General features: G+C 72.9%; 49 protein-coding genes and 2 tRNA genes (1 of these 51 only partly in view). 27 read left to right on the forward strand and 24 right to left on the reverse strand.

The genetic code is table 11. From position 1 onward, the window contains the following. Window positions 1-236: 236 nt before the first annotated feature. The 4 genes from ABZ951_RS09760 to ABZ951_RS09775 are packed head-to-tail and all read right to left on the reverse strand — an operon-like array spanning window position 237 to window position 8,134. Window positions 237-2,507, reverse strand: coding sequence for an extracellular solute-binding protein (locus tag ABZ951_RS09760; protein ID WP_344092074.1), 2,271 nt, complete (start codon window positions 2,505-2,507; stop codon window positions 237-239). Then, window positions 2,504-4,021: a vWA domain-containing protein gene (locus ABZ951_RS09765; protein WP_344092072.1), complete on the reverse strand. Its 1,518-nt coding sequence runs from the start codon at window positions 4,019-4,021 to the stop codon at window positions 2,504-2,506. The genes ABZ951_RS09760 and ABZ951_RS09765 overlap by 4 nt, the downstream gene beginning before the upstream one ends. Before the next feature lie 13 nt (window positions 4,022-4,034). Next, window positions 4,035-6,314 carry a tetratricopeptide repeat protein gene (locus tag ABZ951_RS09770; RefSeq protein WP_344092070.1) on the reverse strand — a complete coding sequence of 760 codons (2,280 nt, stop codon included), beginning with the start codon at window positions 6,312-6,314 and terminating at the stop codon, window positions 4,035-4,037. Then, window positions 6,311-8,134 carry a serine protease gene (locus ABZ951_RS09775; RefSeq protein WP_344092067.1) on the reverse strand — a complete coding sequence of 608 codons (1,824 nt, stop codon included), beginning with the start codon at window positions 8,132-8,134 and terminating at the stop codon, window positions 6,311-6,313. Before ABZ951_RS09775 ends, ABZ951_RS09770 begins: the two co-directional genes overlap by 4 nt. 429 nt (window positions 8,135-8,563) lie before the next feature. Here ABZ951_RS09775 and ABZ951_RS09780 point away from each other — a divergent pair, with 429 nt between their 5' ends. Next, on the forward strand, window positions 8,564-9,082 hold the full coding sequence (locus ABZ951_RS09780; RefSeq protein ID WP_344092065.1) for a hypothetical protein: 519 nt from the start codon (window positions 8,564-8,566) through the stop codon (window positions 9,080-9,082). A gap of 545 nt (window positions 9,083-9,627) precedes the next feature. Next, the gene (locus ABZ951_RS09785) at window positions 9,628-10,353 is read left to right on the forward strand and encodes a class F sortase (protein WP_344092063.1); all 726 of its coding nucleotides are present in this window, start codon (window positions 9,628-9,630) and stop codon (window positions 10,351-10,353) included. Between the two features lie 553 nt (window positions 10,354-10,906). Here the strand turns inward: ABZ951_RS09785 and recQ are convergent. The 6 genes from recQ to ABZ951_RS09815 all read right to left on the reverse strand — a co-directional run bounded on the left by recQ (window position 10,907) and on the right by ABZ951_RS09815 (window position 16,910). Then, window positions 10,907-12,784 (reverse strand): DNA helicase RecQ, encoded by a 1,878-nt coding sequence (gene recQ / locus ABZ951_RS09790; RefSeq protein WP_344092060.1) that lies wholly within the window; start codon window positions 12,782-12,784, stop codon window positions 10,907-10,909. A 147-nt stretch (window positions 12,785-12,931) separates the two neighbouring features. Further along, window positions 12,932-15,013: a restriction endonuclease gene (locus ABZ951_RS09795; protein ID WP_344092056.1), complete on the reverse strand. Its 2,082-nt coding sequence runs from the start codon at window positions 15,011-15,013 to the stop codon at window positions 12,932-12,934. A gap of 302 nt (window positions 15,014-15,315) precedes the next feature. Then, complete coding sequence (locus tag ABZ951_RS09800; protein WP_344092054.1) at window positions 15,316-16,122, reverse strand: hypothetical protein; 807 nt, start codon at window positions 16,120-16,122, stop codon at window positions 15,316-15,318. Between the two features lie 173 nt (window positions 16,123-16,295). Continuing rightward, window positions 16,296-16,368: transfer RNA gene (locus ABZ951_RS09805), tRNA-Arg, on the reverse strand. Between the two features lie 39 nt (window positions 16,369-16,407). After that, on the reverse strand, window positions 16,408-16,758 hold the full coding sequence (locus tag ABZ951_RS09810; RefSeq protein ID WP_344092052.1) for a hypothetical protein: 351 nt from the start codon (window positions 16,756-16,758) through the stop codon (window positions 16,408-16,410). 2 nt (window positions 16,759-16,760) lie between these two features. Beyond that, window positions 16,761-16,910, reverse strand: a complete 150-nt coding sequence (locus ABZ951_RS09815) for a hypothetical protein (RefSeq protein WP_344092050.1) — start codon at window positions 16,908-16,910, stop codon at window positions 16,761-16,763. 154 nt (window positions 16,911-17,064) lie between these two features. Here ABZ951_RS09815 and ABZ951_RS09820 point away from each other — a divergent pair, with 154 nt between their 5' ends. Continuing rightward, window positions 17,065-17,691 carry a TetR family transcriptional regulator gene (locus ABZ951_RS09820; RefSeq protein ID WP_344092048.1) on the forward strand — a complete coding sequence of 209 codons (627 nt, stop codon included), beginning with the start codon at window positions 17,065-17,067 and terminating at the stop codon, window positions 17,689-17,691. Here ABZ951_RS09820 and ABZ951_RS09825 read toward each other — a convergent pair. Next, window positions 17,657-18,979, reverse strand: a complete 1,323-nt coding sequence (locus tag ABZ951_RS09825; RefSeq protein WP_344092046.1) for a M6 family metalloprotease domain-containing protein — start codon at window positions 18,977-18,979, stop codon at window positions 17,657-17,659. The genes ABZ951_RS09820 and ABZ951_RS09825 overlap by 35 nt on opposite strands. Before the next feature lie 288 nt (window positions 18,980-19,267). Between ABZ951_RS09825 and ABZ951_RS09830 the strand changes: the two genes are divergently transcribed. After that, entirely contained in the window at window positions 19,268-19,906 is a 639-nt protein-coding gene (locus ABZ951_RS09830; RefSeq protein WP_344092043.1) for a helix-turn-helix domain-containing protein, read from the forward strand. A 54-nt stretch (window positions 19,907-19,960) separates the two neighbouring features. After that, window positions 19,961-21,460, forward strand: a complete 1,500-nt coding sequence (locus ABZ951_RS09835) for an MFS transporter (RefSeq protein ID WP_344092040.1) — start codon at window positions 19,961-19,963, stop codon at window positions 21,458-21,460. Between the two features lie 98 nt (window positions 21,461-21,558). On the opposite strand, the gene ABZ951_RS09840 is transcribed toward ABZ951_RS09835, so the two are convergent. Beyond that, a complete protein-coding gene (locus ABZ951_RS09840; protein WP_344092038.1) occupies window positions 21,559-22,110 on the reverse strand; it encodes a MarR family transcriptional regulator in 552 nt (183 codons plus the stop codon). Window positions 22,111-22,282: 172 nt separating this feature from the next. Between ABZ951_RS09840 and ABZ951_RS09845 the strand changes: the two genes are divergently transcribed. Then, the gene (locus ABZ951_RS09845; protein ID WP_344092036.1) at window positions 22,283-23,044 is read left to right on the forward strand and encodes a class III extradiol ring-cleavage dioxygenase; all 762 of its coding nucleotides are present in this window, start codon (window positions 22,283-22,285) and stop codon (window positions 23,042-23,044) included. 32 nt (window positions 23,045-23,076) lie between these two features. Here ABZ951_RS09845 and ABZ951_RS09850 read toward each other — a convergent pair whose 3' ends face one another. Then, window positions 23,077-24,141, reverse strand: a complete 1,065-nt coding sequence (locus tag ABZ951_RS09850; RefSeq protein ID WP_344092033.1) for a questin oxidase family protein — start codon at window positions 24,139-24,141, stop codon at window positions 23,077-23,079. 146 nt (window positions 24,142-24,287) lie between these two features. Next, window positions 24,288-24,746 carry a hypothetical protein gene (locus tag ABZ951_RS09855; protein WP_344092030.1) on the reverse strand — a complete coding sequence of 153 codons (459 nt, stop codon included), beginning with the start codon at window positions 24,744-24,746 and terminating at the stop codon, window positions 24,288-24,290. A gap of 529 nt (window positions 24,747-25,275) precedes the next feature. Here ABZ951_RS09855 and ABZ951_RS09860 point away from each other — a divergent pair. After that, a complete protein-coding gene (locus ABZ951_RS09860) occupies window positions 25,276-26,307 on the forward strand; it encodes a sigma-70 family RNA polymerase sigma factor (protein ID WP_344092028.1) in 1,032 nt (343 codons plus the stop codon). A gap of 188 nt (window positions 26,308-26,495) precedes the next feature. On the opposite strand, the gene ABZ951_RS09865 is transcribed toward ABZ951_RS09860, so the two are convergent. Further along, on the reverse strand, window positions 26,496-27,467 hold the full coding sequence (locus tag ABZ951_RS09865; protein ID WP_344092026.1) for a YafY family protein: 972 nt from the start codon (window positions 27,465-27,467) through the stop codon (window positions 26,496-26,498). 96 nt (window positions 27,468-27,563) lie between these two features. On the opposite strand from ABZ951_RS09865, the gene ABZ951_RS09870 reads away from it, so the two are divergent. The 10 genes from ABZ951_RS09870 (at window position 27,564) to ABZ951_RS09915 (ending at window position 37,769) form a co-directional block, all read left to right on the forward strand. Then, window positions 27,564-29,066: an MFS transporter gene (locus tag ABZ951_RS09870; RefSeq protein ID WP_344092024.1), complete on the forward strand. Its 1,503-nt coding sequence runs from the start codon at window positions 27,564-27,566 to the stop codon at window positions 29,064-29,066. A gap of 152 nt (window positions 29,067-29,218) precedes the next feature. After that, on the forward strand, window positions 29,219-29,980 hold the full coding sequence (locus ABZ951_RS09875; RefSeq protein WP_344092021.1) for a DeoR/GlpR family DNA-binding transcription regulator: 762 nt from the start codon (window positions 29,219-29,221) through the stop codon (window positions 29,978-29,980). Further along, window positions 29,977-30,924 carry a 1-phosphofructokinase gene (gene pfkB, locus ABZ951_RS09880; protein ID WP_344092018.1) on the forward strand — a complete coding sequence of 316 codons (948 nt, stop codon included), beginning with the start codon at window positions 29,977-29,979 and terminating at the stop codon, window positions 30,922-30,924. Before ABZ951_RS09875 ends, pfkB begins: the two co-directional genes overlap by 4 nt. Continuing rightward, window positions 30,921-31,115, forward strand: a complete 195-nt coding sequence (locus tag ABZ951_RS09885) for a hypothetical protein (RefSeq protein ID WP_344092016.1) — start codon at window positions 30,921-30,923, stop codon at window positions 31,113-31,115. Before pfkB ends, ABZ951_RS09885 begins: the two co-directional genes overlap by 4 nt. 444 nt (window positions 31,116-31,559) lie before the next feature. After that, on the forward strand, window positions 31,560-33,659 hold the full coding sequence (locus ABZ951_RS09890) for a fructose-specific PTS transporter subunit EIIC (protein ID WP_344092013.1): 2,100 nt from the start codon (window positions 31,560-31,562) through the stop codon (window positions 33,657-33,659). A gap of 160 nt (window positions 33,660-33,819) precedes the next feature. Next, a complete protein-coding gene (locus ABZ951_RS09895; protein WP_344092011.1) occupies window positions 33,820-34,248 on the forward strand; it encodes a GntR family transcriptional regulator in 429 nt (142 codons plus the stop codon). Beyond that, the gene (locus ABZ951_RS09900; protein WP_344092009.1) at window positions 34,245-35,174 is read left to right on the forward strand and encodes an ABC transporter ATP-binding protein; all 930 of its coding nucleotides are present in this window, start codon (window positions 34,245-34,247) and stop codon (window positions 35,172-35,174) included. The genes ABZ951_RS09895 and ABZ951_RS09900 overlap by 4 nt, the downstream gene beginning before the upstream one ends. Continuing rightward, window positions 35,171-36,142 (forward strand): transporter, encoded by a 972-nt coding sequence (locus tag ABZ951_RS09905; RefSeq protein ID WP_344092007.1) that lies wholly within the window; start codon window positions 35,171-35,173, stop codon window positions 36,140-36,142. Before ABZ951_RS09900 ends, ABZ951_RS09905 begins: the two co-directional genes overlap by 4 nt. A gap of 115 nt (window positions 36,143-36,257) precedes the next feature. Beyond that, window positions 36,258-37,037, forward strand: coding sequence for a class I SAM-dependent methyltransferase (locus ABZ951_RS09910; protein ID WP_344092005.1), 780 nt, complete (start codon window positions 36,258-36,260; stop codon window positions 37,035-37,037). 12 nt (window positions 37,038-37,049) lie between these two features. Next, complete coding sequence (locus ABZ951_RS09915; protein ID WP_344092003.1) at window positions 37,050-37,769, forward strand: VIT family protein; 720 nt, start codon at window positions 37,050-37,052, stop codon at window positions 37,767-37,769. A 30-nt stretch (window positions 37,770-37,799) separates the two neighbouring features. Here ABZ951_RS09915 and ABZ951_RS09920 read toward each other — a convergent pair whose 3' ends face one another. Beyond that, on the reverse strand, window positions 37,800-38,924 hold the full coding sequence (locus tag ABZ951_RS09920; RefSeq protein ID WP_344092000.1) for a P1 family peptidase: 1,125 nt from the start codon (window positions 38,922-38,924) through the stop codon (window positions 37,800-37,802). Between the two features lie 13 nt (window positions 38,925-38,937). Continuing rightward, the gene (locus tag ABZ951_RS09925; protein WP_344091997.1) at window positions 38,938-40,179 is read right to left on the reverse strand and encodes a low temperature requirement protein A; all 1,242 of its coding nucleotides are present in this window, start codon (window positions 40,177-40,179) and stop codon (window positions 38,938-38,940) included. A gap of 161 nt (window positions 40,180-40,340) precedes the next feature. Here ABZ951_RS09925 and ABZ951_RS09930 point away from each other — a divergent pair, with 161 nt between their 5' ends. Next, window positions 40,341-40,547 (forward strand): hypothetical protein, encoded by a 207-nt coding sequence (locus ABZ951_RS09930; RefSeq protein ID WP_344091995.1) that lies wholly within the window; start codon window positions 40,341-40,343, stop codon window positions 40,545-40,547. A 37-nt stretch (window positions 40,548-40,584) separates the two neighbouring features. On the opposite strand, the gene mscL is transcribed toward ABZ951_RS09930, so the two are convergent. The 5 genes from mscL to ABZ951_RS09955 all read right to left on the reverse strand — a co-directional run bounded on the left by mscL (window position 40,585) and on the right by ABZ951_RS09955 (window position 46,235). Then, window positions 40,585-41,064 carry a large conductance mechanosensitive channel protein MscL gene (gene mscL / locus ABZ951_RS09935; RefSeq protein WP_344091992.1) on the reverse strand — a complete coding sequence of 160 codons (480 nt, stop codon included), beginning with the start codon at window positions 41,062-41,064 and terminating at the stop codon, window positions 40,585-40,587. An 805-nt stretch (window positions 41,065-41,869) separates the two neighbouring features. Further along, the gene (locus ABZ951_RS09940) at window positions 41,870-42,721 is read right to left on the reverse strand and encodes an S-methyl-5'-thioadenosine phosphorylase (protein ID WP_344091990.1); all 852 of its coding nucleotides are present in this window, start codon (window positions 42,719-42,721) and stop codon (window positions 41,870-41,872) included. Between the two features lie 98 nt (window positions 42,722-42,819). Continuing rightward, window positions 42,820-43,158 carry an FmdB family zinc ribbon protein gene (locus tag ABZ951_RS09945; protein ID WP_344091988.1) on the reverse strand — a complete coding sequence of 113 codons (339 nt, stop codon included), beginning with the start codon at window positions 43,156-43,158 and terminating at the stop codon, window positions 42,820-42,822. Window positions 43,159-43,224: 66 nt separating this feature from the next. Further along, on the reverse strand, window positions 43,225-44,502 hold the full coding sequence (locus tag ABZ951_RS09950) for an MFS transporter (RefSeq protein WP_344091985.1): 1,278 nt from the start codon (window positions 44,500-44,502) through the stop codon (window positions 43,225-43,227). A 233-nt stretch (window positions 44,503-44,735) separates the two neighbouring features. Then, on the reverse strand, window positions 44,736-46,235 hold the full coding sequence (locus ABZ951_RS09955) for a potassium/proton antiporter (protein ID WP_344092093.1): 1,500 nt from the start codon (window positions 46,233-46,235) through the stop codon (window positions 44,736-44,738). A 226-nt stretch (window positions 46,236-46,461) separates the two neighbouring features. Between ABZ951_RS09955 and ABZ951_RS09960 the strand changes: the two genes are divergently transcribed. Continuing rightward, window positions 46,462-49,344 (forward strand): penicillin acylase family protein, encoded by a 2,883-nt coding sequence (locus ABZ951_RS09960; RefSeq protein ID WP_344091983.1) that lies wholly within the window; start codon window positions 46,462-46,464, stop codon window positions 49,342-49,344. Between the two features lie 146 nt (window positions 49,345-49,490). Here ABZ951_RS09960 and ABZ951_RS09965 read toward each other — a convergent pair whose 3' ends face one another. Next, on the reverse strand, window positions 49,491-50,114 hold the full coding sequence (locus ABZ951_RS09965) for a 5-formyltetrahydrofolate cyclo-ligase (RefSeq protein ID WP_344091981.1): 624 nt from the start codon (window positions 50,112-50,114) through the stop codon (window positions 49,491-49,493). A 51-nt stretch (window positions 50,115-50,165) separates the two neighbouring features. Here ABZ951_RS09965 and galU point away from each other — a divergent pair, with 51 nt between their 5' ends. From galU to ABZ951_RS10005, 8 genes are all read left to right on the forward strand, one after another. Continuing rightward, window positions 50,166-51,068 carry a UTP--glucose-1-phosphate uridylyltransferase GalU gene (gene galU, locus ABZ951_RS09970; protein ID WP_344091979.1) on the forward strand — a complete coding sequence of 301 codons (903 nt, stop codon included), beginning with the start codon at window positions 50,166-50,168 and terminating at the stop codon, window positions 51,066-51,068. 82 nt (window positions 51,069-51,150) lie between these two features. After that, entirely contained in the window at window positions 51,151-52,413 is a 1,263-nt protein-coding gene (gene glp, locus ABZ951_RS09975) for a gephyrin-like molybdotransferase Glp (RefSeq protein ID WP_344092091.1), read from the forward strand. A gap of 88 nt (window positions 52,414-52,501) precedes the next feature. Next, entirely contained in the window at window positions 52,502-53,002 is a 501-nt protein-coding gene (moaC, locus tag ABZ951_RS09980) for a cyclic pyranopterin monophosphate synthase MoaC (RefSeq protein ID WP_344091977.1), read from the forward strand. Next, window positions 52,999-53,478: a MogA/MoaB family molybdenum cofactor biosynthesis protein gene (locus tag ABZ951_RS09985; protein WP_344091975.1), complete on the forward strand. Its 480-nt coding sequence runs from the start codon at window positions 52,999-53,001 to the stop codon at window positions 53,476-53,478. Before moaC ends, ABZ951_RS09985 begins: the two co-directional genes overlap by 4 nt. Beyond that, window positions 53,475-54,095, forward strand: coding sequence for a GNAT family protein (locus ABZ951_RS09990; RefSeq protein ID WP_344091973.1), 621 nt, complete (start codon window positions 53,475-53,477; stop codon window positions 54,093-54,095). The genes ABZ951_RS09985 and ABZ951_RS09990 overlap by 4 nt, the downstream gene beginning before the upstream one ends. Before the next feature lie 151 nt (window positions 54,096-54,246). Further along, entirely contained in the window at window positions 54,247-55,311 is a 1,065-nt protein-coding gene (locus tag ABZ951_RS09995; RefSeq protein WP_361279584.1) for a hypothetical protein, read from the forward strand. An 87-nt stretch (window positions 55,312-55,398) separates the two neighbouring features. Further along, window positions 55,399-55,472: transfer RNA gene (locus ABZ951_RS10000), tRNA-Ala, on the forward strand. 104 nt (window positions 55,473-55,576) lie between these two features. Further along, window positions 55,577-55,912, forward strand: a complete 336-nt coding sequence (locus tag ABZ951_RS10005; protein ID WP_344092989.1) for a hypothetical protein — start codon at window positions 55,577-55,579, stop codon at window positions 55,910-55,912. 42 nt (window positions 55,913-55,954) lie between these two features. Here ABZ951_RS10005 and ABZ951_RS10010 read toward each other — a convergent pair whose 3' ends face one another. Beyond that, window positions 55,955-57,000, reverse strand: partial view of an alpha-N-acetylglucosaminidase gene (locus tag ABZ951_RS10010; RefSeq protein ID WP_344092991.1) — the 3' end only. The gene runs 1,207 nt beyond the window's last position; 1,046 of the gene's 2,253 nt are visible here — the last part of the coding sequence; the start codon falls outside the window, past its right edge; it ends in the stop codon at window positions 55,955-55,957.

Consider the following 57,000-nt stretch of genomic DNA (forward strand, 5'->3'; position numbering starts at 1 on the left):
CGAACTCGACCTGGGCCAGGCCCAGGCCCGTCAGCCGTTCCCGGTAGAAGGCGGGTGTGGCCAGGGCCGAGCTCAGCCACTACCAGCCCGTCCGGGGGCACCTCCCAGCGGTAGCTGGGGGAGTTTGAGGACGCGCCCGTAGGGCGCCCGCCGCCGCAGGCGGCAACGACGGACGCGCCGCAGGCGGCAACGCGGCAACGACAAGCCCGCAGCCGAAGACCCGCCGGGCCACCGCCTCACCCGCAGATGCGGTCCGGGCGGGGGGTCTGGTCCTTGATCTTCTCCTGTACCTGGTCGAGGCCCTTGAGCGTCTCGCCGGGGCTCCTGCCGGGGTCGCTGAGGAAGTCCAGGACCGCGTGCTGGAAGGCGAAGCGCATCCGCGGTGGCATGGCGTCGGAGGCGTCCAGGCACAGGGTCCGCCGGCGCAGCTCCTTGTCGATCCGGTCGTTCAGGGGCTCCTTGTCCGGGTCGAGCCGGGGCGCCTCGGTACCGGTGACGAAGGGGAAGAAGGGGCGGAAGGGGTTTCCGCTCCTCCGGTCCGGCTCGGCCCACACCTCCTGCGCCTCCCGCGTGGTGAGGAACCGCATCAGCTCCTTCGCCTCCGGGCTCGTCCCGAACAGCGCCGCGTAGTCGGCGGACACCTCACGGGCGGTGGAGCCCCGGTCGACCCCGGGGAGCACCTCGGGGGTGAAGACGAAGTCGGCGCGCGCGTGCTCCGGATAGTTGCTGCGGATGAAGGCGCCCTGGTGCTCCAGCGTGCAGGGCCGCTTGAACATGCCCTGCGTGTAGTCCTCGGTGAGCGCGGAGCGCGCCGGGCCGGGGCCGAAGAGGGCGCGGAAGCTCTGCCACGCCCGGGCGACCTCGGGCGAGTCCCACTTCAGCTCGCCCCGGGCCCACCGCTCGTAGACGTCCCGGCCGCTGCCCTGGAGCAGGAAGTCCTCGATCCAGTCGGTGCCCGGCCAGCCGGAGGTGTCGTCGCCGCCCATGCCCGCGCACCACCGCCCGCCGTCGCCCGCCAGGGTGGCCAGCTGCTCCCGGGAGCGGGGGCGGGTGGCGTCGTACCAGACGAGGCTCTTCAGGCCCGCCTTGACGGGGACGGCGTAGACCTTGCCGTGCGCCCGCGGGGTCCACAGCGGCCCGTACGCCTTGAGGACGGCCGGGCCCAGCACGTCGTCGAGAGGTTTGAGGGCCTTGCGGGCGTCGTAGTCGACGGCCTCGCCGAGGCTGGGCAGGATCGCGACCTCGGGCGCGGCGCCCGCGTTCACCCGGGAGAGCAGCACCTCGCGCAGGGCGGTGGTGCCCTGGTAGGAGACCGCGATGTGGTGCTTCTCGGTGAACCGCCGGAGGACCTTGCGGAACCGCTCGCCCTCCTCGCCGGTCCAGGCGGCCAGGACGGTGACCTTCCCCAGCCGCTCGTCCCGCCGGTCGCCGAAGCCGACGGCGCAGATCATCACCAGCCACAGGGCGAGCAGCACGGCGGTGACCTGATGGGTGCGCGCCCCCGCGCCCAGCAGGACGCTCACCGGGCTCTGCGCGCCCTTGCCCGGCCCGTCGTGGCGGAACCGGTACTCGTCGATCCGCGGCTGGAGGCCGATGAGGATCAGGGCGACGACCACCAGGCCGGCCAGCGGGATCCAGCTGGTGGCCCCGGCCCTCCAGTGCGTGCCGGCCAGGACGCCGTCCACTTCCTCCAGGGCGTCGGTGCGGCCCCGGGCCAGAATCGCCCGGGCCGAGCCCAGCCGGCTCTGGATCTGTGCGGCGAACACGGCCAGCGGCAGGGCCGCGGCCGGCAGCAGGGTGGCCACGGCCAGCCAGGGGCTCACCAGGCGCCGGAAGTGCCTGCGCAGCCGCCGCTGGGTGTCGACGAGCAGCCAGGCCAGCACGGCCAGCAGCGTGAAGGCCACCGCCCAGACGAGCCGCAGCAGCCAGCCGAACGACGTCTGCCCCCGCAGGACGCCGAACTGGTTGCTCTGGACCTTCTCCAGGCGGGTCACGACGCCACTGCCCGGCCGGTGCAGCGTCCGGTCGGCGTAGCCGAGGTAGGCGTCGCGCAGCGCGTGGTTGCCGGAACTGCGGGCGGCCTGCTGGACGAGGAAGTCGTAGGACGAGACCAGGCCCGTCGCGGTGCGCAGCGTCTGCCGCCCGCTGTCGTCCGCGACGGTGCTCATGGCGGCCTTGGCGAGGCTCTGCGTGGCGGCGTTGAGCTCGACGCGGTACTCCTCGCCGGGCCCCTCCACGCGGGACGCCTTCCCGGTGAGGCTGTCCCGGGCCGCCGCGTAGGACGCCTCCAGGGCGCGCTGTGCCGCCGCCACCTGGACTATGGCGGGCCCGGTGCGGTCGTCGACCGCACCGGCGTTGCGGCTCACCCCGTAGTACGCGGCCAGCAGCGCCGCGCAGGCCAGGCCCGTCGCCGCGAGGAGGGCGGCCAGCCGGTGCAGCAGGAAGTGACGGGTGCCGGCCGGCCCGGGGAGGCCGGATATCCCCGGGCGGCCGGACACAGGGGTCATGCCGGGGGCCCGGGCGGTGCGGCGGGCGCGGTCGCGAAGCGGTGCCCGCACTGGGTGCAGACGCTGTCGCCGGCGGCCGAGACGCGCCGGCACCGCGGGCACGCCCGGTCCGGGGCCTCGCGCTGCTCCGGTAACGGCCGCTCGGTGGGCTGTGCGCGTTCCGACGGCGCCGTCCACCGGGTGCTGTGGTCGGCCGTGACCCACACCGCGTTGAGGTCGCCGTGCGAGAGGTCGGAGCGGATGCGGACCTCCCCCGGCGGCAGGTCGGTGACGGTCACCAGCCGGCCCAGGCGCCGCAGCATCTTCTCGTCGCGCAGCTCGCCGGCCAGGCGCACCGCCCGCCCCCACTCGGCCTCGGCGGTCGCCCGCTCCCCGCGCTCGTACGCCTCGCACCCGGCGACGACGGCCCGGCCGAGGTCCGCGTGGCCGCCGTAGTGGGCGACGCGTGGGTGGACCCGGGTGGACAGGACGGGGTCGTCCGTCCAGTGGACGAGCAGCGGGCTGGGGCGCGGCAGGGCGATCCGCGGCGTAGCGGTGCCCGGCTGCTGGTCCCCGGCGACCAGCGTCACGGACGCCAGCTGGAGGTCCTCGCCGCGGGGGTCGCCCGCGGGGTCGGCGGTGACGCACAGGTGGAAGTCACGGGCCTCGTCGCCCCACGCGCCGGTGGGGAACTCCCAGACGCTCTCCTCGGCCCGCACGCCCTCGGCCGTGAGGTCCAGCTCGGTGGGGAAGACCTGCTTGAGGAAGCGCAGCTCGCTGCCCTCGCGCAGCCGGACGCGGATGCGTATGTCCGGCAGCGCCTTGCCCATGGCGGAGGTCATCATCGTGCGGAACTCCGCCTCCAGGTCGGAGTGGTCCTCGACAGCGTCGGCCACGCCGTGCAGCCGGGTGGCGATCTCCCGCAGTTCGGTGGCGGCCCACTGGTCGCCGATGCCCCGGGCGTCACAGGTGAAGCGGCCCGCGCAGGCGGTCAGCGCGTCCTCCAGCTCACCGGGCCGGTCGTGTTCGTTGCGCCCGTCGGTGAGCAGCACCGTGTGCCGGATGGGGGCGCTCTGCGCGGCGAGGAGGTCGAGGGCGCAGGTGAGCCACGCGGCCATGGCGGTGCCCCCGGCGGCGACGAGACGGGCGGCGACGTGCGCGGCGTCGGCCCGGGAGTCCGGCCCGGCCAGGGCCATGCCCCCGCCCGGCGGGTAGACCACGCGGGCCCGGTCGGTGCCCTCGACGAGCGCGAAGCGGGTGCCGTCGCGCAGCGCCTCGACCGCCGCCGCGGCCGCCCGCCGGGCCGCCGCGATCTTGGTGCTGGGCCAGCTCATCGAGCCGGAGCAGTCGATGACGACGACCTCGGCGGATTCGGCGCGCGCGGTGAGGCCGCCCAGGCCCTCGGCCTCGACGGTGAGGACGGCGTGCGCCGGCAGGGTGCCGGAGCCGGCCGCCAGGTACTTGTTCTGGCCCAGCTGGGCCGTCAGGGCGGGCCCGCGCGTGCGGCCGGCGTGGGCTCCGTTGGCTCGGTCCATCAGGTCCCCCTGGTCAGAAACGGGTCTTGGGCCGGACGCGGTTGGCCAGGTCGACCAGGGTGCCGAGGCCGGCCGGGGTGCGGGCCTGCCGGGCGAGGCCGCGGAGCTTGTGCTCCAGTCTGCTGCGGATGGTGAACTCCTCGTCGTCCGTGCCGAAGAGCCCGTCGTTCCGCTCCGCCGCGGGGGTCGTCACCGCCCGTATCCAGTCCAGGGCGACGTCGAGCAGCTCGGCCTCCAGCCGGTCGCGGGCCGGCCCGGTGCGGTGGCCCTCGTCCAGGTAGAGCCGGGGGAGCCGGGTGAGGGCCTCGGTGAGGTGGCTGAGGTCCGGCAGCGCCCCGGCGTCGCCGCCGGGCAGCCGCCCGGCGAGGATGCGCACGCACGCCGTCCGGGCGGCGTCGTAGTGCCGGGAGACCTCGGGGACGCCGCTGAGCAGGTCGACGGCGCCCGTGCGGTCCCCGGCGGCCAGCCGCAGCCGGGCGAGGCCGAAGGCGGCGCTGCCCTGGGAGCGGTTGCGCTGCCACACGGCCTGGTAGTAGCGCTCCGCGGCGGCGGTGTCGCCGCGGTGCTCGGCGCAGTAGCCGAGGGCCAGCTTCGGCGCGTACTCCCCGGGCAGGCTGCCGTAGACGCGGTCGAAGTCGCCCTCGGCGGCGGTGGTGTCGCGGTGGGCGAGGTGCAGCAGCCCTTCGTGCCAGGGGACGCGCCAGTCGTACGCGGCGGCTGTGCCCAGTGCGGCCTGAGCGGCCGTCAAACGTTCGCGCGCGGACTGGAGTTCACCCAGCTCTATGTGGGCCCGGCACTGCCTCAGGGGGATCTCCACGGACTCCCGTCCGGACGCGTACAACTGCTGGATGAGGCGCCGGGGGCCGCTCGTGGTGGGCTGGGCGAGGAGGGCCGCGCCGGGGTCCTCCGGGTCGGGGTGGGGCACCGGAAGGTCGTGCGGCACCCGCTCCGGGGCGGGCAGCCCCACGTCGAGGACCGGCCGCCGCTCCCCGGACAGCCAGCGCTCCAGGGGCGGTACGCGCCCCAGCGAGGCGTCCAGGAGGGCGGCGGTCGGGGCGAACAGGGTGGAGGGCTCGGGGTGTTCGCGCTCGGTGCGCAGCGCCCGGACCTCCCGCAGGACGCCGCGCAGCTGCTCGGCCATGTCGCGGGCCGAGGCGAAGCGGGAGCGGGGGTCCTCGGCGGTGGCGCGGGCGACGGCCCGCTCGTAGGACTCGCTGCCCAGCCCGGGCACCCGCGGTCCCGCCTCGTCGGACAGTGCCCGCAGCGTCATTCCGACGCTGAAGAGGTCCGAGCGCACGGAGAGGCCGCCGGCGCCGTGGTCGACGACCTCGGGGGCCATGAACCCCCGCGCGCCCAGGACCGTCCCGCCGGGCTCGCCCAGCCGGCGGACGGCCCCCAGGTCGATGAGCTTGACCCGGCCGGCGTGGTGCATGACGTTGTTGGGCTTGAGGTCGCAATAGACGAGGCTCTCGCGGTGCAGGTAGTCGAGGGCGTCGAGGATGCGGCAGCCGTAGGCGAGCACGTACTCCAGGACGCGCGGCTCGCCGAACGGGCCCTCGCGGCGCGCGATCCGGTCGCGGACCTGGGAGAGCGACATGCCGTCGACGAACTCCATGACGATGTAGCCCGTGCGGCCGTCCTCCTCCCCGGCGCCCCGGGACGGGTGGGTCACGTAGTTGATGATGCGGACGATGCCCGGGTGGTCGAGGAGGGTGAGGTAGCGCCGCTCCTCGCCCGCGAGGTGCAGGGCGACGCGGTCCCCGGTGTGGATCAGCCCTTTCAGGGCCACCAGGTGGTCCTCCAGCTGGGTGTCCTGGGCGAGGTAGACCCAGCCCAGGCCGCCGTTGGCCAGGCAGCCCACCACCCGGTACTGCTCGCCCACCACGTCGCCGGGGGCGAGCTGCGGGGTGAAGTCGAAGGGGTGCGCGCACCGGGAGCAGTAGCCGGTGATGAGCGCCGGCTGGCCGGCGTACGAGCGGCCGACGACCTGGGTGCACCCCTGCCAGCCGCAGACGCGGCCGCCGGGCGCGGCCTGCCAGTCCTCGACGACGAGGTCCTCCGGGGAGGGGGTCTCGACGAACGGCAGGTCGAGCAGGCCGTCACCGGCCGGCCTGGCGGTGAAGAGCCGGTCGGCCGCGATCCGCCGCTTGGTGCCGGCCGTGGGCGGGCTTTCGGTGAGGCCGCCGGGCCCGTCGCGGCCCGCCAGCGGCCGGCCGGTGACATGGCAGAAGCCGGTGCCGTCGGCGGCGCAGCCCCGGCAGTCGCGGCGGTCGCAGTCGGCGGTGCGGGTCATGGCAGATCGCCCCTTCTCGGACGGTGCGTGTGCCGCCGGACGGCCTCGGCGAACCGCTCCACGGCTCCCTCGGCCTCGGCCAGCTCGCAGGGCGCCCGGTAGAGGAGGTTGTGCGCGGCGCGGTAGAGCGGCGCGGCGGCCTGCTCCTCCTCCAGACTGCGGGACGCGAGCAGTGCGAAGAAAGCTTCCAGCCGGCCGCGCAGTTCGTCCCGGCGGGCGATGCCCGCCTCGGCCACGCCGATCGCCTCCTCGACCCTCAGCAGCCCCGACTCCACGGCGCTCTCGAAGGCGGCGAGCCGGGGCGGGAACCGGCGGCCGGCCGGGTCCGGGTCGGCGCGCAGCCGGGTGAGGTCCAGCCGCAGCCCGGCGGCCTCCTGCGGCACGGGCCGCACCGGCGCGATCAGGGCCGCCCGGTCGTAGGCGGTGCGCTCGCGGCGGGCGATGTGCTCGATGCGGTCGCGGACCCGGTCGAGCCGGGCGGTGATCTCGTCCTTGCTCGGGTCGGCCATGCTCAGCGCCAGCTCCAGGCTCTGCGAGTCGGGGTTTCGGAAGACGAGGAGCAACCGGGCGCCCCGGGCGGCGAGCAGATCGGTGAACTCGACGAGCGCGACGGGGTCCTCGGCGTAGTCGACGCCCTCGGCGACGACGGTGAGCGGCACCGACCGGATGCCGCCGAAGCGGCCGACGGTGCGGCCGTCGCCGGACCGCAGCCCCAGCCGGTCGGCGACCCGGTCGGCGACCTGCGCGACGGTCGCGCCGGAGACGTCCAGGGCGAGGTCCACGCTGCCGACCGGGGGCACGGTGCTGTCGGTGTCGTGCGGGGGGCCGGGGGCGCAGGGATGGGGCGTGCCGTTGTGGGCGGGGGTGCGGCGGGGGTTGTCGGGCGCCGGGGCGAGGTGCGGGGCGGGGTGCGGGGCCGGGGGTGGCGCCGGGTTCTCCGGGCCTTCCGGGGTGAGCTCCCGGTCGGCGAAGGCGACGGCGCGGCTGAGGGTCGCCGAACGGGCCGCCTCGCCCTTCTTGATGACGATCGCCTCGACCCGGCGGGTGCCCTCGACCGCCCGGAACCAGCGGGCCAGCCAGCGGGCGAACTCCCGGTCCAGGGGTGCGTCGCGGGGCACCGAGGGCAGTTCGTTGCCGGGCCGGCCGCCGACGTGGCCCTCGATCTGCGGCAGGTGCCGGACGATCGTCTCGATCGGGATCATGTAGGAGAGGTGCAGGCGCTCGCCGGCGGGCGCGTCCGCGGTCCGGTCGTCGTAGCGGCTGACGACCATCCCCAGCACCCGGTGGGTCTCCGCGTCGGTGACGGCCGCCCCGCTGAAACCGGGCCGCACCGTCTCCGCGGGGCTGCGGGGGGAGAGCTGCACCCACTCGCCGCGCGGCCCGCAGGGCCCGTCGATGGTGGCCCAGAAGTACACGCCGTCCCGGAGGCCGGGGGTGTCCGGGTGGCCGAACATCCGCACCGTCCGCCCCGGCGACGGCGCCATCCGGTGCAGCGGTGCCACGTGCCGGGCGTGCTGCGGCTCGGCCAGCTTCAGCAGGGCCACGTCCCCTCGCGAATCCGCCAGCTCCGGCACCCAGCACCCCGCGGCGACCCGCGCCCGCACGGGCTCCGCGCCGGCCACCCCGACCAGCTCCGCCAGCACCTCGACGTCCGGCTCCGGACCGCCGTCCCAGGGGATGACATGGGCGCACGTCAGCACCGTGTCGACGCCCAGCAGAATGCCGGCGCCCAGCATGCCCCCGTCGGACAGCGAGATGCGAACCCGCCAAGTCTCCTCGAACGCCTGTCCGTTGACGGGGACTTCGCTTTCCTCCCCCATGGGCGCAGAGCATACGCGCGCCCTCGCCGTAAGTGACCCCTCCCGACTCAGGGGTCACCGTTCTGTGTGATTCGTCCCGAGCTGTGCCCCTGGTGCGGTAAAGGCGCCGAACGGGTGAGGGCTCGGCAGGGAGGCGGGGTCGGGGCTTCCGCGCCGCGGGGCCGGGGCTCCTGCGCCGCGGGGCCGGGCAGGATCACCCGTTCGCCGTGCGGGCTGCACTTCCGTGCCGACGGCCGGGTATTTGCCCTGTGACCTGGTCTTATGCCGGTCGGGGGCGCCGTGGCGCGCGGGTCGCGACCGCTCACCTGATGCAGCGTCAGGGTGCAGGTCCACTCGAACGCCGCTTCGCTCTGCTCTGAGGGGCGCGGAACCCCCCACTCCTTCGATGGCACATCGGTGTGCCGCGTCCGCGCTCACGGAGGAACAAGCATGCGTACTGCACGAGTGCTCACCGGGACCGCCCTGACCATAGCGGCCCTGGGGCTCGCGAGCGCCCCCGCGTTCGCCGGTGACTTCGGCACCCTGGAGGTCAGCCCCAACCCCGCCCAGCCCGGCACGCAGGTCACGGTGAACACCAAGGCGTGCGGCCCGGGCGGCTCGGGCACGGGCGACGCCAGCGCCGTGGGCGGCCCGGCTTCGTTCCCGCTCAAGCCCGGCACGCACAAGGAAGTCGTCGTCGGCCAGTTCACGGTCCCGGAGAAGGCCAAGGCGGGCACCTACGGCATCGGCGTCAAGTGCAAGAACGGCAAGGAAGCCACGGGCGACCTGGTCGTCACCTCGCGCGGCGGCCCCACGGTGCACCCCTCGGGCGGTATGAAGACCGGCGTGGGCTCCACCAGTGACAACTCCGGCATGGTCGAGATCGTGGCCGGAGCGGCCGTCCTGGCGACCGCGGCGGTCGGCGGCACCTGGTTCCTCCGTCGGCGCGGCGGCGGCGACCGGGTCTGACGTCCGGCACCGCGGGCTCCGCACCCCTGGCCCCCGGACGCCCACGCGTCCGGGGGCCGGGGGCGCGGTGGAGGAACGTGATGTCCCAGAGATCTCAGCGATCCCAGAGACAGGGCGGACAGGCCGGCCGGCCGCCCCGGAAGCGCGGCACCCCCCACTCCCGTGCCCGCCGCGCGGCCCGCCTGAGGGAGACCCACCGCTCCCGGTCGGAGGAACTACGCCGGGCCCGGGCCCGGGACGGCGGCGAGGGCGCGGGTGAGGCGGCGGGGGGTGAGGAGCGGCCCGGTGAGGCGGATGCGCGGGTCTCCCGGTTGGGCGGCGGCCGTGGGCCCGGGGAGTTGGCCGAGGGCCGGGCGATGTTGGTGGTGCCGGGTGTGCCTGGGGAGGCGGATGCGCGGGTCTCCCGGCGGAGTGGCGGCCGTCGGCCCGGGGACTCGGCCAGGGGCCGATCGGCGTCCGGGGTCCCCGGTGGGCCACGGGAGGCGGCCGCGTGCCGGTCCCGCACGAAAGGCGGCGGCTCGCTCTCCGCACGGCTCGGCGCCCGGTTGCCCGGGACGCCGGACGCCCGCAAGACGCTGCTCGCCGTCGTCCTCGCCCTCGCCCTGTGCGGCGGGAGCTGGCTCATCCAGCACGGTGCCGGGACCCAAGGGCCGCCCCCGCAGCCCACGGCGGCCGAGGCGTTCCCGGCGGGCGGATCCGGCGGACTGCTGCCCGCCGAGGGCCCGGCGGCCCCACCCCTGCCCCCGGCCGCGCCGACCCGGTTCCGGGCCCCGGCCATCAGGGTCGACGCCCCGGTGCAGCCCCTGTCGCTGGCGGCGGACGGCACGCTCGCCAGCCCGCCGGAGGACGACCGCAACCTCGCCGGCTGGTACGCGGACGGCACCGCGCCCGGCGCGGCCGGGACCGCGATCGTCGCCGGGCACGTCGACACCGCCGTCGGCCCCGCCGTCTTCTACAACCTCGGTGCCCTGAAGAAGGGCCACACCCTCGAAGTGGCCCGCGCCGACGGCCGCACCGCCGTCTTCACGGTCGACGCGATCGAGGTGTACAGCCGGACGGACTTCCCGTCGCAGAAGGTCTACGGGCCTGCGAAGCGGGCCGAGTTGAGGGTCATCACCTGCGGCGGCGGCTTCGACACGGAGACGCAGACTTACCTGGGCAACGTGGTGGTCTACGCCCACCTCACGGAGGTACGGCAACTCCCTCGCCCACAGGTGGCGACTCCGCCGTCGGGGACGGGGGCAGGGGCGGGGTTGCGCGGCGGTAAGTGACGGCTGGGCGGGGGACGACCCGCGGGAGACGGCTTGGCCGGACGCGAGCCGCCCTCGGACGCGCCTGGGCGGGCGTGGCGGCAGCCCCCTTCACGGGCAGGTGCCCTTGTCGCTCGGGGCCGCCGGGCCGATGCTCCGGTTGTGGCCCGGCGTCCTGGCCGTAGCCCGGACCGGCGTCCTGGTCATAACCCGGCGTTCCGGCCGCAGCCCGGCCCGGTCTCCCGGTCGCGGGCCGGCGTCCCGGCCGTGGCCCGGCGTCCCGGTTGCAGCCCGGCCGGCTATCCGGACGGAGCCCGGCGTTCTGGCCGATTCGCTGGCAGGTGCCCCCGTCGCTCGGGGCCGCCCGGCTGATGGTCCGGCTGCGGCCCGGCGTACCGGCCGCAGCCCGGCCAGGCGTCCCGGCCGCAGTCCAGTCCGGCGTCCCGGGCGCAGCCCGGCCAGGCGTCCTGGCCGCAGCCCCACCCGGCTCCCCGGTCACGGCCCGGCGTCCCCGGTCGGAGCCCGCCTCCCCCGGGGGAGGGAGGGCACAGCCCACCCCCGCAGAGGCCCGGCGTCAGGCCGAAGCCATCCGCAACCCCGTCAGCAGGTCCAGAATCGGCTGCCCGTGCTTCGCCAGCTTGTTCTCGCCGACGCCGCTGATGCCGCCCAGCTCCTCCAGTGACGTGGGCGACGCCGTCGCGATCTCCCGCAGCGTCGCGTCGTGGAAGATCACGTACGCGGGGACGCCCTGCTCCTTCGCGGTGGCCGCACGCCAGGCGCGCAGCTCCTCGAAGACCGGCACGGCCTCCTCCGGCAGGTCGACGGGGACGGACCGCTTGCCGGAGCCGGACTTCGACGAGCTCTTCGCCGCCCGGGCCGGCTTCTCCGGCTCGCGCCGCAGCCGCACCTCACGCTGCCTGCCCAGCACCTCACTGCTGGCGTCGGTGAGCACCAGCGTGCCGTAGTCGCCCTCGACGGCGAGCAGGCCCTGCGCCAGGAGCTGCCGCACCACGCCCCGCCATTCGGCGACGCTCAGCTCGGTGCCGATGCCGAAGACCGACAGGCCGTCGTGGTCGTGCTGGATGACCTTGGCGGTCTTCTTGCCGAGCAGGATGTCGATGATCTGCCCCGCGCCGAACTTCTGCCGCCGCTCGCGGGCCAGCCGCAGCACCGCCGAGAGGAACTTCTGGGCGGCGATCGTGCCGTCCCACGTCTCGGCGGGCGTCAGACACGTGTCGCAGTTGCCGCAGGCCGTGCTCGCCTGCCCGAAGTAGGCGAGCAGCCCGACCCGGCGGCACTCGACCGTCTCGCACAGGGCCAGCATCGCGTCGAGGTGCGTGCCGAGCTTGCGCCGGTGGGCGTCGTCGCCCTCGGAGCCGTCGATCATCTTCCGCTGCTGGACGACGTCCTGGAGCCCGTAGGCCAGCCAGGCCGTGGACGGCAGGCCGTCGCGCCCGGCGCGGCCGGTCTCCTGGTAGTAGCCCTCGACGGACTTCGGCAGGTCGAGGTGGGCGACGAACCGCACGTCCGGCTTGTCGATGCCCATGCCGAACGCGATGGTGGCCACCACGACCACGCCGTCCTCGCGCAGGAAGCGCGCCTGGTTCGCGGCGCGGGTCCGCGCGTCCAGCCCCGCGTGGTACGGCACGGCGTCGACGCCGTTGGACACCAGGAAGGCCGCCGTGTCCTCGACGCCGCGGCGCGACAGGCAGTACACGACACCCGCGTCACCGTCGTGCTCGGTGCGCAGCAGCTCCAGGAGCTGGCGCTTGGGGTCGTTCTTCGGGGCGATGCGGTACTGGATGTTCGGCCGGTCGAAGCTGGCGACGAAGTGCCGGGCGTTCTGGAGGGTGAGCCGCGCCGCGATCTCGCCGTGGGTGGCCTCCGTGGCCGTCGCGGTCAGCGCGATGCGCGGCACGTCCGGCCAGCGCTCGTGCAGCTGGGACAGGGCCAGGTAGTCGGGCCGGAAGTCGTGGCCCCACTGGGCGACGCAGTGCGCCTCGTCGATGGCGAACAGCGAGATCTTCCCGCGGTCGAGCAGCCGCAGCGTGGCATCGACCCGCAGCCGCTCCGGGGCCAGGTAGAGCAGGTCGAGCTCGCCCGAGAGGAACTCCGCCTCGACCATCCGCCGCTCGTCCATGTCCTGCGTGGAGTTCAGGAAGCCGGCGCGGACGCCGAGCGCCCGCAGGGCGTCGACCTGGTCCTGCATGAGGGCGATCAGCGGCGAGACGACGACTCCGACGCCCGGCCGGACGAGGGCGGGAATCTGGTAGCAGAGCGACTTGCCGCCACCGGTGGGCATCAGGACGAGCGCGTCCCCACCCGCGCAGACGTGCTCGATGATCGCTTCCTGATCGCCCCGGAACGCGTCGTATCCGAAGACGCGCTGCAGGCAGCGCAGGGCCTCGCTGGTGTCAGGGGGACAGGCGGTCTCTGTGGGGTGGTCGGCCATGCGGGAAGTCTACGAGGATCGGCTGACACGAACGGGTGATGTGGATAAGTCCCGCTGTGTACACGTCACCCGCGTCGCCCCTGCCCTCCCTGCCGGCCCCCCCGGAACGCCCTCGCCGCCCCGCCCTCCCCGGGGCCCGCCCCCGCCTCACGCGACCTCGATGCCGTACTCCTGGACCAGGGCCTCCAGCCCGCCCCGGTACCCCTTGCCGCCCAGGACGAAGTCCCAGTCGCCGTTCGCGCGCCGCCGGAAGGACCCGAGGACGAGCGCGGTCTCCCCGGGCCGCCCGTCGGAGACCTCCAGCCGCCCCAGATCGGCCCCCGAGGCGTCCGCCAGGCTGATCCGGGCGTCAGTGAACCCGGAGAGATCGGCGTCCGGATCCACGGCCGGGTCCACCGCCGCGACCAGCACCAGCCGGTCCGACTCCGCCGGCAGCGCCTCGAAGGCGACCCGCAGGGCGGCCTTGTCCGCGGCGGACGGGGCGACGGCGCGCACGGACCCGTCGGGGGTGCCGGGGTTGTTGTAGAAGACGAAGTGATCGTCGCTGAGCACCCGGTCGCCGCGGCAGACCAGGGCACAGATGTCGAGGGCGACGCTGCCGCCCCAGGACATGCCGAGCACATTGTGGTCACCGGCCGGCTCGGCCGGGGCGGCAGGCCCCACCGGGTCCGGCGCCGCCTGCGGGCGCCGATCGCGGTCCGGAGCCGCGCCCGGCTCGCCCAGCCGCCCCCGCAGCCCGTGCCGGCCCAGCAGCGCCACCAGTTCCTCCCCGGACACCAGGGTCAGGGGCTTGCCGTGGGCGAAGGTGTACGAGCCGGGGCCGAAACCGGACGTGGTCACCAGCACACCCTTGTTCGCACCGGCACCCTGCACCGTCCCGTACAGGTCGCGCACCGCGGTCGGCGGCACCGTCTTGCGGTACCGCTTCACCTGCACGATGATCCGGCCGCCGCTGATCGGGTCCGGGTCCAGGGCCTCCACGTCCACGCCGCCGTCGTTGGACCGCTGCGTCATCACGGCCCGCATCCCCCGCGCGCGGAAGAGCTGGGCGACGAGCCCCTCGAACTCGACCGGGTCCATCGCGAACAGGTCGGGGTCGTCCCCGCCCCCGTGCGAGACCACGCCCGTACCGTCCCGGCCGACCTCGTCGGGCATCCGCACCGGCCGCACGGCCGCCCGCTGGTCGGGACGGACCGCCAGCTGACCGCCCAGCCCCTCGGTGAGGCAGTCGACGGCTATGACCTGCTCCAGATGCAGCCCGGCGAACGCCGCCCGCGTCACCGTGGCCGCCGCCAGGACGATCTGCGCCCGCCGACCGGTCACCGGGTCGTGATCGTCGACGAAGCCGTTGACCGCGACCGACTCCAGGGCCCCGAACCCGTCCGCCGCGAAGAGATCGCGCAGCACCAGCAGCACGCACTGGGCGAGTACATCCCGGTACACCGCCCGGCGCTGTGCGACGGGCCGTGCCGTCTCCCGGTCCTGGTCCGCGGTCGGCATGTACCGCACGGACTTGGCCTCCGGCACGACGTCGTACCCCGGCAGCTCCCAGGTCAGCACCAACTGGCGGGCGGCCGGGTCGTAGGCGGCGGAGACCTGGTGGGGAAACTCCTCCGGCCAGGCGGCGGAGGCGTACAGGGCGGCGGAGAAGTACTCGACCACCGCGTCGGGATCGCGCTGCCGCAGCGCGTCGACCATCTCACCGATCCCGGCGTTGTACTGCCGGACCTCCGCCAGCTGCTGCGCGGCCCACAGGTCGTACTGCTGCCGGTACGCCGCCAGTTGCTGCCGGCGCTGCGCCTCCGCGGCCTGGGCGGTGTGCCAGTCGTGTTCGAACTGCTGCCGGGCGAAGCGGTACTGTCCCGGGTCCGGCATGGCGACCGGGTGGGCGAGGTGCCCCGGCTGGAACGGCTCGACGGTCTCCGACCGCCCCAGCGCCGCGGGCGTGAAGGCCGGCTCACGGCACCCGGCCACCAGAAGCCCCGTCAGCTCCGCGACGCGCGCCTCCAGTTCCTCCGTACGCCGCCGGGCCTCGGCCTCCCGCCGCTGCCGGTACGCCGCACGCTGCTCCCGGTCGAGCCGGGCGACCTCCCGGTCGTACGCCCGCTGCTGCCGCTCCTGCTCACGCTGGGCCTGCAACCGTTCCCGGTGCTCGGCTTCCCGCTGCCGCTGTTGCTGGCGCTGCGCTTCGGCCCAGATGCCTATCAGTCCGCTGGAGCGACGACTCATGCGGTGACATGTCCTCCCCCCGGGGACACCCGCGCCCCGGAAACCACGCACTGGCCCCGACCACCAGCGTCCACGAGTCGACTTTAGTCACATTGTCATGGTTATCGGACCCCATCAGGGCGCGGGGCGGAAATGTCGTGAAGAAGGGCGGGCCCGCGATTTCGGAGCCGGCGTCAGCCGTACGCCGCTGGCGCGGCGTTGAGACGTCCGGTGAGCTATTGGAGGGCCGCCAAGCGCAGCATGGCGACCGCAAAAAGGGGCCCGCGGGCGTGCGCTGTCAGGCCCATGAACTGCCGGACGAGTCAGGCGGAGACGCGATGGCCACCGTTGCTGAGAGGCGCGGTGGGGTGGTGCCCTCCGGGAGCCGACGCGGGAACGTCCGGCAGAGTCGCGTCGGTGAACTGAAGGATCAGCGCCGCCTGGAGCCTCGCCTTGAGGGCGGGATCGGCGACGTCCTCGACCAGACGGATGGCCTGACGTGTGCCCCGCTCGCTGCGCATGTCGTCCCGCAGGAGCTTCGTCTGCCCTTCCAGATGTTCGAGCGCCTGGCGGGCCTGACGGTGGAAGAGGATGCCGACGACCCCGGTGACCAGGCCGGTGACGTTCGTGACCATCGCGGCGTAGACGTCACCGCTGGTCTCGGACCGCCAGATCGCGAGCCCCACCCCGACGAACAGGATCAGACAGCCGATCGCCGAGAAGACCAGACTCATGACCGAGCTCCGCTGCGCCTGGGTGAGGCCGTGCGCGTAGTAGTCCGCGAGGAGCACGGAGAACGTCTGCTCCTCGCGCTCCGCCCGCCGCTCCTCGACCGAGCCCTGGTCGACCTGGATGTTGTAGACGGTGTTGTTGTGCGTCGTGCCGGAAGGCTCGGCGGTATCGCCCGCACGGTCCGGGCCCCCCTCGTCACCCGCCGGCTTCTCCGGGGGAAGCCGGATGTCGAGCTGCCCGTCGGAGGAGGAGATCCGCAGCTCCTGGTGGAGGCGCTCGCGATTCTCGGCGACGTCACGCTTGTAGGACCCCAGCAGGGCACGGGCGAAGGTGGCGGCCCCGGCCGCGGCGAAGACTCCGACGGCGGAGACCCAGGTCTCGATGGGAGGCGCGTTCACCCGGGCATGGTGGCACGCGCGGGCAGCCGGGGGAGTCGGGTTCCGGGCAACCGAAGAGGTGTAGCGTGCAGGCGGAAGTGCTGTGAGGCGGCGGCTACTTGGCCGCAGGCGCGGACGCCGCTCCGCACACAGAAAGCCCTCCCGCCTCATGGACGGAAGGGCTTCCGGCAAGGTGCCCCCGGGCAGATTCGAACTGCCGACACCCGCTTTAGGAGAGCGGTGCTCTATCCCCTGAGCTACGGAGGCGGGGCCGCCGTCAGTGTAGCGGGTGGTCGGGGGGCGTCGTCAGGCGCCGAGGCTCCACGAGATCGTGCCGTCCGCCGCGGCCAGCGACGCGAAGATGATGAGGTCCGCCGCGCCCAGGGTCAGGCCCAGGAGGGCGCGGCCCCGGCGGGCCGTGCCGTGTTTGAGGGCGAGGGCCGCCAGGGTCAGGGCGACGGGGCCCAGGACCACGTTGAAGATCAGGAGGCCCACGAGACCCATGACGAAGGACCAGACGGCCATGGCGTCCTGCTTCGGCATCCGGCGGCGCCGCTCGGGCCGCCGGGAGGGCTCCTGCGAGGGCCGCTGCGCCGGCTTCCGGTCGGGCTTCGGGGGCGCGGGGCGGTTCAGCGTCGTGGACGGTGTGGCGGGCATGGTCAACGCTCCTTCGTGCGCTCGCGGACGGTGAAGACCAGCAGCCAGAGGGCGATGGCCGCCGCGGCGGGCAGCAGGACCGGCAGCGGGGTGTGGGCCGCGGCGCCCACCAGGACTCCCATCAGCAGAAGGGCTGCGACGAGGAAGATCATGTCGGGACGCCTTCCTGGAGGTCGGGCGGTGACTGGTCCGGTGACCAGTTCGACGGATGGTGCACTCGGTTCAGTGAACAGTTGGGGTGACAATCGTTCACTGAACTGAACGTACCCCTGGCTCCGCCCGGCAAACAGTTGTTTACTGAATGGCATGAGTCACAGTCACACCCTCGGCCTCCGGCAGGCGCAGAAGCAGAAGACCCGGCAGGCGCTCCTCGACGCCGGGCTCGGTCTCCTGGAGGAGCAGAGTCTGAGCAGCCTCGGGCTGCGGGAGGTCACCCGGGTCGTGGGGGTGGCGCCGGCCGCGTTCTACCGGCACTTCCGCGACATGGCCGACCTCGGGGTGGCGCTCGTCGAGGAGTCGCTGGGCAGCCTGCACGGGATGATCCGCACGGTGCTCGCCGAGCAGGACGGGGCCGAGGAGGTCATCGACCGCAGCGTCGACGTCGTGGCCGGGCACGTGGCGCTGCACCGGGCGCACGTGCGGTTCGTCGCGCGGGAGCGCCACGGCGGGGTCCGGCCGGTCCGTGAGGCGATCGCGGCGGAGCTGGCGCGGTTCGGCGACGAGGTCGCCGGGGCGCTCACGGCGCAGGAGGAGTCCGAGGGGTGGAGCGCCGACGACGTGCGGATGCTCGCCGACCTGTACGTCGACCACCTGGTGATGACCGCGGCCGCGTTTCTGGAGGCGGCGCCCGGGGAAGAGAGCCGGATCGCGGACACCGCCCGGCGGCAGCTGCGGCTGATCAGCCTGGGCCGCCGGCACTGGAGCGCCGGCTGACCGCGGCGGGGGAGCCCGCGCCGAGGATCCGGGGTCGCACCGTGACGGATACGCGCCAGCGTCCGTCGGCGTCCTGCCCCAGCACCTTGACGGAGACGCCGGGCGCCAGGCATCTCTGCCCGGCCACGTACGGCGCGTCGCTCAGCCGGGCGTTCACGTTCGGATCCGTCGTGTAGCAGCCGGCGCTGCCCGGGGTGGCGTCGGAGGTGCGCACGGGGCCGTCGCCGGAGGCGACGTCCGTGGCGACGGTGGAGACGAGGACCCCGGGGCGGCAGACGGTGTGGTCGAGCGGGCCGGGGGCGCGGGCCTCCAGGGTCACGGCGCGGGTCCGGGAGAGCGGGACGACGGCCAGCTTGGCGCCGCCCGCCACGGAGGTGGGGGTCAGGGTCAGGGTGCGGGTGCCGGGGCCGGTCAGGCAGTGGACCTGGTCCGGGGCCAGCCAGCCCAGCTTCCACTTGTGCCAGGCGAGGAAGTCGTTGGAGGGGCCCCAGTCCTCGTCCATCGGGTCCCAGTGGCCCACCGGCGTCCTGGTCCGGCCGGTGAGTCCGCTGGTGTAGTAGAGGTCCGGCAGGCCGAACGCGTGGCCGTTCTCATGGTTGAGGACGCGGTAGGGGCTGTTGCCGGTCTGTCTGCTCCAGATGAACGAGACGTTCTGGAACGGGACGCCGTCCCCGGTGGTGAGCCCGGTCGGTGCCCCCGCGAACGTCACCGACCGCACGTCCTCGGTGGCCGGCGGGCCGGCGTTCGGGGTGACCAGGACGTTGACGAGGTCGTAGTCCCGGAAGTCGACCTCACCGTCGGCCGCCGCCAGGATCTCCCGGGACAGGGCGTGGTAGCCGTTCCCGCCGCCCGCGTCGAAGGACGCGCCGCGCTCGATGCCGTACGAGGCGTACGGGCGTGCCATGCGGATCCAGCGCGGCAGCGGCGTGGAGCGGTAGTCCAGCCGCCCGTAGGAGCTGGCCCGGTAGAAGTCGGCGACCGCCGGGAAGAACTCGGCGTAACGTTCCTGCGGAGTGCCCTCGGCGGGCACGTCGGGGAAGTCCACGAACAGCGTGACGGCCCGGACGGTGCCGTGGGACCGGGCGAAGCCGGGCGGCGTGCGGGCGGCCTCGGAGACCTGGCGGGTGACGCCCGGCAGCGCGCAAGGGCCCGAGGGCGGTCTCCCGTCGGTTTCCCCCTCGGCGGCCGCCCCGCCGCTCCCCGCGTCACCGGCCCCGGCCCGCGAGGGCGCCGGCGAGGTGAGCGTGAGCGCGGTGAACACCATGACCGCGATGGCCAGGGACTTCATGGCGGGCACCTCCCGGCACCTCCGGCGCGCGGCCTGCCGTCTCCGGCCGCTCTCTGTGATCACCCTGTGCCGGTCCGCGCCCGTACGCCCCCCGGCCGGGGCAGATGGGGGGCCCACCCGTGTGTGGCGCAGGTCACGGACCCGGCAGGAAATAACCGGGGACGCCATCCCCGTTTAACCGGACGTCCGCGTGAAGCGGGGAATCACTCCCCGCTTCGGGTCGGGCACTCAGTGACAGAGGCGCAGGCAGCGGCCCGCGCATGATCCGCATCGGAAGGAGCGCCGACCGTGGCCACCCCCCAGCCCCGCCTCCGCGCCGACGCCCTGCGCAACCGGGAGCGCATCATCGCCGCCGCCCGGGAAGCGCTCGTCGAGCACGGGGCCGAGACCTCCCTCGATGAAATCGCTCGACGCGCCGGGGTCGGCAATGCCACGCTGTACCGGCACTTCGCGGATCGCTCCGAGCTGATCCATCACGTCACCCTCTCCGTCATGGACCGCCTCGTGGACCAGGCCGAGAGAGCACGAGCAGAGGAATCCGATGCTTTTCACGCGCTGAGGCGCTTCGTCCACGCCGCCGCTGACGAGCGGATCGGGGCCTTGTGCACGATGCTGGCCGACGGTGTCGACCCCAACCACCCCGACCACGTGGCGGCGCGGGAGCGCACCGACGGTGAGATCGAGCAACTGATGGCCGCGGCCCGCGCCTCCGGTCAGCTGCGCGACGACATCGCCGTCGGTGACCTGATGATCGCCATCGCCCAGCTGACCAGGCCCCTCCCGGGCAACGGCTGTTCGGCCTTCGATCAGTTCATGCACCGGCACCTGCAGTTGTTCCTCGACGGGCTGATGACCCCGGCCCGCTCCGAACTTCCCGGCTCCGCGGCCACCTTGGAGGGACTGCGCCGCGAACAGTGCTCCGGGTGACCCCACAGACTTCGTCCCACACGCCCCACAACGCCCCGCTGAGGTAGGCAACCCATGCCAGAAATCACCACTCCGGACCCCAAGCGCTGGAAAGCGCTGATATTCATCGCGCTGGCCCAGCTGATGGTCGTCCTCGACGCGACCATCGTGAACATCGCCCTGCCCTCCGCCCAGGCCGACCTCGGCATCTCGGACGGCAACCGGCAATGGGTCATCACCGCCTACGCTCTCGCCTTCGGTGGCCTGCTGCTCTTCGGCGGCCGACTGGCCGACCTGTGGGGCCGCAAGAAGACCTTCGTCATCGGCCTGATCGGCTTCGCGGCCGCCTCCGCCCTCGGCGGCGCCGCCGTCAACCTGGGAATGCTGCTGGGCGCCCGTGCGCTGCAGGGCGTCTTCGGCGCGCTGCTCGCCCCGGCCGCGCTGTCGCTGCTGTCGGTGATGTTCACCGAATCCAAGGAGCGCGCCAAGGCGTTCGGCGTCTTCGGTGCCATCGCCGGTGCCGGTGGCGGTGTCGGTCTCATCCTCGGCGGCGTGTTCACCGAGTACATGAACTGGCGCTGGACGTTCTTCATCAACATCCCCTTCGCCGTCGTCGCCGCGTTCGGCGCGATCGCCGTGATCCACGAGCCCGCCGAGAGCCGCAACCCCGCCAAGCTCGACATCCCCGGCGTCATCCTGTCCACCCTCGGACTGGTCGCCCTGGTCTACGGCTTCACCCGCGCCGAGTCCGAGGGCTGGACCGCGGGCAGCACCATCGGCATGTTCGTCGCCGCGGTCGTCCTCCTGGGCGCCTTCGCGTTCGTCGAGTCCCGGGTGAAGGCCCCGCTGCTGCCGCTGCGCGTCCTCACCGAGCGCAACCGCAGCGGTGTCTACCTGTCCCTGGGTCTCGCCGCCATCGCGATGTTCGGTCTGTTCCTCTTCCTCACCTACTACCTCCAGGTGGTCAAGGGGTACAAGCCGGTCACCACGGGCCTGGCCTTCCTGCCGATGATCGCCACGATGATCGCCGGTTCGACGCAGATCGGCGCCCGGCTGATGACCCGGGTGGCGCCGCGCTGGCTGATGGGCCCGGGCTTCCTGCTCGCCGCCGTCGGCATGCTGGTGCTCACCCAGATCGACCTGGACACCTCGTACGTCGCCGTGATCCTGCCCGGTCTGCTGCTGATGGGTCTCGGCATGGGTACGGCCTTCATGCCGGCCATGAGCCTGGCCACGCACGGCATCCAGGCGCGCGACGCCGGTGTCGCCTCCGCGATGGTCAACACCTCGCAGCAGGTCGGCGGCGCGATCGGCACCGCGCTGCTCAACACCATCGCCGCCAGCGCCACCACCGCCTACGCCACGTCGCACATGGCCGGCGCCACGTCGAAGCAGCAGCTCGTGCTCCAGTCGATGGTGCACGGCTACTCCACCGCCATCTGGTGGGCGGTCGGGATCCTCGTCCTGTCCGCGGTGATCGCTTTCTTCGCCATCAACACCGGTCACCAGGGCGGCTCCGCGGCCGCCGGTGACGATGAGAACGCCGCGGAAGCGATCCCGGTCCTGGTGCACTGACCCCGGTCGGTCACCTGCCGCATGTGCGAGGCCCCCGCCGTCCAGGCGGGGGCCTCGCATGTTTCCTGCCGTCCGGCTCAGCTCTTTCGTCCTCCGGCTCAGCGCAGCCAGGGGAGGTCGGCGCCCGCGGGCGGCTGGAGGCCGTTCGCGATGGTCCGGCAGATTTCACCGAACTGGGTGACCTGTTCGGGGGTGAGGCGGTCGAAAATGGCACCCCGTACGGCGGACACATGGCCGGGGGCGGACTTCCGCAGCGTGTCGAAGCCGTCGTCCGTAAGGATGGCCAGCTGGCCGCGCTTGTCGGACGGACACTCCTCGCGCCGGACCCAGCCGTACTTCTCCAGGCGGGCGACCGCGTGTGACAGGCGGGAGCGGGTGATCTTCGCGTCCTGGGCGAGCTCGGTCATCCGCAGCCTGCGGCGGGGCGCCTCGGAGAGGGTCACGAGCAGCCCGTAGTAGACGTGCGGCATTCCGGCGTCGCGCTGGAGCTGGCGGTCGAGATGGTCCTCCAGGAGTGTCCTGGCGTGCAGATAGGCCCGCCAGGTGTTCTGCTCCTCCTCGCTGAGCCAGCGCGTCCCGCCGTCCGGCTGCTCGCCGTCCTGGTGGTCCCCGCCCGGGTGCTGCGCGTCCCCTACAGGTCGTTTGGTCATGACATCCACTGTTTCACCCGCCGGCTTCCTCTTGGTGCCTAATTCTTGAAGCTTAAATAAGTCGGGGCTAAGCTGGAGCTTAGAGCTTGAGGGTTCAAGTACTGGTCAGGGACAGCAGACAGAGAGCCTGGAGGGCCCCATGCCGGCCACCGCACCTCCCACCGGCGGACGTATGCCCGCCCTTTACCTCTCCCATGGCGCTCCGCCCCTCGCCGACGACGAGCTTTGGACCGGCCAGCTCGCGGCCTGGGCCGCCGGGCTGCCGCTGCCCACCGCGATACTCATCGTCTCCGCTCACTGGGAGGAGGCTCCGCTCGCGCTCGGCGCGACGGAAACCGTTCCGCTGGTCCACGACTTCCGGGGCTTCCCCGCGCGCTACTACAGCGTCCGCTACGACGCCCCCGGCGCCCCCGAACTCGCCGAGCGGGTGCGCAGGACGCTGCGCGGCCCCGGCACGCCCGTGCGGGACATGCCGGACCGGGGGCTGGACCACGGAGCGTACGTTCCCCTCGTCGAGATGTTCCCCGACGCGGACGTCCCCGTGCTCCAGATGTCCCTGCCCACCCTCGACCCGCAGCGGCTGCTGGCCGTCGGACGCAAGCTCGCACCGCTCCGTGACGAGGGAGTGCTGATCATCGGCAGCGGCTTCTTCACCCACAACCTGGCCGCGCTGCGGCACGCGGGGTCGGGGCCGCCCGCATGGTCGGCGGAGTTCGATGCGTGGGGGCGTGAGGCTCTCGAACATCAGGACCTCGACGGTTTGCTGGACTTCGAAAACACGTCTCCTGCCGGTCGGCTGGCCCACCCCAGGACTGAGCACTTCGCACCGCTGTTCGTCACCCTGGGGGCGGCCGAGGACGAGCTGGACAGCCAGCGCAGCGTCATCGACGGCTTCTGGATGGGTCTGGCCAAGCGCTCGGTGCAGTTCGGGTAGTCCGCAACCGGTGCGCCCCGGGGCGGCGCGCATCAGGCGGGGTCGATCAGCTCGCAGCTGACCGCCACCGCGGCCAGTGCCCCGGTCGCGTGGACGGAGCCGGGCGGCGCGGCCGCCAGGACGTCCAGCGCGGTGTCCGTCAGCTTGATCGCGTGTGCGTCACCGTGCGCGGCGGCGCGTTCGAAGGCTTCCCCGGCCGTGCCCGGCACGGCCGGGCGGAGCTCCATGGGGGCGGCGGGCGCGTACGCGGACATCACCGCCGCGCTCGCCGCCCACGCGGCGGTCGCGCTCGCCGCCCACAGCGCGCGGGGGAGGGCGGGCAGGGTGCGCAGCACCGCGTTCGGCGCGGTGGCCGCGTGGACGAGCATGACCGGATTTCCGTGACCGTACTCGGCGTAGCGGCAGGTCGCGGCCCGGACCAGTGCCACCAGGAGGTCGTGGGCCTCCTCGGGGCCGGCGGCCGGGCGCAGCGCGTTCGAGGCGGCCGGCCAACCGGGAGCGGTGGGCAGCTGGGCGAGCCGGTGGAGGACGTCGCCCGACTGGTCGGGTACGGGCGGCAGCGCCGCCAGCGCCTCCGCGGGGCCCAGGGCGCCGGCCGGGGTGACGGGCGCGGGCAGCAACTGGTGACGGGCGGCCCAGTACCCCAGGGCTTGCGCCAGCTCGGCCACCCGCGGCGCGGTCTCACCGTCCGTGAGGAGGGTCCGTACGGCGTGACCGACGCGGATCGCCGGGTGGGTGGCGGAGGCGGCGATGCCGGGCAGCAGGCGGGGCCACCACCGGGCGAGCACGTCGCGCCAGGGCTGTTCGGCGACGAGACGAGCGAAGAAGGCGGTCCAGTCGCCCAGCCGCCGGACGTCGCCGAGGGCCTCCCGCCAGTTCTTCTCGGTGATGCGGGTGGTGGTGCCGGGAAGGTCGTCCAGCCGGGCGCTGTAGCGGTCGACCCAGGGGTGGACCACCGGTGCCTGGCCGTGGCGCGCCAGCGCCTCGACGGCCATGGGGGCATGGTTGCTCAGCCAGCCACCCTTGAGCTCGGGTCCGGTCTTGTGCAGGCGTTCCAGTGCTTCGTCGAGCGTTCCGCTCGCGTTGATGTCGGCCATGGCCTCACGCTAGGGGCAGGTGTAAGGGGCACGGAACGGTCTCCCGACCTACATCGCAGGCCCTTGTCATGTTTGGTCCCGGCCGGATGTTTGACTCCCGGCCGGGACCAAACGCGCGCGGGCGTGCGTGCCCGCAGGATGCCGCTTCAGTGTTCGTGCCAGTGGAAGACGTAGTACGAGGCCAGGCCCATCCCCAGGCCCAACAGCAGCCCGATTTCGACGGCGCGCAGCACCGTGCCGCCGGCGAGGCTGTAGAGGAAGCCCATGCTGCAGCCGAAGAGCGCGCCGAAGGCGGCCGCGCGGACCTCGGCCACCATGCGGTTCCGCTCGCGGAGCAGGACGTACCCGGCGCCCATGGAGACGACGGCGACCGCGAGTCCCATGAGGCAGTACCCGAGCGCGGAGAAACCGTTCTGGCTCGCGAGGTACATGGCGTACAGACCGAGGACGATGCCCCCGGTGAGGGGGACGGCCCAGATCCAGCGGGCCCCTTCGTCACCGCCGGCCCGCGCGCGGCCCCGGTGCGGAAGGTGCGTGCCGCGGGCCACCGGTCCGGGGCCTTCGTGGCCGTGGTGGCGCCCGGGCATGATCGAGTGCGTCGGCATCACGGGGCTCCTCTCACCTCTGCGCCCCCTCATGTCCCACCAGGGCACACCCGCCGCGAGGCCGCGGCAACTCGATCACGGTCCGTCGCGGTGCCGGGCAGGGGTTTGGCAGCGGTGTGACGGAGAACCCGCCCTTCAGGAGCCCTGAGGGCAACCGGAAGCCGATGGAGGTCGTCTTGAGGGATGGGAGAGCGGCCAGGGGCGGACAGCGACGTCCGGCCGAGTGGCTGCCGGGCTCGACCGAGCCCGTCCGGGACGACTGAGGCCCGCAGGGCCTCCTGACACCTTCCGGGGGTCTCCGAGACCCGGCCGGACCCCGCCTGACCTGCACGTCCGCGGGCTTCTCCCGCATGCCTTCCCACGTTGCGGCGGGACAGGGTACTGCATGATCACAAAAAATCAGCGGTCCGATGGGAATTCTGTCCGGATTCCAGTCGTTCTTTCCTTCGGATGGGGTGCTCCGTGGCAAGGTCCGCCTTCACAGGGAGCCCCTTCCGTCCCGCGACCGACTCATCGCAAGGGAGCACGCATGGCAACCCGTGCCGTCGCCCGTCGTCAGTCCGCCTCCACGGGCGCTGAGAGGGCAAGCAGTGTTCGCGCCACAGGCGAGATCGCCGACCGCGACCTGGTCGGCATGTACCTCGACGAGATCGCGCGGACGCCTCTGCTCGACGCCGCCAAGGAGGTCGAGCTGTCCCAGGCCATCGAGGCAGGCGTCTACGCGCAGCAGATCCTCGACGGTGCCGTCGAGACCGAGGGCGGGGCCGTGGGTGAGGGCACCGGCGCGGCCGGCCGTGCGGCACCCTCCCGGGAGGAACTGGAGGCGATAGCCGCCGAGGGCGCCCGCGCCAAGGACGTCTTCATCAAGTCCAACCTGCGTCTCGTGGTCGCCGTCGCCCGCCGCTACCCGCGCAGCGGCCTGCCCCTGCTCGACCTCATCCAGGAGGGCAACGCCGGCCTGGTGCGCGCGGTCGAGAAGTTCGACTACGCCAAGGGCTTCAAGTTCTCCACGTACGCGACGTGGTGGATCCGTCAGGCCATCACCCGGTCCATCGCCGACCAGTCCCGGACGATCCGGCTCCCCGTCCACCTCGTCGAGGAGCTCGGCCGCATCCGGCGCGTCCAGCGCGAGTTCAACCGGGAGAACGGCCGCGACCCCGAGCACGCCGAGATCGCCGCGGAGCTGGGTGCCTCCACGGCACGCGTCAGCGACGTCCTGGACTGGGCCCGCGACCCGGTCAGCCTCAACATGCCCGTGGACGACCAGGGCGAGACCCAGTTCGGCGATCTGCTGGAGGACACCTCCGCCGTGTCGCCCGAGCAGTCCGTGCTCACGCTGCTGCGCAGTGAGGAGCTGGAGGACCTCATAGGCCGCCTCGACCAGCGCACCGCGTCGATCATCAAGGCGCGGTACGGCATCGAGGACGGGCGCGAGCGCACCCTGACCGAGGTCGGCAAGCAGCACGGCCTCACGCGCGAGCGGATTCGTCAGATCGAGAAGCACGCTCTTCTGGAGCTGAAGAAGATGGCGCACGACACTGGGTTCGACGCGGCGGCGTAATAGGGCATAACCTCATAGACCGGGCCCCGGCGCCACCCCCCCCTGCGTCGGGGCCCACCTCTTTCCGGCCCCCGTCCCATGGGGGCCTGGGGGCGGGGGCTCCGGCCCCCAGGTCGCGGCGTGCGCCATGCCTCGGCGACGACCGGCCCCAGTGACACGTTCGGCGGTGCCGCTCCGGCGAGAACCGGTCAGCCGGGCCGGTGCCCCGCCGCCCGGCGGATCCGGGCCCCCAGTTCGTCCAGGTGCGCGATCAGTTCGCCCGGCTCGTGGACCTCGAACTCGCAGTCGACCAGCGCCAGCCGGATCGCCACCCACTCCAGGGAGTCCGCCGTGACGTGGTCGATGCGGCAGGTGTCCTCGTCGAGCGGCTCGGGCGTGCCGAGGGTGCGGGGCAGCCGGGCGGCGACGAAGGCCGCGGGTGCCCGCAGGGTCGCCACGACGCGGTAGGTCGGCTGCAGCCGGGCCAGGGAGCGGGTCATGAACTCGGCGGCGTCCGCCGCGGGCAGCTCGCGCGGGGTGAACCGCGCCCCCGTGGCGAACGGCTCGCTCACTCGGTCGACACGGAACGTGCGCCAGTCGTCCCGGTCGATGTCGTACGCGACGAGATACCAGCGCCGCCCGGTGCTGACCAGGCGGTGCGGTTCCACCAGCCGCTGGGTGCGGGTTCCGTCACCCTTGCGGTAGGCGAACCGCAGCCGCTCGTGACCGGTGGCGGCCGAGGCCATGACGGTCAGCGTCCGCGGGTCGACCGTGGCGCCGTCACCGCCGGTGAGCGGCACGGTGGCCGCCTGGAGGGCGGCGACGCGGTGCCGCAGGCGGGACGGCAGCACCTGCTCCAGCTTGGCGAGGGCCCGTACGGACGCCTCCTCGATGCCGTCGACGGCGTGCCCGGCGCCCGCCCGCAGCCCCACGGCGATGGCGACGGCCTCTTCGTCGTCGAGGACCAGCGGCGGCATCGCGGCCCCGGCGGCCAGCCGGTAGCCGCCGACCGCGCCCATGGTGGCCTGGACGGGGTAGCCCAGGTCACGCAGGCGCTCGATGTCGCGCCGGATGGTGCGCGAGGTGACGCCGAGCCGCTCCGCGAGCTCGCTGCCCGGCCATTCGCGCGGTGTCTGGAGCAGGGAGAGCAGAGTCAGCAGCCGTGCGGGGGTGTCGGTCATATCACCCAGCGTGCCAGCGAAGTGGGACACAAGCTGTCCTACATCCCCTCTAACGTTCCAGTTCGTTCCCGCAAGCCCAGGAAAGGCCAGAACCTGATGTCCTCCGCTTCACCGCCCGTCGACCGCCGGCGCTGGCTGGCGCTCGCCGTCGTGATGACCGCGTCCTTCATGGACCTGGTCGACGTCACGATCGTCAACATCGCGATGCCCAGCATCCAGCGCGACATCGGCGCCTCGTTCAGCGTCCTGCAGTGGCTGAGCGAGGGTTACGCGCTCGCGTTCGCGATCGGTCTGATCACGGGCGGGCGGCTCGGTGACATCTACGGGCGCAAGAAGATGTTCCTCCTGGGCATGGGCGGTTTCACCCTCGCCTCGATGCTGTGCGGCGTGGTGAGCGACCCGCAGCTGCTCGTCGCCGCCCGGGTGCTGCAGGGCCTGATGGCCGCGGTGATGGTGCCCCAGGTGCTCTCGATCATCCACGTCACCTTCCCGGCCCACGAGCGCGGCAAGGTCTTCGGGATGTTCGGTGCGATCGTCGGTCTCGGCGCGGTCTCCGGACCGCTGCTGGGCGCCCTGCTGACGCAGTGGAACCTCTTCGGCCTGGAGTGGCGCCCGATCTTCCTGATCAACCTCCCCGTGGGCATCGCCGGGCTGATCCTCGGCCGGCGCTTCATCATCGAGTCCAAGGCGCCCCAGGCGATGCGGCTGGACCTCGTCGGCGTGGCCCTGGCCAGTGCCGGCCTGCTGATGCTGCTCTTCCCGCTCACACAGGGCCGGGAGCACGACTGGCCGCTGTGGGGCTTCGTGTCGATGGCCGGCGCGGTGCCGGTGCTCGCCGCGTTCGTCGCCTACGAGCGGTACAAGTCCCGCAAGGACGGCTCTCCGCTGGTCGAGCTGTCGCTGTTCCGGGTCAAGAGCTTCGCGGCGGGCATCGGCGTGCAGCTGATCTTCGGTATATCCTCCGGCATCTTCTTCCTCGTCTGGACGCTGTACATGCAGATCGGCCTGGGCTGGTCGGCGCTGCGGGCGGGCCTGACCGGCATCCCCTTCTCGGTGGCCGTCTCCGTGGCCGCGGGCGTGTCCGTGCAGCAGCTGGTGCCCAGGTTCGGGCGGAAGGTGCTCCAGGCCGGGGCGCTGGTCATGGCGGCCGGTGTGCTGACCTACATCTGGGAGGCCGACCGGTACGGCGCGGGCATAGCGTCCTGGCAGATGGCGCTGCCGCTGACCGTGATGGGCCTGGGCATGGGTCTGATCGTCGCCCCCATCACGGACGCCGTCCTCTCCGAGGTGCCGCGTGAGCACGCGGGCTCCGCTTCCGGCCTGATCAACACCACGCAGCAGCTCGGCAACGCGCTCGGGCTGGGCCTGGTGTCCGTGGCCTTCTTCTCTGTCGTGGACGCCGCCGACCCGCGGCGCACGGCGGTCGCGGACATCTTCGCGGACGCCTTCACGCACGCCATGTGGTGGGTCGCGGGCGGCCTGGCGCTGCTCTTCGTCCTGATGTTCCTGCTGCCCAAGCGGCCCCGCAACGAGCAGTCGGCGGCGGGGGAGGCCGAGGCTCCGGCGGACGCGGCGAAGGTGCCGGCCGCGATCGGCTAGCGGTACCGCAGGGACGGGCCCGGGTGGGCGGAAGTGAACACTTCCGCCCACCCGGGCCCGTTTCATGTCTGAGTATGTTTACTTCTCGCTCGTACGGGCGGTAACCTGTCGGCGAAACCACAGATTCGGGCATTGAGCGGATGTAAATCCACATGTACGCACCGGAGCGCCAGCAGGAGATCCTGCGCCTCGCCCGCGAGGGCGGCCGGGTGGACGTCCTCTCCCTCGCCGAGGAGTTCCAGGTCACCGCCGAGACCGTGCGGCGCGACCTGAAGTCCCTCGACCGGGCGGGGCTCGTCCGCCGGGTGCACGGCGGCGCCATCCCCGCCGGACGGCTCGACTTCGAGCCCGACCTCGCCGAGCGCGAGACGACGGCGGCGGACGAGAAGGACGCCATCGCCAGGGCCGCGCTCGCCGAACTGCCCACCGACGGCAGTGTGATCATCGACGCGGGCACCACGGCCGCGCGCCTGGCGGGCCTGCTGCCGCTGGACTCCCACCTCACCGTCGTCACCCACGCCCTGCCGGTCGCCGCGCGCCTCGCCGACCACCCCGGCATCTCCCTGCACCTCGTCGGCGGCCGGGTGCGCCACCGCACGCGGGCCGCCGTCGACGCGTGGGCGCTGCGCGCGTACGGCGAGATCCACGCCGACGTCGCCTTCCTCGCGACCAACGGCTTCTCCCTCGACGGCGGGCTCACCACCCCCGACCTGGCCGAGGCCGCGGTCAAGCGCGCGGCCGCCGCGGCCGCGCGCCGCGTCGTCCTCCTCGCCGACTCGGGCAAGTACGGGCAGCAGCACTTCGCGCGCTTCGGCGACCTCTCCGCGGTCGATCTGCTCATCACCGACACCGGGCTCCCCTCCGACGACGCCCTCGCCATCGAGCGCGCCGGCACGGCGGTGGTCCGCGCGTGATCCTCACCGTCACCCCCAACCCGAGTCTGGACCGCACGTACGAGATCCCGCGGCTGGAGCGCGGCGCCGTCCTGCGCGCCGGGACCGACCGCGTCGACCCCGGCGGCAAGGGCGTCAACGTCTCGCGCGCGGTCTCCGCCGCCGGGCGGCGCACGGTCGCGGTCCTGCCCGTGGGCGGACCGGAGGGCGCCCTGCTCGCCCGGCTGCTCGGCGACCACGGCATCGAGGTCGCGGGCGTGCCCGTCCAGGGCTCGACCCGGGTCAACGTCGCCCTCGCCGAACCGGACGGCACCCTCACCAAGGTGAACGCCCCCGGCCCCGAACTCACCGCCGGCGAAGCCGAGTCCCTGCTCACGACCGTACGGGCACGGTCGGCCGGCGCGGACTGGATCGCCTGCTGCGGCAGTCTGCCGCGCGGGCTCGTCCCCGAGTGGTACGGCCAGGTGGTGGCCCGCGCCCACGACGCCGGGGCCCGCATCGCCCTGGACACCTCCGGCCCGTCGCTCACCGCCGCGCTGCGGACGCGGCCGGACGTCGTCAAGCCCAACGCGGAGGAACTCGCCCGGGCCGTCGGCCGCCCGCTGACCACCGTCGGCCACGCCGCCGAAGCGGCCGCGGAGCTCCGCTCCCTGGGCGCCCGGGCCGTGCTCGCCAGCCTCGGCGCGGACGGGCAGCTGCTCGTCGACGCCTCGGGCACGTACTTCGGCACCGCACGCGTGCGGGCCGTCCGCAGCAACGTCGGCGCCGGCGATGCTTCCCTGGCCGGCTTCCTCACCGCGGGGGGCGCCGGCCCCGCCGCCCTGGCCGCCGCCCTGGCCCACGGTGCCGCCGCCGTCCAACTGCCCGGCAGCGTCATGCCGGCACCCGAAGACCTCGACCCGGCGGCGGTGACGGTCACCACCGACGTGCCGTGGGAGCGCGCGCTCACGGAGCCGGCGCCATGACGCCGCGCTGCGCCGGTGCGCACGGCTTGCCGCCGGTCGTCGTGCGGCGGCCGTACCGGTGGGCCCGCCGGGTGCTCGCCACGGTCCTGGCCCGCGGCGCCGCAGCCCGGCCCCGCCCCCGGCCCGAGGGGCCCTACCTCGACGCCCCCTACGGCCGCCGGACCGGAGGTGCCCGCCGTGCGGGTGCGTGACGGCGTGCGGGTGCTCGACGCCGTGCGGGTACATGGCGGCGTGCGGGTGCATGGCGGCGAGGCAGTGGTCCGGCGCGGCCGGGCCGGTGGCGGACCGGAGCGCGTCCCCGCCCGGCCACCCGCGCCCCGCCGGGCCCCGAGGCCGCCGGGCGGTGCGTGTTCGCCGGGTGGTGCGTGCCTGCGGGGCCGTGCGTGCCCGTCGGGTCGCCGCACGACCGTGCAGAAACCTTTCGGCAGTGGCCGAGCGGCTGCGCGGAAGCCGTTCGAACCTGGCCGAGTGGCCGTGCGGAAACCTTCCGGCAGTGGCCGCGCGATGGTGAAGAAGCCTGGCGCCAGTGCCCGACCGGCCTTGAGCGACGCCCCTCCCGGCCACCGGGACGGCTCCCGCCTCCACCCTGTCCCCCCACCGCCCGCAGGGCGCGACCGCGAGCAAAGGAGCCCGCGATGAGCCGGCTGATCACGGCGGAACTGGTCGACCTCGACCTGACCGCCGACACCAAGGAAGCGGCGGCGAGATCGCTCGCCGCCCGCATGCTGGCCCTCGGCCGCGTCACCGACATCGAGGGCTTCCTCGCCGATGTCGCCGCGCGCGAGGCCCAGATGCCGACCGGGCTCGACGGCGGCATCGGCATTCCCCACTGCCGCAGCGCCCACGTCACCGAGCCGACCCTGGCCTTCGGCCGCTCCACCGCCCGGATCGACTTCGGCGCCCCGGACGGCCCCGCCGACCTGATCTTCCTCATCGCGGCCCCGGCCGGCGCGGACAGCGACCACCTCACGATCCTGTCGAGCCTGGCCCGCCACCTGATGGACCCGGTCTTCACCAGCGCCCTGCGCTCGGCGCAGGACGCGGAGGCCGCCGCGGCCCTGATCCGGGGTGACGCCCCGGCCGCGCCGGCAGCCGCCGACCCGGCCGGGGACGCCGGAGACGGCGGCGATCCCCTGCCGGTGGCCGCCCTGCCTGCCTCGGCCGAAGACGGCGCCGACGACCGTGCCGAAGGCAGCACTGAAGACGAGGACGACGGCGCGTCCGGTCGGCGTGACGGCACCGGACCGGAGACAGCGAGCGCGGCGAGTGCCCCGTTCCGCATCGTGGCCGTCACCTCCTGCCCCACCGGCATCGCGCACACCTATATGGCCGCCGAAGCCCTCCAACAGGCCGCGCGATCCGCCGGGGTTGAGCTCGCCGTCGAGACACAGGGGTCGGCCGGGTTCACCAAGCTGGAGCCCGAGGTCGTCGCCGCGGCGGACGGCGTGATCCTGGCGCACGACGTCGAGGTGCGCGACCGGGACCGCTTCGCGGGCAAGCCCACCGTCGACGTCGGGGTGAAGGCCGGCGTCAACCGGCCCGCCGAACTGATCGCCGAAGTACGGGAGAAAGCGGCGCACAGCCCCGCCACCGCGCCGGCCGCCGCCCCCGCGCCGATGGACGCCGGTGCCGCGGCCGGCGACGGCTTCGCCACCCGGCTGCGGGCCTGGCTGATGACCGGCGTCAGCTACATGGTCCCCTTCGTCGCGGCGGGCGGTCTGCTCATCGCGCTCGCCTTCGCCGTCGGTGGCTACGAGATCAACAAGGCGCCCTCCGTCGCCGAGCACTTCCTGTGGACGGAGTCCGCGAGCTGGGCCGCCCTGCTGTTCCAGACCGGCGGTGCCGCGTTCGCCTTCCTCGTCCCCGTGCTGGCCGGCTACATCGCGTACGGGATGGCCGACCGCCCCGGTCTCGTGCCCGGCTTCGTCGGCGGCTCCATCGCCCTGACCGTCGACGCCGGATTCCTCGGCGGGCTGATCGCCGGTCTGCTGGCGGGTGCGGTCGTCAAGGCCGTCCAGCGGGTGGACGTACCGCCGGTGCTGCGCGGGATCATGCCCGTGGTCGTGATCCCGCTGGTGTCCGCGGCGGTGGTCGGGTTCCTGATGTTCCTGGTCGTCGGCAAGCCGGTCGCCTCGCTGCAGAACGCGCTGACCGACTGGCTCGGCGGTCTCTCCGGCACCAATGCGGTCGTCCTCGGCGTCCTCCTCGGCCTGATGATGTGCTTCGACCTGGGCGGCCCGCTCAACAAAGTGGCCTACGCCTTCGCGGTCGGCGGCCTCGCCCACCCCAACGAGGGCAGCCTCAAGGTGATGGCGGCCGTCATGGCCGCCGGTATGGTTCCGCCGCTGGCGATGGCCCTGGCGACGACCGTCCGCGGGCGGCTGTTCACCCGGACCGAGCGGGAGAACGGCAAGGCGGCGTGGGTGCTGGGCGCGTCCTTCATCACCGAGGGTGCCATCCCCTTCGCGGCGGCCGACCCGCTGCGGGTGATTCCGTCGGCGATGGCGGGCGGTGCGGTCACGGGCGCCCTGTCGATGGCGTTCGGCTGCACCCTGCGCGCGCCGCACGGCGGAATCTTCGTGGTGCCGCTGATCGGCCGCCCCTTCCTGTACCTGCTGGCGATCGCGGCGGGCACGGCGGTCAGCGCGGCCCTGGTCGTCCTCCTCAAGACCGTCCGCGGACCCGCCGCCCGGTCGAAGGCACAGACACCCACCGAGGTCCCCGTCACGGTCTGACCGGACGCCTCCGACGCCCACGCGAAACCAACGCCCGGAGCCCCGGGCCGCCTGCGCTCAGGCGGCCCGGGGCTTCTGCCGTACCGGCTTGTCGGGATTTGACGGGGCCCGGGTCCCCTCCGCATCATTCCACTAACACCTTAGTGAAACGAGGGTGCGAATGATCGCATTCCGGATAGCCCGCCGCAGCGGAGTCGCCACCTATCTGCAACTCGCCGACCAGGTGAGACAAGCCCTGCGGCTGGGCGCACTGCAACCCGGGGACCGGCTCCCCACGGCGAAGGAGGTGGTAGAAGCCACCGCGCTCAACCCCAACACCGTGCTCCGCGCCTACCGGGAGCTCGAACGCGAGGGACTGGTCGAGCCACGGCCGGGCCGGGGCACGTTCGTGACCGCCTCGCTGTCCCGGCCGGCCGCCGCGGCGGGCTCCCCGCTGCGCACCGAGCTCACCGCCTGGGTCGTGCGAGCCCGGACCGCCGGACTGGAACGCGAGGACATCGCGGCGCTCTCCACGGCCGTCCTCGACGAGCAGTTCCCCCGCGCCGCTCCCGCCCCCCGCACACCGCAGCCCCTGGAGGAAGACACGTGACCGACCCGACCGCCTCTACCGCCCTGCGGGCCACGGGGCTCGGCCGGAAGTTCCGGAGCGGCTGGGCGCTGCGCGACTGCGACTTCACCCTGCCCGCGGGCCGGGTCACCGCGCTCGTCGGCCCCAACGGGGCCGGCAAGAGCACGCTGTTCCACCTCGCGACCGGCCTGCTGCGCCCCACCGCCGGTGAGATACGCGTCTTCGGCGCCGACCCCACCACCGGCGCGGCCCGCGACCGCGTGGCCTTCCTCGCCCAGGACAAGCCGCTCTACGCCCGCTTCACCGTCGCCGAGACACTACGGTTCGGACGGAGCCTGAACCGGGACTGGGACCAGGCCGCCGCCGAAGGCATCGTGCGCGCCGGCGGCATCTCCTTCGACGCCCGGGTCGGCACCCTCTCCCCGGGGCAGCGGACCCGCGTCGCCCTCGCCCTCGCCTTCGGGAAGCGCCCCGACCTGCTGCTCCTCGACGAGCCGCTGGCCGACCTCGATCCACTCGTCCGGATCGAGGCCATGGGCCTGGTCATGGCCGAGGTCGCCGACCGCGGTGTCACCGTCGTGCTGTCCTCGCACGTCCTGTCCGAGCTGGAGAGCGTCTGCGACCACGTGCTGCTCCTCCGGCACGGCGGCGTACGGCTTCAGGGCGACACCCAGCAGCTGTGCGACGAGCACCTGCGCCTGACCGGCCGCGCCGAGGACTCCACCGGGGACGGGCTGCCGTCCGGACTGGACCGCGCCCGCGTCGTGGAGTCCCGCGTCACCGGCCGCCAGGCCACCGCACTCGTCCGCAGGTCCGGCAGCGACCCCCTCGCCGGGGCCGGCACCGACCGGTGGATCACCGAAACTCCCTCCCTGGAAGAACTCTTGCTCGCCTACCTGCGCTCCGACGGTCCCACCACCTCCGGCACCACGGAGGCCGCGGCATGAAGGGCACCCTCTGGACGGCCTGGCGCCAGCAGCGCGCCCTGATCCTGGCCGGCACCGCGATCGTCCTCGCCTGCGCGGTCTGGGCCGCGTTCCGGCGTGCGGACATGACGGCGTTCCTCAGCGACCACCACCTCCAGCTCTGCAAGGGCTGGGACTCCGATGCCTGTCCGGGAACCGACCCGGAACTCCTCCAGCGCGTGCTGGACGACAACAACGGCGCCCTCAGAGCGCTCGGTACCCTCAGCGCCGCCCTCCCGGTCCTCATCGGCGTCTTCTGGGGCGCGCCGATGCTCGGCCGCGAGCTGGAGAGCGGCACCTGGAAGCTCGCGCTCACCCAAGGCGTCAGCGTCCGCCGGTGGTTCATCGCCCGCTTCGCGCTGGCCACCGTGTGCGCGATCGTCGGGTCGGCCGTCCTGGCCGCGCTCGTCGCCTGGTGGTGGGAGCCGGTCTCCAACACGCTCGACGGCCTGTACTGGCACGACGGCTACCTCTTCAACGCCACCGGCCCGGCAGCCGTGGCCTGCGCCTTCTTCGGCCTCGCCGCGGGTACGGCCGCCGGCCTCCTGATCCGCCGGACACTGCCCGCCATGGGCGCGGTGCTCGCCTTCGTCGTGGGTGTGCGGATCCTGCTCAACACCTTCCGCTCCGACTGGATCGCGCCCACGGTCCGCGTCAGCCAGGGCGCCGCACCGCGGCCGGACGTCGGCAGCGCCTGGTCCACCGGGGAGTTCGGCTTCATCGACGCCGCGGGGCGGCAGCACGCGATCGCCGACGCCTGCCCGTGGGGAATGGGCCTGCCGGACCTGCCGACGTGCATGGCCCAGAAGGGCTACGTCGCCCGCTATCACAAGGTCTATCCCAGCGGTGACTTCTGGACCTTCCAGTGGATCGAGACCGCCGTCTTCCTCGGCCTGGCAGCCGTGCTGATCGCGCTGATCTGCGCGGTGCTCCGGCGCCGCGTCATCTGATCCGCCGTCCCGGCACCTCACCCCTCCCACACGTCCGAGAGCCCTGCCTGCATCCCCCGAGAGCTCCCCCTTCTTCCTCACGACGTTTCTTACGACTCACACGACGGAGGACCCCGTGTCGTCGCCCAAAGCCATGCTCAAAAACCGCAGCAACCTCAGCCACAAGGTCCGTTACGCGGTCACCAACCCGGCCCGTATCGCGCCCTACCTCAAGCGCACCGCCCGCGACAGCTGGCTGCGGCTGAAGCACCCCGACCACGTCGACTACTACCGCGCGGTCATGGCCTCCGACACCGCCCGCAACCCCGAGGCCGCCGTCGGCAGCCGCAGCCACGACCGCTGGCTCGCCCTCGGCCGGATGCAGTTCGAGTACCTCACCGAGCACGGCCTCGCCCCGAACCACCGCATGCTCGACATCGGCTGCGGCAACCTCCGGGCCGGCTGGCGGTTCATCGAACACCTGGACGCCGGCAACTACTACGGCATCGACATCTCGCCCGACATCCTCATATCGGCCAAGCAGACCCTGACGACCTACGGCCTTCAGGACAAGCTGCCCCACCTCACCATCACCCAGAACCTCACCCTCGACTTCCTGCCCGACGGCCACTTCGACGTGGTGCACGCGCACAGCGTCTTCTCGCACTCGCCGATCGAGGTCATCGACGAATGCCTGGCCCACGTCGGCCGGGTGCTCGCCCCGGGCGGCTTCTTCGACTTCACGTTCGACCGCACGGAAGGCGCGGAGCACCAGGTGCTCCGCGAGGACTTCTACTACCGCACCGGGACCCTGATCGCCCTCGCCGAGAAGCACGGACTGCGTGCCCGTTTCATGGAGGACTGGGAGCGGCGGCCGCACGGCCAGTCGAAGATCCGGGTGACCGCCGGAGAGTGAGACGCTCACCGAGTGAGCGATGAGACTCCCCCCTCGCACGACGAGGCCCACGCCGGCGGCCTGAGCACCCGGCTGAACTGGCTGCGGGCCGCCGTACTCGGCGCCAACGACGGCATCGTCTCCACCGCCGGCCTGGTCGTGGGCGTCGCCGGGGCCACCGACGCGCGCGGCACGCTGCTGACCGCCGGGCTCGCGGGGCTGCTCGCCGGGTCGATGTCGATGGCGGCGGGGGAGTACGTGTCGGTGAGCACCCAGCGCGACTCAGAACAGGCGGCACTGGCCCTGGAACGCAGGGAGCTGACCGCAGCCCCGCAGGCCGAACTTGCCGAACTCACCGGTCTCCTGGAGGGCAAGGGCATCGCCCCCGACCTGGCGAGGGATGTCGCCGAGCAGCTCACCGACCACGACGCCCTCCGCGCCCACGCAGAGGTCGAACTCGGCATCGACCCCGACGCGCTCACCAACCCCTGGCACGCGGCCGGAGCCAGCTTCCTCGCCTTCACGGCCGGCGCGCTCCTCCCCCTCCTGGCCATCGTCCTGCCGCCCGAGCCCCTGCGGCTGCCCGTCACCGTCGTGGCCGTCCTCGCGGCCCTCGTGCTGTGCGGGTGGGGGAGCGCCCGGCTGGGCGAGGCCCCCGCCGGACGGGCGATACTGCGCAACGCCGGCGGCGGAGCGCTCGCCATGGCGGTCACCCACCTGGCCGGCGTCCTCCTCGGGGCGGCCGGCGTCTGAGCCGCGCCGGGACGGGTCCCGGCGCGCCGCCTAGGCGGAAGGGCCGCCGTACAGCTCCCGGTAGGAGGGGAAGACGCCGCCCGGGCCGTCCACGCTCTCCGCCGCGCGCACGGCCTTGACGACCGACCGCGTCAGGACATCCGCCCCGGCCGCCAGGATCTCGTTGAGGGCCCCGGCCGCCAGCAGTTCCGCGTCCCCGAAGAGATCCTCGGCGACCAGCGGGCGGTCGCCCGTGGCCAGCGCGAAGACGGTGTCCCCGTCGTTCAGCAGGTGGACGGGCCGCACGGCACGGGCCAGACCGTCGTGGGCCGTGCCGGCGAGCTTCTGCGCCTGCGCGCGGGTCAGCTCCGCGTCCGTGGCGACGATCGCGAGCGTGGTGTTCAGCGGCGGCCGCACGGACGCGGCCGAACGCTGCCCGGACTCCTGCCGGGCCGCGGCCAGCGCCGCGAGGGCCGCCGTGTGGCGCTCCCGGTCCGGGAGCACGACGACACCGTCGGCCAGCTCTCCGTACAGCGCTCCCGTCGACGGCTCCACGACCGAGCCCGCCGCGTTGACGACCGTCAGGGCCGCGACGGTCGTCCCCGAGGGCAGGACGACGCTCGCCGTACCCACACCACCCTTGAGACCACCGGCCACCGCGCCCGTGCCGGCGCCGACGTTGCCCTGGGCGACCGGAGCCCCTGCCTCCGTATTGGCCGCGGCCTCGGCCGCCGCCCGGCCGAGAGCGGCGTCGGGACGCGCTCGCCAGTCACCGCCCCGGCCGAGGTCGAAGAGCGCGGCCGCCGGGACGACGGGCACGACCTGGGCCGGGTCCGGGCCCACCCGGAAGCCGCGCCCCGCCTCCTCCAGCCAGGCCGTCACCCCGGAAGCGGCGTCGAGACCGAAGGCGCTGCCACCGGAGAGGACGACCGCCTCGACGCGCTGCACGAGGTTGCGGGGGTCGAGGGCGTCGGTCTCCCGGGTCCCCGGCCCGCCGCCCCGTACGTCCACGGCGGCCACCGCGCCGCCTTCGCCGGTGAGCACCACGGTGGTGCCGGTCAGGGCGCCGTCACCGGTGCGCTGGGCGTGCCCGACCCGCAGCCCGGAGACGTCGGTGAGCGCGTCAAGAGGCCCGGTGCGGGGGGAGTTGCTCGATGCGGTGCGCGCGTCAGTCATGGCGTCATGGGTATCACGCGCCGCCGGCTCCTTCCCCGACGCCCTCGGTGCCTGCGGCGGCCCTTGCGCCCTGTCGGCCGGCGGGAGGCCCTACCGACAGGGCGACGCCCACCGCCACCGTGGCCGCGGCCACCAGCCCGGTCAGCAGCACCGCCGCCCGCCCCGCGAACGTGCAGGCCAGGACGAGCACCGCCGAGACGGGCAGAACCAACTGCTGGGCCAGGGTCCTCTTGTGGTGCCGCGAGTGGATTGCCCATACCGAGAACATGAACAGCGCGGTGGGGACGGTGACCGCGCTCGCCGCGGCGAAGGCGGAGATGTGTGCCTTGCCGATGGTCTCCTCGATCGCCACCTCGATCCCGGCCCCCACCGCGGCCGCCGACCCGAAGACGAAGTAGTGACCGTAACCCCAGAGGAACGCCTGCCGGTTGGAGACCAGGTGCAGATGGATGGGGACGGCGAAGTAGATCCAGTAGGCGGCGAAGATGATCAACAGGCCGCCACCCGCGATCGGCAGCAGGGTGCCCAGCGCCTCGTCCTCGTCCAGCGCCGACTGGACGGCCGTCGTGGCCGCGAGGACGGTCTCGCCGAGCATGATGATCGTGAACAGCCCGTACCGCTCCGCGATGTGGTGCGGATGCCAGCCCGTCGTGTACCGGTGCTCGGCGAACGCGGGGACCGCCATCTCGACGATCGCCATCCCCAGGAACAGCCAGGGCCTCGCGTGGAGAGGCAGGAACAGCAGCCCCAGCCAGCCGACCTGGCAGAGGCTCACGCCGGCGGCGTACCGCAGTGCCGCGCGCCGTTCCTCGCCCGTCGAGGAGTGCGCGGCCCGCAGCCACTGCGTCACCAGCGCCAGCCGCATCACCAGATAGCCGAGCCAGACCACCGCGAAGTTGCCGTCGTCGGCGGCACGGGGCACGCCCGCCGCCAGGATCAGCACACCCGCCATCTGCACCAGCGTCACCACGCGGTACGGCACGTCGTCCGTGTCGTACGCCGAGGAGAACCAGCTGAAGTTGACCCAGGCCCACCAGATGGCGAAGAACGTCATCAGATAGCCGGGGATGCCGCTCTCCGGGTGTCCCTCGGCGAGGGCGTGCACCAGCTGGCGGCCCGCCTGTGCCACCGCCACCACGAAGCACAGGTCGAAGAACAGCTCCAGCGGTGTCGCGGCGCGGTGCTTCTCGCCCCGGCCGCGCGCGGTCATCCGGCGCAGCACGCCTGCACGGGCGCGGGGTGCGTCCTCGCTCATAGGGCGATTCTCGCCGCGTACGCCGCCCGCCGCGCGCGGAGACTGTGCGCGGGAGGCAGAGCGAGGACGGGCAGGAGCGGCGGTGCAGGGAGGACAGGGAGGACAGGAAGTGCGCGAAGGAGGGGAGGGAGGGGAGAGGGCCGGCCCCGTACCCTGGGAGCATGAGCACTGCCCCCGATTCCGCCCCCGAGCCCGCCGTCGAGCCCGCGCCCCGGCCGCGCAACGCCGCCGCGCTGATCTTCGACGATCCGCTGTCGCAGCAGTCCTCGGACGACACGGACCGCGGCTGGGGCGACCGGCCGTCCGGCGGCGGGAGCGCCGCGGACCTGGCCCGTTTCCTGGACGAGAAGCCGCCCCACCACATCTGAGCCCGGCGCCGCAGCCGGGCCCACCACCGCTCGGCCGCTACCGCTGGGCCGGTACGGACTCCGCGTCCGGGCCCCGGCGCTGCTCGACCAGCGCGTCCCTGATCTGCTCCAGCAGTTCGAGCTCGGTGGCCTTGGCCGGGCCGGTCTCCGCCGGGGTCCGGGCGGCCTGGCGCTCCTGCAGTCGCTTCATCGGCAGCAGCATCAGGAAGTAGACCACCGCCGCGGTGATCACGAAGGTGAGGACGGCGCTGAGCACCGAGCCCCACTGGATGTAGACGCCCTTCGTCACCTCGCCCGCAGCGTTCCGCGCACAGGGGCCCTTGATGCAGGACGCGTAGTGGTCCAGGTCCTTGGTGCCGAAGGCGCCGACGACCGGGTTGATCACACCCTTGACCACCGAGTTCACGATGTTGGTGAACGCAGCGCCGATGACAACGGCGACCGCGAGGTCTATCACGTTGCCCCGCATCAGGAACGCCTTGAAGCCTCCAAGGACGCCTGTCTTCTTCTCGCTCACCGAACAGCCTCTCTCTGTACGCACATGAAACGGATTGGCCGGATTCACGGCCTCTGAGAGAGTTTGGCAGCTCTCGGAGGAGTGAGGCGAACGTGACGAGGGAGCGAGTGGCGTGAGAAGGGAAACGCGGGAGGGAGAGGGACATGGCGATCACCGCCCGGTGTGAGGAGCGCGGACCGAACCGAACCCACCCCACGATTCCGGCATTCGCCGGATCCTGCTGAGCCCTGTGGACAACCTCCGGGTTGTGGATAACCCGGTCACCCTGCGGCGGTCGCCGTCCTGGTCCCGTCCCGGCCCCGTCCTCGCCTGTCGACGCTCCCGGCCTCCGGTCTCCGGCCGCGGGATCGGCCTCGCTCCGGAGACCCGCCTGCCCTGCCTGTCTCCCGCCTGCCCCAGCCGGCCCTGCCCCGAGGTGTCGGCGGGCCGCCAGGGCCCGCCCCAGGCCCGCCCACCCGGCCTCAAGGCACCCCCGCCGCCCAGGTCGCGAGGGCCCCGGCAGATCCGTCCCGAATCCCCGGCAGGCCGCCACGGCCCACCGCCCACCGGGTCCCGCCCCGCCCGCCAGGACCAGGCCCCCCGGCATTCCGCCAGGGCCTGCTGACCCACCGGCCCCGCCCGCCGGTCCCGTCCATCGGCCCAAATGCCCTGTCCGGACCCGGCGCACCCATCCCCCCAGGTCCCAGCAGCCCCTCACGACCCACCTGGCCCACCGCCCGCGCGCAGCCTCGCCGCCCGCCCGGCAAGGGCCTACGGCAGACGGCCCACCGCCCGCGCGCAACCGCACCGCCCGCCCGGTAAGGGCCTACGGCAGCTCGATCCCCAAGTTCACCCCATCGTGCACCCGCGCGCACAGACAGCTCCGCTCGTCGTTCTCCGGCAGGGCGCAGACCGCCGCGAAGAGCACCTCGCGCAGCCGCCCCACGTTCTCGCCGAAGACCCGCATCACCTCTTCGTGGGAGACGCCCTCGCCCGTCTCGGCCCCCGCGTCCAGGTCCGTGACCAGCGCCATCGACGTGTAACAGAGCTCCAGCTCACGGGCGAGCACGGCCTCGGGGTGCCCGGTCATGCCGACCACCGACCAGCCCTGTGCCGCGTGCCACCGGGACTCGGCCCGCGTGGAGAACCGCGGGCCCTCCACGACCACCATCGTCCCGCCGTCGACCACCGGCCCCCACCCGTGCCCGCGGGCCACGGCGACCGTCACCGCGCGCCCGGTGGGGCAGTAGGGGTCGGCGAAGGTCGGGTGGACGACGTTCGGGACCGTCCCGTCGGGGAGGGGCTCGCCGTCGAAAAAGGTCTGGGTGCGCGCCTTCGTGCGGTCCACCAGCTGGTCCGGGACGACCAGCGTCCCCGGCCCGAACTGCGGGTGCAGCCCGCCCACCGCGCACGGCCCCAGCACCTGCCGTACGCCGACCGACCGCAGGGCCCACAGGTTCGCCCGGTAGTTGATGCGGTGCGGCGGCAGGTGGTGGCGGCGCCCGTGCCGGGGCACGAAGGCGACCTTGCGCCCGGCCAGCTCACCGAGGAAGAGCGAGTCGCTGGGCGGCCCGTAGGGAGTCTTCACCGTGACCTCGGTCACGTCTTCCAGGAAGGAGTAGAACCCCGACCCGCCGATCACGCCTATGTCCGCACGCTGGGTGCCCAAGTCGACCATGAAACACACCCTAGCGGCGGGCCCGCGCACGACAGAGCCCGCTGTTTCCGGAGGGAAACAGCGGGCTCGAAGCGCTGGAGTGACGCGTGCGCCAGGTTTCAGGCCGCCGAAGAGGTGCTGCTCGACGTGCTCGACGCGGTCGAGGAGGAACTCGACGCGGACGTCGAGGAAGCCGACGACGAGCCGGCGTCCGAACCGCTCTTCGCGGCCGAGGCCGTGGCCGGTGCGGCGGGCTTCGCGGGGCTGCTGCTGGACGACGAGCCGCGGCTGTCGTTCCGGTAGAACCCGGAGCCCTTGAAGACGATGCCGACCGCAGAGAACACCTTCTTGAGGCGTCCGTCGCAGCTCGGGCACACGGTCAAGGCGTCATCGGTGAATTTCTGCACCGCCTCGAGGCCCTCGCCGCACGCGGTGCACTGGTACTGGTAAGTCGGCACTTGCTCCTCCTGGCACTCTCACTCGTTGAGTGCTAACGACGGTCCATAGTGCAGTATTCCGGCGCGTCAGTCCACCGAAACGGGCTCGCGGTGACCCACCCCACGTGCGGCGATCCGCGATTCACCCTGGGGCGTGAGTGCCTTGCGCAGGGTGAGAAGGACCACCATGGCCAGGGCGGTACCGACCAGCGGCACCACGAAACCGGCACTGGCCGAGTGCCCGTCGATCAGCTTGCCGCCGAGGCTGGCACCGGCTGCCTGGCCGAGGCCCACCGCGCCCGTCAGCCAGGTGAACGCCTCCGTGCGGGAGGACGCGGGCACCAGCGACTCCACCAGCGTGTAGCCGGTGATCAGGGCCGGGGCGATGCACAGACCGACGAGCAGACCGAGCGCGCCGAGCACCGGCAGCGCGTCCGCCGCCCACAGCGGGGTGGTGGCCAGGGCCAGCAGCGGGTAGGCGATCAGCAGCCGGCGCTGCGGGCTGACGCGCCAGGCGATGGCACCGCAGACGAGGCCGGCGATCATGTTTCCGGCCGCGAAGGTGCCGTACAGCAGACCGTTGAGGCCCGGCTCGCCGATCTCCTGGGTGAAGGCGGTCATCGAGACCTGCATCCCGCCGAAGACGGAGCCGATGCCGAGGAAGGCGATCGCCAGGACCCGGACGCCGGGGACGGACAGCGCCGAGGCGCTCTTCTCGCCGCCGCCGGAGACCGACCGGCTCGGCTGCGGCTGCGTGCGCCGCTGGGAGGCGAACAGCAGACCGCCGACGACGGTGAGCACCGCCTCGGTGACCAGACCGGCGGCCGGGTGGACGCCGGTGCACAGCGCCGTGGCCAGCACCGGGCCGATCACGAACGTGAACTCGTCAGTGACCGACTCGAACGCCGCCGCGGTCGGCATCAGCGGCGAGCCCTCGAGCTTCGCCGCCCAGCGGGCCCGCACCATCGGGCCGATCTGCGGCGTCGACGCACCGGCGGGCACGGCCGCGGCGAACAGGGCCCACAGAGGGGCGTCCGCCAGCGCCAGGGTGATCAGCAGGGAGATGGCCGCGGCGTGGATGACCACGCCGGGCAGCAGGACCTTGCCCTGTCCGAAGCGGTCCGCGAGCTTGCCGCTCTGCGGCGCGAAGAGCGCCATGGCGACACCGGCGGTCGCCGAGACGGCGCCGGCGATGCCGTACGAGTCGGTGGTGTGCTCGACCAGCAGCAGGATGCCGATGGTCAGCATCGCGAACGGCTGCCGGGCCAGAAAGCCGGGGAGCAGGAACGTCCAAGCGCCCTTGGTGCGCAGCAACTGTCCGTATCCGGGGCGTGCCCCGCTACGGTCGTTGACCGTGGATGCCACGGTCCGGGCCTTTCCGCCGCCTGGTAGCGCACTCCAGACGGGGAAATACCGCACGGAAGCACGCCGAGAGCTGTCCTCTCGCGCAGGACCGTGGTAGATGCCGTGCCGGCCGCCTTGTGTCGCGCGACCGCGGCCGCCGTGCGGTCGCGCCAGCCCTGCATCAGGCAGAGTTGGTTCGGTTTGCCGGCCCTCGGTGTTGAGGACCGGTGATGAAGAGATGCGAAATAACGAGGTTACTTCCTCTTTATCGTACCCGGAGTCCCCAGCCAGCCCGCAAGCTTTCCTCCCTCACCGACCGCGCGCAGCCGCTTCTCCGTCGCGTCCCGCACCGGGTCGGTGGCCACCACCAGCAGCTCGTCGGCGACGCGCAGCACGGTCGTCGGCGCCGGGACGAAGCTCTTGCCGTCCCGGACCACGAGCGTGACCGCGGCCCCCGGAGGCAGCCGCAGCTCGCCGACCTCCACACCGTGCATCCGTGAGCCCTCCGGGATCCCGACGGACAGCAGGTGCCCGCGCAGCCGCTCCAGGGGAGCGGACTCGATGCCGAGATCCTCGGGCTCGTTGTCGCCCAGCCGCAGGTGGCGGGCCAGCCAGGGCAGGGTCGGGCCCTGCACCAGGGTGTAGACGATCACCAGGACGAAGACGATGTTGAAGATCGTGCGGCTGTGCTCCACGTCGGCCACCATGGGGATGGTGGCCAGCACAATCGGTACCGCGCCGCGCAGCCCGGCCCAGGACAGCAGGGTCTTCTCCTGCCACGAGGTGCGGAAGGGCGCCAGGCTCAGGAACACCGACAGCGGCCGCGCCACCATGGTCAGCACCAGTCCGACGACGAGCGCGGGGACGATGTCGTCGCCCAGCTCGTGCGGGGTGACCAGCAGGCCGAGCAGGACGAACATGCCGATCTGCGCGATCCAGCCGAGCCCCTCGGCGAAGCCGCGGGTGGCCGGCCAGTGCGGCAGCTTGGCGTTGCCGAGGATCAGTGCGGCGAGGTAGACGGCCAGGAAGCCGGAACCGTGTGCGAGGGCGCCGCCCGCGTAGGCGGCCGTCGCGATGGCCATGACGGCGATCGGGTAGAGGCCGGAGGCGGGCAGGGCGACGTGGCGCATCCCGTAGGCGCCGAGCATGCCGATCGCGAGGCCGACAGCGGCGCCGATCGCCAGCTCCAGGGCGATCTTCCCGACGAGTACGTACCAGTGGTCGACCGGCCCTGCCGCCGAGAAGGCGACGACGAGGATGACGACGGGGGCGTCGTTGAAGCCGGATTCGGCCTCCAGGACACCCGTCAGCCGGGACGGCAGAGGAACGTTTCGCAGGACGGAGAAGACGGCGGCCGCGTCCGTGGAGGACACCACGGCGCCGATGATCAGGGCCTGGCGCCACTCGACGCCGGCCAGATAGTGGGCCGCGGTGGCCGTGACGCCGACGCTGAGCGCGACGCCGAGGGTGGACAGGACGGCGGCCGAGGGCAGCGCCGGTTTGATCTCGTGCCACTTCGTGCCGAGACCGCCCTCCGCCAGGATGATCACCAGGGCGGCATAGCCGATCACCTGGGTCAGGCCGACGTCGTCGAAGGAGATCCCGATGCCGTCCTGGCCGATGGCGACGCCGATGCCCAGATAAATGAGCAGGCTGGGGAGCCCGCTGCGCGAAGAGATCCGTACCGCCGCCACGGCGACGAGCAGGACGACAGAGCTGATCAGCAGGAGTTCGTTGAGTTGGTGGACAGTCAGGGGCCGGTCCCTTCAGGCGTCTTTCCTCGGGTATCGGCCGAAACGTTCCTTCGGCCGACCGGAACTTCATTTCCTCACCTAATATTTTACGGGTTCTTGACGCGTGATAGCGGCCACAGCGATTGATGTCACTGTGCCGGTCGGACTCCGCGTCCGGGTGCCCGGAGCCCTGCGCCTATGGTTGCTTCAGCACCTCCAGGACCACCCTGCCCCTCTAAGGACAGCGATGCCCGCCAACAAGACCGGCCCTTCCGGCAAAAAGAAGACCGGTAAGAAGAAAGGCCGACGCGCCCGGCTGCTCGTGCTCACCCTCGTGCTGCTGCTCGTGGCGGGTGTCGGCTACGGCGCGTACTGGAGCGTCAGTACCGTCCGCGCCTCCTTCCCGGAGACCAGCGGCACCCTTCAGCTGAAGGGTCTGTCCGGCGAGGTCAGGGTCGCGCGCGACGGCAACGGCATTCCGCAGGTCTACGCGGACACCCCCGAGGACCTCTTCCGCGCCCAGGGCTTCGTCCAGGCGCAGGACCGGTTCTGGGAGATGGACGTCCGCCGGCACCTCACGGCGGGCCGCCTCTCCGAGATGTTCGGGGCCAGCCAGGTCGAGACGGACGCTTTCGTCCGCACCATGGGCTGGCGGAAGGTCGCGCAGGAGGAGTACGACTCCAAGCTGTCGGCGACCACCAAGAAGCAGCTCCAGGCGTACTCCGACGGAGTCAACGCCTACCTCAAGGACCACCAGGGCAAGTCGCTGTCGGTCGAATACGCCGCCCTGGAGTTCGAGAACGACTACAAGCCCGAGAAGTGGACCCCGGTCGACTCGGTGGCCTGGCTCAAGGCCATGGCCTGGGACCTGCGCGGCAACATGCAGGACGAGATCGACCGTTCGCTGGCCTCCACCCGGCTGACCCCCAAGCAGATCGAGGAGCTGTACCCCTCCTACCCGTACGACCGGAACAAGCCGATCGTCGAGGGCGGGGCCGTCGACCCGGCCAAGAAGGAGTTCGACCCGCAGGCCACCCCGGCCGCCGGCCAGTCCGGCACCCCGGGCGCCGGCGGGACGGGCACCCCCGGCACCTCCGCCACCCCTGGGACCGGCAACAGCGCCAACCCCGGCACGTCGGGCGGCACGGGCACGGGCGGCACCGGTGGCACCGGTGGCGCGGCCAACGGCACCACCGGCGGTGGCGCCGCGAACGGCCTGCGCACCGGCCTGTCGTCGCTCTCCAGCACCCTGGACAAGATCCCGGCGCTGCTCGGCCCGGCCGGCAACGGCATCGGTTCCAACTCCTGGGTCGTCTCCGGCAAGTACACGACGACCGGCAAGCCGCTGCTCGCGAACGATCCGCACCTCGCGCCGCAGATGCCCTCGCTCTGGTACCAGATGGGCCTGCACTGCAACAAGGTCAGCGCGGCGTGCCCGTACGACGTGGCCGGCTACACCTTCTCCGGCATGCCGGGCGTCGTCATCGGCCACAACCAGGACATCGCCTGGGGCTTCACCAACCTCGGCGCCGACGTCTCCGACCTCTACCTGGAGAAGGTCACCGCCGACAGCTACCTGTACGACGGCAAGCAGGTCCCCTTCGCCACCCGCAAGGAGACCATCAAGGTCGCCGGCGGCAAGAGCCGTGAATTCACCATCCGCTCGACCCACAGCGGCCCGGTGGTCTCCGACCGCAACGACGAGCTCGGCAAGGTCGGCCGCGACGCCCCGGTGAAGGACCCCGCGCCCGACCGTGCGGAGGGCTACGCCGTCTCGCTGCGCTGGACCGCGCTGGACGCCGGAAAGACCATGGACGCCCTGCTGGAGCTGAACCGGGCCACCGACTTCGCCCAGTTCCGCAAGGCCGCCGCGGGCTTCGAGGTCCCCTCGCAGAACCTGATCTACGCCGACACCAAGGGCAACATCGGCTACCAGGCCCCCGGCCGGATCCCCGTCCGCAAGGGCGACGGCCGCTACCCCGCCCCCGGCTGGGACCCCGCCTACAAGTGGACCGGTGTCATCCCGCAGGGCGAGCTGCCCTGGGACTTCAACCCCAAGCGCGGCTACATCGTCACCGCGAACCAGGCCGTCACCGACAAGAAGTACCCCCACCCCCTGACGGCCGACTGGGGCTACGGCGCCCGCAGCCAGCGGATCAACGACCTCATCCAGTCGAAGATCAAGGACGGCGGGAAGATCTCGACGGATGACATGCAGAAGATGCAGACGGACAACAGCAGCGAGATCGCCAAGCTGCTGACGCCCTACCTGCTCAAGATCGAGATCAAGGGCGACAACGAGCGCGAGACGAAGTACGTCCGCGAGGCGCAGAAGCTCCTGCAGGGCTGGGACTACACCCAGGAGGCCGACTCGGCCGCCGCCGCGTACTTCAACGCGGTGTGGCGCAACACCCTGAAGCTGGCCTTTGGCAACAAGCTCCCCAAGGAGCTGCGCGTCAAGGACCAGTGCCTGTGGGTCCGCCCCGCCAACGACTCCGGTCCGCAGGAGGACCTCGACGGCAACACCCGGCGCGTCGAGGAGTGCGGCGAGCGCGCACCGGACTCGGCCCAGCCCAACGGCGGCGACCGCTGGTTCGAGGTCGTCCGCAACATCCTGGACAAGCCCGAGAACGAGTGGTGGAAGACGGGCGGCCGCGCCAACCCCGGCTCCACCAACCGGGACGAACTGCTCCAGCGCGCCATGAAGGACGCCCGCTGGGAGCTCACCTCCAAGCTCGGCAAGGACGTGAACTCCTGGAGCTGGGGCCGGTTGCACCAGCTGAACCTCAAGAACCAGACCCTCGGCAAGGAAGGCCCCGCCGTCGTGCGGTGGCTGCTCAACCGCGGGCCCTGGAACCTCGCCGGCGGCGAGGCCACGGTCAACGCCGCGGGCTGGAACGCCGCCGGAGGCTACGACGTCATCTGGGTGCCGTCGATGCGCATGGTGGTCAATCTCGGCGACCTCGACAAGTCCCGGTGGATCAATCTCACCGGAGCCTCGGGTCACGCCTATAACGACCACTACTACGACCAGACCGACAAGTGGGCCAAGGGCGAGCTGCTCCCCTGGGCCTACAGCCCGGCGGCCGTGAAGAAGGCGACGGACGCCGAGCTGACGCTCAAGCCGTAGCGCCTGGCCGGCGGCTTGTGGGGATGCGCCTCCGCTGCGCGGCGGTGTCCTCGAGCACCGGACCGGCTGATGTGACTGAGCTCAGCTGACATCAGCCGGTCCGGTGCTCGCCGCCGCAGGCGGCAAGAGACGGGCCCGGGCCGGGCTCACGCAGTAAACCGGCGCACCCCGCCAGGGGTGACCACCGCGTGTACGGGGTGGTCGTGCGGTTCCTCCGGGACCCGCGCGACCACCTCGTTGTCGTAGAGGAGCACGACGCGCGCCGGAGCCGCCCCGGCCCGGTCCAGGCGGGCCAGCACCCGGTCGTAGCTGCCCCCGCCGCGCCCGAGGCGCATGCCGCGGCCGTCCACCGCCAGCCCCGGCAGCAGCACGGCGTCCGCCCCTGTCACCGCGTCCGGGCCGAGCCGCTCGCCGTCCGGCTCCAGCAGCCCCCTGCCGGCCTTCACGAGGTGAGCGGCCCCGCGGTACACGCCCCAGTCGAGATCGTTGTCCGCCATCAGCACCGGCAGCAGGACGCGCACGCTCCGTGACCGCAGCGCGTCCAGGAGCGCGCGGGTGCCGGGCTCGCGCCCGACCGACACATAAGCGGCCACCGTCCCCGCGCCCGCGAGCTCGGGGAGCTCCAGCGCGCGCCGGGCCAGGGCCCGTCCCGCCGTCTCCACGTCACCGGGGGTCAATCCGGATCTCACCGCCAGGAGACCCTGGCGCAATCCGGCCTTCGTACCGTCGGATTTGATCACTGTTCGTACATGTTCCCTGCCTCGGGTCATACTCGGTGGAGCCTCATCATCCGTCCGATCCCAACCGTTAGTGTTCGGCTCATGACTCATTCGCGTTCTCGGATCAGCAAGGCTGTCATCCCTGCCGCCGGTCTCGGCACCCGCTTTCTCCCGGCCACCAAGGCCACGCCCAAGGAGATGCTGCCGGTTGTCGACAAGCCGGCGATCCAGTACGTGGTGGAAGAGGCCGTCCTCGCCGGGCTGTCGGACGTCCTCATGATCACAGGGCGTAACAAACGCCCGCTGGAGGATCACTTCGATCGCAACTACGAGCTGGAGGAGGCGCTGCGCCGCAAGGGCGACGACTCCCGGCTCGCCCGGGTCCAGGACTCCAACGACCTGGCGACCATGCACTACGTCCGCCAGGGCGACCCCCGGGGCCTGGGCCACGCCGTGCTCTGCGCCGCTCCCCACGTCGGCGACGAGCCCTTCGCCGTCCTCCTGGGCGACGACCTCATCGACGTCCGCGACCCGCTGCTGTCGAACATGGTCGACATCCAGCGCAAGCACGGCGGCAGCGTGATCGCCCTCATGGAGGTCGACCCCGCCCAGATCCACCTCTACGGCTGCGCGGCCGTCAAGCCCACCGACACCGCCGACGTCGTGGAGATCACCGGCCTGATCGAGAAGCCCGACCAGGCCGACGCCCCCAGCAACTACGCCGTCATCGGCCGCTACGTCCTCGACCCGGCCGTCTTCGACGTGCTGCGCGAGACCGAGCCCGGCCGCGGCGGCGAGATCCAGCTCACCGACGCCCTCCAGGCCCTCGCGGCCGAGCCCGGCCTCGGCGGACCGGTGCACGGCGTGGTCTTCAAGGGCCGCCGCTACGACACCGGGGACCGCGGCGACTACCTGCGCGCCATTGTCAGACTGGCATGCGAGCGTGAAGATCTAGGTCCGGACTTCCGCGCCTGGCTCCGCCGTTATGTCACCGAGGAGATGTAGCACTTTGAGCACATCCGCCGACACCCCCGCCGCCCCGGCCACGGCCCCCGAAGCCGCCTCCGGAGCGGAGCGCCTCTGGTCGGTGGAGGAGCACCTCGAGGACATCCTCGCCAAGATCCGCCCCCTGGAGCCCATCGAGCTGCAGCTCCTGGACGCCCAGGACTGTGTGCTCGTCGAGGACGTCACCGTCCCGGCCGCCCTGCCCCCCTTCGACAACAGTTCCATGGACGGCTACGCCGTCCGCACGGTCGACGTCGAGGGCGCGAGCGAGGAATTCCCGGCCGTGCTCACCGTGATCGGCGATGTGGCGGCAGGCAGCGGCGACCTCCCCGTCGTCGGCCCCGGCGAAGCCGCCCGCATCATGACCGGCGCCCCCTTGCCGCCCGGCGCCGAAGCCGTCGTCCCCGTCGAGTGGACCGACGGAGGCACCGGCGGCGGCCCCGCCTCCGCCATGGCCGCCCACAGCGCCGCCCCCGACGGCGGCTCCGGCGAGGTCCGCGTCCACCGCCCCGTCACCGCCCGCGCCCACGTCCGCGCCCGCGGCAGCGACGTCGCCGCCGGCGATCTCGCCCTCGCCGCCGGTACGGTCCTCGGCCCGCCGCAGATCGGCCTCCTCGCGGCGATCGGCCGGGCCAGCGTCAAGGTCCGTCCCCGTCCCCGCGTCGTTGTCATGTCGACCGGCAGCGAGCTCGTCCAGCCCGGCGAGGCGCTCGCCCCCGGCCGCATCCACGACTCCAACAGCTTCGCCCTCACCGCCTGCGCCCGGGACGCCGGAGCCATCGCCTACCGCGTCGGCGCGGTCGACGACGACGCCGCTACCCTGCGCTCCACCCTGGAGGACCAGCTCATCCGGGCGGACGCCGTCGTCACCAGTGGCGGGGTCAGCGTCGGCGCGTACGACGTGGTCAAGGAGACCCTTTCCGAGCTCGCGGGCGACGAGGGCAGCGTCTCCTTCCGGAAGCTGGCCATGCAGCCGGGCAAGCCGCAGGGCTTCGGCCGGATCGGCCGGGACCGCGTCCCGCTGTTCGCCCTGCCGGGCAACCCCGTCAGCTGCTACGTGTCCTTCGAGCTGTTCGTACGCCCGGCCATCCGCGCCCTGATGGGTCTCGCGCCCTTCGACCGGGAGACGGTCCGCGCGGTGTGCGCCGAAGAGGTCGCCTCCTCGCCCGAGGGCCGCCGCCAGTTCCTGCGCGCCCGGTACGCGGACGGCACCGCCACCGTCGTCGGCGGCTCCGGTTCCCACCTCGTCAAGAGCCTGGCCGACGCCGACGCCCTCATAGTCGTCCCCGAGGACACCACGTCCGTGGCGGCCGGCACCGAGGTCGACGTGATCCTCCTCGGCTGAGGCCCCGCGCGCACCCGGCCCACCACCTGCTCCGCCCCGTCCGCTGCCCGATACGGTGTCTGCCCACAGAAACCGGACCAGGAGAACGATGAGCAGCGCCCAGGACCCCCTCAATCCCCCGCCCGGCCTCACCCACATCGACAGCGCGGGTGCGGCCCGCATGGTCGACGTCTCCGCCAAGGAGGTCACCCACCGCACCGCGCGCGCCAGCGGCCGGGTGACGGTCTCGCCGCGCGTCGTGGAGCTGCTCCGCGGGGAGGGGGTCCCCAAGGGCGACGCCCTCGCCACCGCCCGCATCGCCGGCATCATGGGCGCCAAGCGCACGCCCGACCTGATTCCGCTCTGCCACCCCCTGGCCGTCTCCGGGGTGAAGGTCGACCTGACGGTCGCCGACGACGCCGTCGAGATTCTCGCCACCGTGAAGACCACCGACCGCACCGGCGTGGAGATGGAGGCCCTGACGGCCGTCACCGTCGCCGCCCTCACCGTCGTCGACATGGTCAAGGCCGTCGACAAGGCGGCCGTGATCACGGACGTCAGGGTCGAGGAGAAGACCGGCGGGAAGTCCGGCGGCTGGAGCCGTCCGTGAGGGCCCTCGTCGTCACCGCCTCCCACCGGGCCGCCACGGGCGTCTACGCGGACAAGGGCGGCCCGCTCCTCGCGGAGGGTCTGCGGGCCATGGGCTTCACTGTCGACGGCCCGCGGGTCGTCGACGACGGCGATCCCGTCGAGGCGGCCCTGCGGGAGGCCGTGGCCCAGGCGTACGACGTGGTGGTGACCACCGGCGGCACCGGCATCTCGCCCACCGACCGCACCCCCGAGGCCACCCGGCGCGTCCTCGACTACGACGTCCCCGGCATCCCCGAAGCCATCCGCGCCCAGGGCCTGGCCAAGGTGCCCACGGCCGCGCTCTCCAGGGGCCTCGCCGGAGTGGCCGGCCGCACGCTGATCGTGAACCTCCCCGGCTCCTCCGGCGGGGTCCGCGACGGCCTGGCCGTGCTGGAGCGGCTGCTCGTCCACGCCGTGGACCAGCTGCACGGTGGCGACCACCCCCGGCCGGCATGAGCGTCTGGCCGGCCGAGCTGACGGACGGCGATGTCGTCCTGCGCCCCATCAAGCTGCGCGACCAGCACGCCTGGCGCGAGGTGAACCGGCGCAACCGCGACTGGCTGCGCCCCTGGGAAGCCACCATCCCCCCGCCGCCGCCCGGCGGGCCGCCCGCCCAGCGCCCCACCTACCGGCAGATGGTGCGCCACCTGCGGGCCGAGGCGCACGCGGGCCGCATGCTGCCTTTCGTCATCGAGTACCAGGGCCAGCTGGCGGGTCAGCTGACGGTGGCCGGGATCACCTGGGGCTCGATGTGCTCGGCCCACGTCGGCTACTGGGTGGACGCGGCCGTCGCCGGCCGGGGCGTCATGCCGACCGCCGTCGCGCTCGCCACCGACCACTGTTTCCGCACGGTCGGCCTGCACCGGGTGGAGGTGTGCATCCGGCCGGAGAACCTGCCCAGCCGCCGGGTGGTGGAGAAGCTCGGTTTCCGCGAGGAAGGGCTGCGCCCCCGCTATCTCCATATCGACGGTGCCTGGCGTGATCACCTCGTTTACGCCCTGACGGCGGAGGAGGTCGCGGAGGGGCTGCTGGCCCGCTGGCGCCGCTCCCGGCCCAGCACCTCACAAAAATAAAATAAACGTTCGAATTTGACTGTCAATTGACGGTATTCGAGTGATCTAGGTCCCAACAATCACAAAAAAAGTTCGAGATATCAGCCGGATCGTGCGACACACCGGGCCAATTGGCGGAATCCCTTGAGTGCGTCCCTCTACGGTGTGAACTGTGAGCAGCAGCGGCCTCATCTACGCAGTCATCGTCGGGGCCTGGGCCGCCTACTTGGTGCCGATGTGGCTCCGTAGGCAGGACGAGCTCAACGAAGCTCGTCCGACGGAACGCTTCAGCACGGCCATCCGGCTCTTGTCCGGACGGGCGGGCATGGAGCGCCGTTACGCCAAGGACCTGGAAGGGCGCGCCGCCGACGACGCGCCGGTCTCAGCCGAGCCCGCGGAGCCGGAGGCCCGCGTGCCCGAGCCGGACATGCCGACCGAAATGGTCGACGTCCGGTCCTTCGGCGCGCCCTCCGCGGCCCCCGCCTCCGGCGCGTCCGCGCCGCCCGCCCCCTCGGGGGCCGCGGCGTCGGCGGCCGCCGAGCGGGCCCGGCGCTCCAAGGTGCTGGCGCGCCGGCGGCGCACCACGGTGATCCTCTTCCTGGCCTTCTCCCTCGGCGCGGTCGTCGCGGGCGTCGGCGGGCTGGCGTTCTTGTGGGTTCCGGCCGTGCCGGCCCTGCTGCTCAGCGCGTACATCGTCTATCTGCGGCTCCAGGAGCGGCGGCGCTTCGCCTTCACCATGGACCAGCGGCGGGCCGAGCTGGCCGCGCAGCGGCTGCGTGAGGGCCGGACGCGCCCTCGCGCGGCGGCGCCGGACCCCGTGGCCGCCGCCGCCCCCGTTGACACCGCGCCCCACCCGGCGCCGGTCCCGGCCCCGCCCGCCGAGCCCTCGGCCACCGCGGACCGCCGCGCCCTGGTCGAGCAGACCGACCACGCGGAGTGGGTCGACCAGCAGCGCGACCGGGGCGCGGGGGAGGGCTGGGAGCCCGTGCCCGTGCCGCTGCCGACGTACGTCACCGCGCCGGTCGCACCGCGCGCGGGCGACAGCGCGGACCTCGGCACGCCGGACACCTGGAGCTCCGCCCGCTCCAGCACCGCCGAGCCGGCTGCGGCCCGCCGGAAGCAGCCGTCGGAGGACCGCCGCCCGGGCCGCCCCCGCCGCCGCCCCCGCGAGCGCGGCCGCACCCCCCTCTTCGACCAGTACGCCGACGACGACCGCCCCCGCGCGGCCAACGAGTGACACCCGGCCCCGTCTCCCCCTGCTGACCAGCGGGGGAGGGGATTTCCGAGCACCCGGACGGAGGTGCTAGAGTTTCACTCGTTGCAAGGGCCTGTGGCGCAGTCCGGTAGCGCACCTCGTTCGCATCGAGGGGGTCAGGGGTTCGAATCCCCTCAGGTCCACAGCAGCTCAAAGCCCCTACCGGGTACACCCGGTAGGGGCTTTGTCATGCCCTCGGGCGCCTCTCGGGCCCCTCGGCGGCGGGTGAATCCGCCTCAGGGCCGTGATGAGCGCCCCCCGGCCTTCGGTGTTCGAAGCCGGCGCCACGGAGCTGCTGTCGCCCGGCCGCCCGCTCCTGGCCGCCGTGGTGCGTGCCCTCCCGGTGGGGCTCCCGCTCCTCCTCATCACGCGGCGGCTGCCGAGCGGAAGCTGGTGGTGGTGCTCGCCGGTGCCGGGCGCGCTCAACGTCGGGGCGTTCTTCGCGCTGCTGTTCGTCGCCGCCTACCGGCTGCCCGGCGGGGTCGCCGCGACCATCGGTGCCGTGCAGGACCTCGTGGTGGCCCTACTGGACGAAGCCGAGCGGCCCCGGCACCACCGCACCAGGTTCACGGTCGGCTACTGACCCCGAGCGCGACACCGGAACGGCGATGCTGGTACAGCTTGACTAGAGCTTGGCCGCCACCCGCTGGGCCACCCGGCGGATGTCCCCGGACGGCTTCGCCGGGTATGCCGGGTGGGTGCGCGTCCAGCGGTCCTCCAGGGCGAACCAGTCGATGGCTTTGGGCTTGCGGCCCGCCGCCAGGGCCGCGTCCAGTTCGGTGAAGTACGTTTGCCAGCGCAGCCGGTAGAGCCCGCCGACCAGCCCCGACCACTCGCGGTTGGCGTAGTCGTGCAGCTTGCCGCCGTTGGCCGAACCGCGCGCCCCCCACGTCGTCAGCAGCGACACGGCGTCGTACTCCAGGCGGTCGCGCTCGGCCTCGGAGGAGCCCCAGGCGCGGGCGTCGGCGATCCAGCGGCCCAGCAGGTGGCGTTCGTCGGTGGCGACGGCCTCCTCCAGCAGCGTCATCCAGCCGAGCCACTGGCGGGTGAGGTCGCGCAGGCGCGACCTGTTCTTCGCGTCGTAGGCCGCCTTGATGCGCGGGAGGAGCAGCCGGCTGCGGTTGGCGACCGTCTGCCGGGTGACGTCGAGGAGGTCGTAGCGGTAGGCGCTGCTGCGGCGCAGCGCGGGCGCCACGGCGAGCAGTTGGGGAAGTGCCTTGTCGAACAGGGCGGCGTCGTAGCGCAGTTTCTTCGGCGACCAGCTGCCGGCCCGGGCGACCGACAGGTCGGGGCGGGCACCGAAGAGGCCGTCGGCCGGTTCGCTCCAGCCGTCGGCGCGGCTGGTGCCGTAGGCGGTGCGGCGCAGTACGTCCCAGGCGCGCGCGGCGTGGGCGTCGGCACCGCCGTAGCGGTAGCGCGGCCACCGCTCGAACCACGACTTCAGCTCCACCGTCCCCTCCGTCCAGGGCAGGTCGCTGAAGAGGGCGAAGGCGGCGGGGTTGTTGTCGGCGGCCTCGGGCATCAGGGCGATGCCGCGCAGCGCGCTGCCCGCCTTCGTGCGCCAGGTCTCGTAGAGGGCCGCCCAGTCAGGGGCGTTGGCGCCCATCGCGGTGTGCCCGCCGAAGTTCCAGATCGATCCGAACGCGTACGGGGTGCCGCCCCAGTCGGCCT

It is taken from the genome of Streptomyces sp. NPDC046215, assembly GCF_040646215.1.
GTDB classification, from domain to species: Bacteria; Actinomycetota; Actinomycetes; order Streptomycetales; family Streptomycetaceae; genus Streptomyces; species Streptomyces stramineus.

Coding starts and splice junctions, on each gene's coding strand:
- ABZ951_RS09770 (WP_344092070.1), bottom strand. CDS start 6,314: ATGACCCGCACCGCCGACTGCGACCGCCGCGACTGCCGGGGCTGCGCC.
- ABZ951_RS09875 (WP_344092021.1), top strand. CDS start 29,219: ATGTACGCACCGGAGCGCCAGCAGGAGATCCTGCGCCTCGCCCGCGAG.
- moaC (WP_344091977.1), top strand. CDS start 52,502: ATGAGCAGCGCCCAGGACCCCCTCAATCCCCCGCCCGGCCTCACCCAC.
- ABZ951_RS09990 (WP_344091973.1), top strand. CDS start 53,475: ATGAGCGTCTGGCCGGCCGAGCTGACGGACGGCGATGTCGTCCTGCGC.
- ABZ951_RS09860 (WP_344092028.1), top strand. CDS start 25,276: ATGGCAACCCGTGCCGTCGCCCGTCGTCAGTCCGCCTCCACGGGCGCT.
- ABZ951_RS09795 (WP_344092056.1), bottom strand. CDS start 15,013: ATGAGTCGTCGCTCCAGCGGACTGATAGGCATCTGGGCCGAAGCGCAG.
- ABZ951_RS09835 (WP_344092040.1), top strand. CDS start 19,961: ATGCCAGAAATCACCACTCCGGACCCCAAGCGCTGGAAAGCGCTGATA.
- ABZ951_RS09870 (WP_344092024.1), top strand. CDS start 27,564: ATGTCCTCCGCTTCACCGCCCGTCGACCGCCGGCGCTGGCTGGCGCTC.
- ABZ951_RS09840 (WP_344092038.1), bottom strand. CDS start 22,110: ATGACCAAACGACCTGTAGGGGACGCGCAGCACCCGGGCGGGGACCAC.
- ABZ951_RS09760 (WP_344092074.1), bottom strand. CDS start 2,507: ATGACCCCTGTGTCCGGCCGCCCGGGGATATCCGGCCTCCCCGGGCCG.
- ABZ951_RS09925 (WP_344091997.1), bottom strand. CDS start 40,179: ATGAGCGAGGACGCACCCCGCGCCCGTGCAGGCGTGCTGCGCCGGATG.
- ABZ951_RS09930 (WP_344091995.1), top strand. CDS start 40,341: ATGAGCACTGCCCCCGATTCCGCCCCCGAGCCCGCCGTCGAGCCCGCG.
- ABZ951_RS09885 (WP_344092016.1), top strand. CDS start 30,921: ATGACGCCGCGCTGCGCCGGTGCGCACGGCTTGCCGCCGGTCGTCGTG.
- galU (WP_344091979.1), top strand. CDS start 50,166: ATGACTCATTCGCGTTCTCGGATCAGCAAGGCTGTCATCCCTGCCGCC.
- ABZ951_RS09850 (WP_344092033.1), bottom strand. CDS start 24,141: ATGGCCGACATCAACGCGAGCGGAACGCTCGACGAAGCACTGGAACGC.
- ABZ951_RS09895 (WP_344092011.1), top strand. CDS start 33,820: ATGATCGCATTCCGGATAGCCCGCCGCAGCGGAGTCGCCACCTATCTG.
- ABZ951_RS09965 (WP_344091981.1), bottom strand. CDS start 50,114: ATGACCCGAGGCAGGGAACATGTACGAACAGTGATCAAATCCGACGGT.
- ABZ951_RS09765 (WP_344092072.1), bottom strand. CDS start 4,021: ATGGACCGAGCCAACGGAGCCCACGCCGGCCGCACGCGCGGGCCCGCC.
- ABZ951_RS09820 (WP_344092048.1), top strand. CDS start 17,065: ATGAGTCACAGTCACACCCTCGGCCTCCGGCAGGCGCAGAAGCAGAAG.
- ABZ951_RS09905 (WP_344092007.1), top strand. CDS start 35,171: ATGAAGGGCACCCTCTGGACGGCCTGGCGCCAGCAGCGCGCCCTGATC.
- ABZ951_RS09775 (WP_344092067.1), bottom strand. CDS start 8,134: ATGGGGGAGGAAAGCGAAGTCCCCGTCAACGGACAGGCGTTCGAGGAG.
- recQ (WP_344092060.1), bottom strand. CDS start 12,784: ATGGCCGACCACCCCACAGAGACCGCCTGTCCCCCTGACACCAGCGAG.
- ABZ951_RS09845 (WP_344092036.1), top strand. CDS start 22,283: ATGCCCGCCCTTTACCTCTCCCATGGCGCTCCGCCCCTCGCCGACGAC.
- ABZ951_RS09920 (WP_344092000.1), bottom strand. CDS start 38,924: ATGACTGACGCGCGCACCGCATCGAGCAACTCCCCCCGCACCGGGCCT.
- ABZ951_RS09815 (WP_344092050.1), bottom strand. CDS start 16,910: ATGATCTTCCTCGTCGCAGCCCTTCTGCTGATGGGAGTCCTGGTGGGC.
- ABZ951_RS09890 (WP_344092013.1), top strand. CDS start 31,560: ATGAGCCGGCTGATCACGGCGGAACTGGTCGACCTCGACCTGACCGCC.
- ABZ951_RS09780 (WP_344092065.1), top strand. CDS start 8,564: ATGCGTACTGCACGAGTGCTCACCGGGACCGCCCTGACCATAGCGGCC.
- ABZ951_RS09825 (WP_344092046.1), bottom strand. CDS start 18,979: ATGAAGTCCCTGGCCATCGCGGTCATGGTGTTCACCGCGCTCACGCTC.
- ABZ951_RS09960 (WP_344091983.1), top strand. CDS start 46,462: ATGCCCGCCAACAAGACCGGCCCTTCCGGCAAAAAGAAGACCGGTAAG.
- ABZ951_RS09855 (WP_344092030.1), bottom strand. CDS start 24,746: ATGCCGACGCACTCGATCATGCCCGGGCGCCACCACGGCCACGAAGGC.
- ABZ951_RS09940 (WP_344091990.1), bottom strand. CDS start 42,721: ATGGTCGACTTGGGCACCCAGCGTGCGGACATAGGCGTGATCGGCGGG.
- ABZ951_RS10005 (WP_344092989.1), top strand. CDS start 55,577: ATGAGCGCCCCCCGGCCTTCGGTGTTCGAAGCCGGCGCCACGGAGCTG.
- ABZ951_RS09865 (WP_344092026.1), bottom strand. CDS start 27,467: ATGACCGACACCCCCGCACGGCTGCTGACTCTGCTCTCCCTGCTCCAG.
- ABZ951_RS09810 (WP_344092052.1), bottom strand. CDS start 16,758: ATGCCCGCCACACCGTCCACGACGCTGAACCGCCCCGCGCCCCCGAAG.